31 protein-coding genes (1 of these 31 running past the window's edge) are annotated in these 45,580 nt (G+C 47.1%); 24 read left to right on the forward strand and 7 right to left on the reverse strand.

Annotated features, from left to right (window positions below; genetic code table 11):
* A protein-coding gene (locus ABDW16_RS13015) for a response regulator (protein ID WP_343670279.1) crosses the window boundary here: on the forward strand, positions 1–3,853 show its 3' portion. The gene continues 14 nt to the left of window position 1, outside the view; 3,853 of the gene's 3,867 nt are visible here — the last part of the coding sequence; its start codon lies off the left edge, out of view; it ends in the stop codon at positions 3,851–3,853.
* Here ABDW16_RS13015 and ABDW16_RS13020 read toward each other — a convergent pair.
* The gene (locus ABDW16_RS13020; RefSeq protein ID WP_343670280.1) at positions 3,837–4,661 is read right to left on the reverse strand and encodes a hypothetical protein; all 825 of its coding nucleotides are present in this window, start codon (positions 4,659–4,661) and stop codon (positions 3,837–3,839) included. The two genes, ABDW16_RS13015 and ABDW16_RS13020, sit on opposite strands and share 17 nt — an antisense overlap.
* A gap of 80 nt (positions 4,662–4,741) precedes the next feature.
* On the opposite strand from ABDW16_RS13020, the gene ABDW16_RS13025 reads away from it, so the two are divergent.
* The 9 genes from ABDW16_RS13025 to ABDW16_RS13065 all read left to right on the forward strand — a co-directional run bounded on the left by ABDW16_RS13025 (position 4,742) and on the right by ABDW16_RS13065 (position 15,021).
* A complete protein-coding gene (locus ABDW16_RS13025; RefSeq protein ID WP_343670281.1) occupies positions 4,742–5,305 on the forward strand; it encodes an AraC family transcriptional regulator in 564 nt (187 codons plus the stop codon).
* 66 nt (positions 5,306–5,371) lie between these two features.
* Positions 5,372–7,516: a heavy metal translocating P-type ATPase gene (locus ABDW16_RS13030; protein WP_343670282.1), complete on the forward strand. Its 2,145-nt coding sequence runs from the start codon at positions 5,372–5,374 to the stop codon at positions 7,514–7,516.
* 5 nt (positions 7,517–7,521) lie between these two features.
* Positions 7,522–7,725 carry a heavy metal transport/detoxification protein gene (locus ABDW16_RS13035; protein ID WP_343670283.1) on the forward strand — a complete coding sequence of 68 codons (204 nt, stop codon included), beginning with the start codon at positions 7,522–7,524 and terminating at the stop codon, positions 7,723–7,725.
* A gap of 187 nt (positions 7,726–7,912) precedes the next feature.
* On the forward strand, positions 7,913–8,482 hold the full coding sequence (locus tag ABDW16_RS13040; protein WP_343670284.1) for a TlpA disulfide reductase family protein: 570 nt from the start codon (positions 7,913–7,915) through the stop codon (positions 8,480–8,482).
* A 100-nt stretch (positions 8,483–8,582) separates the two neighbouring features.
* Entirely contained in the window at positions 8,583–11,741 is a 3,159-nt protein-coding gene (locus ABDW16_RS13045; protein WP_343670286.1) for a TonB-dependent receptor, read from the forward strand.
* An 18-nt stretch (positions 11,742–11,759) separates the two neighbouring features.
* Complete coding sequence (locus ABDW16_RS13050) at positions 11,760–13,196, forward strand: RagB/SusD family nutrient uptake outer membrane protein (RefSeq protein WP_343670287.1); 1,437 nt, start codon at positions 11,760–11,762, stop codon at positions 13,194–13,196.
* Between the two features lie 80 nt (positions 13,197–13,276).
* Positions 13,277–13,642: a hypothetical protein gene (locus ABDW16_RS13055; protein ID WP_343670288.1), complete on the forward strand. Its 366-nt coding sequence runs from the start codon at positions 13,277–13,279 to the stop codon at positions 13,640–13,642.
* A 239-nt stretch (positions 13,643–13,881) separates the two neighbouring features.
* A complete protein-coding gene (locus ABDW16_RS13060; protein WP_343670289.1) occupies positions 13,882–14,403 on the forward strand; it encodes a hypothetical protein in 522 nt (173 codons plus the stop codon).
* Positions 14,404–14,496: 93 nt separating this feature from the next.
* Complete coding sequence (locus ABDW16_RS13065; RefSeq protein WP_343670291.1) at positions 14,497–15,021, forward strand: hypothetical protein; 525 nt, start codon at positions 14,497–14,499, stop codon at positions 15,019–15,021.
* 163 nt (positions 15,022–15,184) lie between these two features.
* On the opposite strand, the gene ABDW16_RS13070 is transcribed toward ABDW16_RS13065, so the two are convergent.
* The gene (locus tag ABDW16_RS13070; protein WP_343670292.1) at positions 15,185–15,694 is read right to left on the reverse strand and encodes a hypothetical protein; all 510 of its coding nucleotides are present in this window, start codon (positions 15,692–15,694) and stop codon (positions 15,185–15,187) included.
* 502 nt (positions 15,695–16,196) lie between these two features.
* Here ABDW16_RS13070 and ABDW16_RS13075 point away from each other — a divergent pair.
* From ABDW16_RS13075 to yiaK, 8 genes are all read left to right on the forward strand, one after another.
* Positions 16,197–19,268: a TonB-dependent receptor gene (locus ABDW16_RS13075; protein ID WP_343670293.1), complete on the forward strand. Its 3,072-nt coding sequence runs from the start codon at positions 16,197–16,199 to the stop codon at positions 19,266–19,268.
* A gap of 22 nt (positions 19,269–19,290) precedes the next feature.
* Positions 19,291–20,739, forward strand: coding sequence for a RagB/SusD family nutrient uptake outer membrane protein (locus tag ABDW16_RS13080; protein ID WP_343670294.1), 1,449 nt, complete (start codon positions 19,291–19,293; stop codon positions 20,737–20,739).
* Between the two features lie 123 nt (positions 20,740–20,862).
* Positions 20,863–22,821 carry an alpha-L-arabinofuranosidase C-terminal domain-containing protein gene (locus ABDW16_RS13085; RefSeq protein WP_343670295.1) on the forward strand — a complete coding sequence of 653 codons (1,959 nt, stop codon included), beginning with the start codon at positions 20,863–20,865 and terminating at the stop codon, positions 22,819–22,821.
* A 202-nt stretch (positions 22,822–23,023) separates the two neighbouring features.
* A complete protein-coding gene (locus ABDW16_RS13090; protein ID WP_343670296.1) occupies positions 23,024–24,340 on the forward strand; it encodes a TolC family protein in 1,317 nt (438 codons plus the stop codon).
* A gap of 22 nt (positions 24,341–24,362) precedes the next feature.
* On the forward strand, positions 24,363–25,610 hold the full coding sequence (locus ABDW16_RS13095; protein WP_343670298.1) for an efflux RND transporter periplasmic adaptor subunit: 1,248 nt from the start codon (positions 24,363–24,365) through the stop codon (positions 25,608–25,610).
* A gap of 28 nt (positions 25,611–25,638) precedes the next feature.
* Positions 25,639–26,388 carry an ABC transporter ATP-binding protein gene (locus ABDW16_RS13100; RefSeq protein WP_343670299.1) on the forward strand — a complete coding sequence of 250 codons (750 nt, stop codon included), beginning with the start codon at positions 25,639–25,641 and terminating at the stop codon, positions 26,386–26,388.
* Positions 26,389–26,392: 4 nt separating this feature from the next.
* On the forward strand, positions 26,393–27,613 hold the full coding sequence (locus ABDW16_RS13105) for an ABC transporter permease (protein WP_343670300.1): 1,221 nt from the start codon (positions 26,393–26,395) through the stop codon (positions 27,611–27,613).
* 66 nt (positions 27,614–27,679) lie between these two features.
* Positions 27,680–28,651: a 3-dehydro-L-gulonate 2-dehydrogenase gene (gene yiaK, locus ABDW16_RS13110; protein ID WP_343670302.1), complete on the forward strand. Its 972-nt coding sequence runs from the start codon at positions 27,680–27,682 to the stop codon at positions 28,649–28,651.
* A 51-nt stretch (positions 28,652–28,702) separates the two neighbouring features.
* Here the strand turns inward: yiaK and ABDW16_RS13115 are convergent, their stop codons facing one another.
* A complete protein-coding gene (locus ABDW16_RS13115) occupies positions 28,703–29,281 on the reverse strand; it encodes a dihydrofolate reductase family protein (protein WP_343670303.1) in 579 nt (192 codons plus the stop codon).
* A 162-nt stretch (positions 29,282–29,443) separates the two neighbouring features.
* On the opposite strand from ABDW16_RS13115, the gene ABDW16_RS13120 reads away from it, so the two are divergent.
* The 5 genes from ABDW16_RS13120 (at position 29,444) to ABDW16_RS13140 (ending at position 36,720) form a co-directional block, all read left to right on the forward strand.
* Entirely contained in the window at positions 29,444–30,340 is an 897-nt protein-coding gene (locus ABDW16_RS13120) for an S-adenosyl-l-methionine hydroxide adenosyltransferase family protein (protein ID WP_343670304.1), read from the forward strand.
* 116 nt (positions 30,341–30,456) lie between these two features.
* Positions 30,457–32,661 (forward strand): helix-turn-helix domain-containing protein, encoded by a 2,205-nt coding sequence (locus ABDW16_RS13125; protein WP_343670305.1) that lies wholly within the window; start codon positions 30,457–30,459, stop codon positions 32,659–32,661.
* 283 nt (positions 32,662–32,944) lie between these two features.
* Positions 32,945–33,973 (forward strand): LLM class flavin-dependent oxidoreductase, encoded by a 1,029-nt coding sequence (locus ABDW16_RS13130; RefSeq protein ID WP_343670306.1) that lies wholly within the window; start codon positions 32,945–32,947, stop codon positions 33,971–33,973.
* A gap of 91 nt (positions 33,974–34,064) precedes the next feature.
* Positions 34,065–36,041, forward strand: coding sequence for a PAS domain-containing protein (locus tag ABDW16_RS13135; RefSeq protein ID WP_343670307.1), 1,977 nt, complete (start codon positions 34,065–34,067; stop codon positions 36,039–36,041).
* Positions 36,042–36,129: 88 nt separating this feature from the next.
* Complete coding sequence (locus ABDW16_RS13140; protein WP_343670309.1) at positions 36,130–36,720, forward strand: hypothetical protein; 591 nt, start codon at positions 36,130–36,132, stop codon at positions 36,718–36,720.
* A gap of 55 nt (positions 36,721–36,775) precedes the next feature.
* Here ABDW16_RS13140 and ABDW16_RS13145 read toward each other — a convergent pair whose 3' ends face one another.
* The 4 genes from ABDW16_RS13145 to ABDW16_RS13160 all read right to left on the reverse strand — a co-directional run bounded on the left by ABDW16_RS13145 (position 36,776) and on the right by ABDW16_RS13160 (position 43,858).
* On the reverse strand, positions 36,776–37,333 hold the full coding sequence (locus tag ABDW16_RS13145; RefSeq protein WP_343670310.1) for a TetR/AcrR family transcriptional regulator: 558 nt from the start codon (positions 37,331–37,333) through the stop codon (positions 36,776–36,778).
* Positions 37,334–37,345: 12 nt separating this feature from the next.
* Entirely contained in the window at positions 37,346–41,698 is a 4,353-nt protein-coding gene (locus ABDW16_RS13150) for an efflux RND transporter permease subunit (RefSeq protein ID WP_343670311.1), read from the reverse strand.
* Positions 41,699–41,715: 17 nt separating this feature from the next.
* Positions 41,716–42,747, reverse strand: a complete 1,032-nt coding sequence (locus ABDW16_RS13155; RefSeq protein WP_343670312.1) for an efflux RND transporter periplasmic adaptor subunit — start codon at positions 42,745–42,747, stop codon at positions 41,716–41,718.
* Between the two features lie 199 nt (positions 42,748–42,946).
* Positions 42,947–43,858: a helix-turn-helix domain-containing protein gene (locus tag ABDW16_RS13160; protein WP_343670314.1), complete on the reverse strand. Its 912-nt coding sequence runs from the start codon at positions 43,856–43,858 to the stop codon at positions 42,947–42,949.
* A gap of 179 nt (positions 43,859–44,037) precedes the next feature.
* Between ABDW16_RS13160 and ABDW16_RS13165 the strand changes: the two genes are divergently transcribed.
* Positions 44,038–45,546 (forward strand): glycoside hydrolase, encoded by a 1,509-nt coding sequence (locus tag ABDW16_RS13165; RefSeq protein WP_343670315.1) that lies wholly within the window; start codon positions 44,038–44,040, stop codon positions 45,544–45,546.
* Positions 45,547–45,580: the final 34 nt, after the last annotated feature.

A 45,580-nucleotide genomic window follows, 5' to 3' on the forward strand; every position in this document is an offset into this window, starting at 1 on the left:
TCCTATTCAGAGCGAAGCCGAAAGATTGAAAACACTGGCTGGCTATCACATTCTCGACTCTCTTCCGGAAGAGGAATTCGATCGGCTCACTACCCTGGCAGCCCTCACCTGCAATACCTCCGCAGCCTGCATCACCTTTCCTGCCCAGGACCGTCAATGGTTCAAGTCTTCCATCGGTCTCAACTTCAGAGAGGTTCCCCGCGACTGGTCTTTCACCGAAGAGATACTCCGCACCAACGACTACCTCGAAAAATCCGATACCGGCGAAGGCAACTTCTTCCGCTTCTTCTGCGGCTATCCCATCCGCGATCACAAAGGTACCATCCTCGGTGTGCTCTGCGTGATGGATGAGCAACCCCGTCAGTTGCTCGACAGCCAGCGCCATGCCCTGCAGCTCCTCGCGAATGAAATCATGACCCTGATCCTGAACCGCCGTCAGAAAGAAGAAGTCTACTACCTGGAGAAACTCTTCCTGCTGTCTGACAACCTTGTAGGGATCACCAACTCCGAAGGACAGTTCAAAAAGGTGAATGCGACCTACACCTACATCTTTGGCTATTCACCGGAAGAAATGCTGCAACAGAACATCCTGGAAATGATTCACCCCGATGATCTGGCAGCCTCCCTGGTTGAAAGCGACAACATGATTGCCGGTAAGTCGGCCATCGCCTTCGTGAACCGCCTTAGAACCAAATCAGGCGAATGGCGCACTATCTCCTGGATGGCCACCGCCGAACCCGATACCAAAGATATTTTCAGCATTGGCCGTGATATTACCGAAGAACGTAGACGGGAACAATTGCTGAAAGAAAGCGAACGCAATTTTCGCACCTTCTTCGAAAATTCTCCGGGTTTTATGTGCACCCACGACCTGCGGGGCCATTTCCTCACTGGCAATGAAGCCGGCGCAGCGGGATTGGGTTATACCATCCGTGAAATTGTCAGTTCCAGCCTGTTCGACATCAGCCCCCCGGAATTGCACCATGAAGTACAGAAATACCTGGACCAGATCCAAAAAACCGGCAAACTAAGCGGGATCATGAAAGTATTGAAGAAAGACGGCACACCCGCCATTCTGCACTACAACAACGTATTGGTCGATGATTATGTCATCTCCAATTCTGCAGATATTACCGTTCATTTTCAACTGGAAAAGGACCTGAAGCGCTCTACAGACATGCTGGAACGTACGAACAAAGTGGCAAGGATCGGTGCCTGGGAAGTAGACATGCGCAGCAACGCCGTGTTCTGGTCTGACGTAACCCGCGAAATCCTGGAAGTAGAGGTCACTGATGCCGCTACCTTTTCGAACGGCATGCGCTTTTACAAAGAGGGTGAAAACCGCCGGCGGCTACAGGCGGCACTGGCAGAGACTATTGCCACCGGCAATCCCTTTAACCTTGAACTGGAAATCGTCACGGAAAAAGGGAATGAACGATGGGTACGCAGCCGTGGCAGCGCACAGTTTGAAAATGGCCGGTGCAAGCGGCTCTATGGCACCCTGCAGGACATTACCGACAAGAAACTTGCTGAGATAGAACTCATCACACAAAAACTTCGTCTCTCTACCTTTGTGGAACACGCCCCTGCGGCAGTAGCCATGTTCGACAAGGAAATGCGCTATATCGCCGTGAGCCGTCGCTGGCTGGAAGAATTCCAGATCCAGGGGCAGCCGGTACTGGGCATGTCTCATTATGACATCTTCCCGAATATATCTGACAATTGGAAGCAGATTCATGCCCGCGCCCAGGCAGGCGAAGTACTGCGGGAAGAACAGGACGTATGGCGTCCTGAAGGCTGGGACCATGATCAGTACCTGCGCTGGGAGGTACGACCCTGGTACCAGTACGATGGTAAGATTGGTGGCATTATGATGTTCACACAGGATATTACGGATGCCTGGTTGCAACAGGAAGAATATAAAAAGGCGAAAATTCAGGCCGAACAGGCCAATATTGCGAAGTCAGAATTCCTGGCGAACATGAGCCATGAAATCAGGACCCCGTTAAACGGCGTTATTGGCTTCACTGACCTCGTTTTAAAGACACACCTTACAGAGTCTCAAAATCAGTACCTATCGATTGTAAATCAGTCTGCAAATGCCCTTTTAAGCATCATCAACGATATTCTTGACTTCTCGAAGATCGAAGCCGGCAAGCTGGAACTGGATATTGACAAATGTGATCTCTATGAGTTCTGTAGCCAGGCGAGTGACATCATCAGTTACCAGGCACAGAACAAGGGCCTGGAGTTATTACTGAATGTCTCTTCCAACCTGCCCCGTTTTGTATACATAGATGAAGTGCGTTTGAAACAAATTCTCGTGAACCTCATGGGGAATGCCGTGAAGTTTACCCCTGCGGGCGAGATTGAACTGAAAGTAACGCAACTGGAGCAGGAAGATCGTTTACGTTTTGAGGTACGCGATACGGGTATAGGTATCCGCCCTGAAAAGGCGCACAAGATTTTTGAAGCCTTCCTGCAGGAAGATGTTTCCACCACCAAAAAATACGGGGGTACGGGTTTAGGGCTGACCATTTCGAATAAATTACTGGCGTTGATGGGTACTTCTCTGCAGCTGGAAAGTGAACCCGGAAAAGGAAGCCGTTTTTACTTCGACATCACCGTGAAAACAGAGCATGGTGAGCAGATACACTGGGAAGACATCGACATGGTCAAGCATGTATTGATTGTAGATGACAATGACAACAACCGGGTGATCATCAGGGAAATGCTCCTGCTGAAAGGGATCAGTTTTGTAGAAGCGAGAAATGGGTTCGAAGCGCTGGAAGTTTTATCCAAGAAAGACAACTTCGACGTAGTGCTCATGGATTATCACATGCCTTTCATGGATGGTATTGAGACTATTGAGAAAATGAGAAAGAATATTAATGCCGATCCCCGGCAGAAAATCATTTTACTGCATAGTTCCTCTGATGATGAAAGGATCATCAAGGCTTGTGAACGCCTGCATGTACAACAGCGCCTTGTAAAACCTATTAAGATGCAGGAGATGTACAACGCCTTGTCCCGTTTATTTAAGAAAGAAACGGTCAAACCGGTTCCAGCGGAACAGACCGCGCAGCCTGCACGGGGAGATGGTTTCAATGTGCTTGTGGTAGAAGACAACCCGATCAATATGTTCCTTGCTACGACCATTATTTCCCGCATAGCACCGGCAGCGGTGATACATGAAGCGAATAATGGAAAGGAAGCCCTTGAGATCGTAAGCCATATCATGCCTGATATCATTCTTATGGACATCCAGATGCCGGAGATGAACGGAATTGAAGCGACCAGGCAGATTCGCTCGGTATATGCCGGGTCCAGGGTACCTATTATTGCGCTCACGGCAGGCAATATAATGGGGGAGCGGGAGAAGTGTATAGAGGCCGGCATGGACGATTTTATGGCAAAGCCATTTATAGAAAATACGATGGTAGCGATGTTCAATAAATGGTTGAGTCCCGATCAATCGCAGGAACCGAAAGTGAAGGCCGATGAATTTGATGTGGAATACTTAAAAACCTACCTGGGGGATGATGATCCTGCGTACATGAAAGAGATTCTTACGTTGACAATCAAAGAATTCAATAAACTGATGACGGATTTGGACAGTGTGTTAAAAGGTGAAAACGTGTACGGATTAAATAGCTGGGGGCATAAACTGAAGGGGGTGGCCATCACAGTGGGATTGATGGAGCTGTCTGTGCTGGCAGAGCAAATAGAAGGTGTAGAAAATATACAGCCGGAGGCCTTACAGGGATTGGCGATAGAAGCCCGGGATAAGATCAGTAAGGCGATCCGGCTGGTGCAAAATTATATTGATACGGCGCTTAGTCCACGCTTGTGATAAAGCTATTGAACAGTTTTACATATTCCTCTTTTACTTTCTGGTCAGTATCATTGAAGAAGTAACCGGTAAATCCTCTTTCCAGGGGTTGTGACTGTGTATTGGCCAGTTGCAGTGGCCGGGCGGCAACTGCGCCAATTAAAGTGTTTTTATAAAACACCAGCACCATCCTATACAGTGGAGACGGATCATCCACCGAATTATCATAGTTCTGATACTCGAGGAACGGTGCGTTCACACCGGTATTTTCCAACTGGAATTGCTTGATAAACGGTTGCATATCGGGTAGCAACCTGCCATTGTGTGTACGCAGGTATGCTGCTAATGCGGTTTCGATAACAGAACCGGGTTTGATATCTTTTTGCCGGATATAGCCAAAGAAAAATCCTGTCAGTTCTCCATGCATATTTTCGCCGGTAGTGACCAGGTGCAGGTCATCCAGTGCTTTGCCAACTACTTTGCCTGCGAGGGAGAGGAGTTGCCCTTTTTTGATGATCATACTTTTTTCCTGTGCAGCGTTGACAGCTATTTCGATACTGGTTTCTGACCAGCCGTTTTTAGGCATGGTAGCATCCAGCAGTACATTGTCATTCAGGGAAACGAGGGGCTTGCCATCGATGGTATCTAAAAGGGTGACGGTGCCATTGGTCCTTTCCGCGATAATCTTATCAGGAAGAGGGCTGGCGGTGGAACTGGCAGACTGTTCGTCTAAGGTAAGGGAGCTGCCTGCATCAGGTAAGGGCTTTTTCGCATTTTCTGCACAGCTGCACAGGAGGCCGGTGAGCAGAAAAAGTAAATACTTTCGCATGATGATGTTTTGTAAGACCGGCGTAAAGGTAATCAATTAGGTTGTTTGTCCCTCTAATTAAGATAACATAACTTTGCCAGATGCATTTGTTTATAAAAAATATGGTTTGTAACCGCTGTATTATGGTGGTGAGCCAGGAACTCGAAAAACTACATATCCCTTTCAATAGTATTTCACTGGGAGAAGTCAGCCTCAGGGAAACGCCCGCACCGGAGCAACTGAAGGAACTGGGCGATAACCTGAAGCAACTGGGTTTTGAACTGCTGGACGATAAAAGGAATGCGCTGGTAGAAAAAATCAAAACAACCATCATCAACCTTATTCATGGCAAGGATAATGACACTTTAAATACCAAACTGTCTGTATTTCTGCAGGATAACATCGGGGTAGATTACCATTACCTGTCTACTGCATTCAGCGCAACTGAAGGGCTTACAATAGAAAAGTATGTGATTCTGCAACGTATTGAAAGAGTGAAAGAACTGTTGCAATACGACGAAATGAACCTGAGCGAAATTGCAGATAACCTGGGCTATAGCAGCGTACAGCACCTGAGCCAGCAGTTTAAGAAGATCACGGGTATGACGCCCAGCGCTTATCGCCAGCTGAAAGAGAACAGCCGCAAGCCATTGGACCAGGTATAATAATTATATACATTTTATACCTGATGATATAACAACCCTTCCCTTTGTCCTTGGTAGCTTTGTACCATGGCACACTTAATAAAAGAAACTTTTCCCGTTCTGGAAATGAGTTGCGCAGCCTGCGCAGCAAGCGTTTCCTCCATGCTGGACGCCGTACCCGGTGTTCAGGAGGCCACCGTCAACTATGCCAACCAGACCGCATTTGTGACTTACGACGCTGACCAGGTAACGCCTGAGACCATGCGCAATTCCGTTCGTAGTGTAGGATACGACCTCGTCATAACAACCCATAACCGCTCGGAAATTCAACAAGAGGCACAGCAAAGTCACTACGAGGCTTTAAAGACCCGAACTATTATTGCAGTTATTTTATCATTGCCGGTAGTGGTAATAGGTATGTTCTTTATGAATATACCCTATGCGAACTGGATCATGTGTGTATTGTCTGCACCGGTGGTATTCTGGCTGGGTAAGCCCTTCTTTGTGAATGCCTGGAAACAGGCCCGGCACGGGAAATCCAATATGGATACATTGGTCGCACTAAGCACAGGTATTGCCTGGATTTTCAGTGTATTTAATACCATCAATCCACACTTCTGGATGGCCAGGGGGCTGCATGCGCATGTATATTTCGAAGCAGCGGCAGTGGTGATCGCATTTGTATCGCTGGGTAAGTTACTGGAAGAAAAGGCGAAGTCAAATACATCATCTGCACTGAAGAAACTAATGGGATTACAACCTAAAACAGTCACCGTGATGCGGGGCAATGAGCAGGTGGAAGTACCGCTGGAAGCCGTGCAGGTGAATGATATGATACTGGTTAAACCCGGTAGTCGTATTCCGGTGGATGGGGTAGTTGTAGAAGGCATGTCTTACGTAGATGAAAGTATGATCAGCGGGGAACCCGTACCTGTATTGAAAGAGAAAGGTACGGCAGTATTTGCAGGTACTATCAATCAGCAGGGCAGTTTTCAGTTCAGGGCCGAGAAGGTAGGCGCCGATACTGTACTGGCACAGATCATTCGCATGGTACAGGAAGCACAGGGCAGTAAAGCGCCGGTGCAGCAGCTGGTCGATAAAATAGCGGGCATCTTTGTGCCGGTCGTGATCGGTATTGCCATTGTAACTTTCGGCATTTGGTTACTGGCAGGTGATTTTACCCACGGATTGCTGGCAGCAGTAACGGTATTGGTGATAGCATGCCCCTGTGCATTGGGGTTGGCAACGCCTACAGCGATTATGGTAGGCATTGGCCGTGGTGCGGATAATAATATCCTCATCAGGGATGCAGAGAGCCTGGAAAAAGGATATAAGACGAATGTATTGTTACTGGATAAGACCGGAACAATTACAGCCGGTAAACCTACAGTAGAAAGCATTACAGTGGATGCGGCACTGCTGCCTGTATTGCTGGCAATGGAGTTACAATCTGAGCACCCGCTGGCACTGGCAGTCGTAGATCATCTGCAGGAGGCCGGTGTGCAACCGGTAAAACTTTCCCGGATAGAAAGCATCACAGGCAAAGGCATTGCTGCTACCTATAATGGTCACCGTTACCTGGCAGGGAATGCGGCATTACTGAATATTGAAACAGATAGCAATGCTACCATTATCATGGCAGAAGATGATAAAATAGCCGGCTACATCCATATCACTGACAAGGTGAAGCCTACTTCTGCACCAGCTATCGCACAGCTGAAACAGCAAGGTATTACGGTATACATGCTTACAGGTGATAATGAAAAAACCGCAGCTGCTGTAGCCCGGTCAGTAGGTATAGCACATTACAAAGCAGGGATGCTGCCGGCAGATAAAGCCGCTTTTGTAAAATCATTGCAGGAGCAGGGCAAGGTAGTAGCGATGGCGGGTGATGGGATCAATGACAGCCAGGCACTGGCACAGGCCGATGTAAGTATTGCTATGGGCAAGGGCTCAGACATTGCGATGGATGTGGCGAAGATGACCCTTATTACTGCCGATTTGCAGGCTATTCCAAAGGCGCTGGCTTTGTCTAAACTGACAGTTCGCACCATCAGGCAAAACCTGTTCTGGGCCTTTATTTACAACCTGATAGGTATACCATTGGCCGCAGGTATCCTGTATCCAGTCAATGGGTTTACATTGAACCCGATGATTGCCGGTGCTGCCATGGCCCTGAGTTCCGTATCAGTAGTCAGTAATAGTTTAAGATTAAAATGGACTAAATTATAAATAGTATGCAATTCAAGACGAATATTAAATGCGATGCGTGTGTGGCAAAAGTAACACCGTATTTAGATAAGGCACCCGGTAAGGATGCATGGAAAGTAGATACTACTAATCCTGATAAAATACTAACAGTCAATGATGACAAAGGATTATCGGCGGCTGATGTAATAAAGCAGGTGGAAGCTGCGGGGTACAAGGCAAGTGAAATATAACAAGATAGTTTGAGATGGAGGAAGGTGTATCGAAGTACGATACACCTTCCTTTTTTTGTGTATTTAACAAATATTTTAAAACCCTACTTGTTTTGTAGAGTATTTGATTATCTTTGTCCCTGTGAAGTTGTAACATTAACCTCCTCTATACTGTAGTATTGACCGCTTAACTAGTAAACAAAGTACAATGAAAAAACTGTTGTTATGCAGCGCAGTATTGGGTTTTGCCCTGACAGGATATGCTCAGACAGCTGCACCCGCGCCAACCAAAGAAGTAAAATATGAAAATCCTGCCGCCGACAGCAGAGGGTATCTTGTTAAAGTAGGCGATCAGGCCCCTGATGATTTTGAATTGATATTGACCGATGGTAAAAAGACTACGCTGAAAGAACTGCGTGGTAAAGTAGTGGTATTGCAGTTCACTGCCAGCTGGTGTAGTGTATGCCGCAAAGAGATGCCTCATCTTGAATCAGAAGTATGGCAGGCCCACAAAAATAAAGACTTTGTTTTAATAGGCGTGGACAGAGACGAACCTTTGGAAAAGGTCTCGAAATTTCATGAAGACATGAACATCTCGTACCCGCTGGCACTCGATCCCGGTGCAGCTATCTTCCGCCGCTATGCCGACAAAAATGCAGGTGTGACCCGGAACATTGTCATTGACAGAACAGGAAAAATAATATACTTAACAAGATTGTATGATGAAAAAGAGTTTGCAGCCATGGTGTCTGTAATCAAAGAACAATTAAGCCACTAAGCTTCCCACACAGTTATTTATTTAATCAACCAACCAGTACACAGTCAGGCGAACACTGTGTGCTCAGGACTTTATTACCTCCTATCAAGCAAAGAAAACAATGAAACAAATCGTAAGCGCTTTGTTGCTGCTATCCCTTTACCTGGGCGCAGCGGCACAGTCACGCCGTATCTCCGGCAAAGTGACAGCGAAAGACAATGATAGCCCTATTCCCGGGGTATCTGTAAAGACGACTGGTAAAGCTATCGGGGTTCAGACCGATGGCCAGGGTAACTTCTCTATTGAAGTACCTGAGGGCGTCACTTCGCTGGAATTCACCTATATCGGTTACCAGAAAATAACTTTACCCATCAGTGGAAATACTTTGAATGCCAGGCTGGAATCTACGGCCAGTGGTTTGAATGAGGTAGTGGTAGTTGGGTATGGTACACAAACGAAAAGAGAATTTACCGGTGCTGCTGCACGCATCTCTGGCGCACTCGTGAAAGATGCACCCGTACAGAGTTTTGACCAGGCACTGTCTGGCCGGGCAGCAGGTGTGAGCATTGCTTCGCCAAACGGGGTGCTGAACAATCCGCCTGTGATCCGCATCCGTGGTGTGAATTCCATTTCTCTCAGCTCTTATCCGCTGGTGGTGATCGATGGTATTGCTGTAAATACCGGCAACATCTCTACCAGTACTTCCGTACCTAACAATCCGCTTAGTGATATTGATCCTGCAGATATTGAATCGATCGATGTGCTGAAAGATGCGGCATCTACTTCCATTTACGGTTCCCGTGCTGCTGCCGGCGTACTCCTGATCACGACTAAGAGAGGTAAGGAAGGAAAAGCGAAAGTCGTATACGATGCATGGGGAAGTCTGACGAAGGCAGCCCGCCTGCCCAAGCTGCTGGATGCTACCGGTTATATGAAGTACAAAAACGAGGCGGTATACAATGCAAAAGTATTGGGTGGTAATGAAAACAACAGCAGCGTAGCTTCAGCACTGTTCTTCCCCAGTTATAATACAGATGGTTCCGTGGTGAATACTAACTGGTACGATTATATTTACCGTACTGCATATTCCCAGAATCATAACATCAGCGTATCTGGCGGTAACAAAACAACAAACTACTATTTATCTGCCAACTACTCCAACCAACAGGGTTTTGTGGTAGACAACGAATTCAAACGTAAGTCCCTTCGGTTCAACGTTGACCATGAAGTAACCAAATGGTTCAAAATAAGAGCTGGTGGTGCATACAATACATCATTCAACCAAAGTCAGAACACAGGTTCCCTGCCTAACAGTACCTTCCTGATCATCGGTGCGGCACGTCTGGCTACTGCACTGGCGCCCAATGTGCCGGTGTACAATGCAGACGGTAGCTACAACCTCAGTTCAACAGGTACGTTAGGTATGGGCAACAACCAGGTGACCAATACCCTGTGGAATGCAAAGGCATTGTTCGACCTGAGCAGCTATACCACTGAGAACGATCGCTTCACAGGTAATGTAGGTGGTACAATCAGATTGCCTTATCACTTTGAACTGAATACCACTTATGCCATGGACAGGCTGAGAACTGAAAACAATACGTGGTTAAGTTCACAGCTGGGTTCTTCGGGTTATTCCGTAGGTGGTTCTGCTACCAACGTGAGCGCCCTGCGTAACAACTGGGACTGGGCGAGCACCCTGTCTTTCAATAACAAATATCGCAAGCACCACGTGACTGCTTTACTGGGTTACGACGTACAGAAATTCGAAACTACTTCGTGGGGTGCTTATGCCACTGTAGCAGCAGATAATTTCTTTACCAACTACGAAGGCAGCTATGGTACAGTAACAGCCAGCGGCAACAGCAAGAGTGAAAAGGCTTTCATCTCTTACTTTTCCCGTGTGACTTACGATTTCAACAATAAGTACTTTCTGACGGCGAACTTCCGTCGTGATGGTAACTCTGCACTGGGGGTCAACAACAAGTTCGGTAACTTTGGTGGGGTGAGCGCCGGCTGGCTAGTATCTGAAGAAGGATTTTACAAATCGCTTAACATCAGTCATATTGTAGACAATGTGAAACTGCGTGCCAGCTGGGGGCGTGTAGGGAATGGGAACGTAAGTAACGACTACGCGAGTCAGAGCCTGTACAGTGCCTCCCTGTACGGTAGTGCAGCTACCTGGTACCTGAGCCAGGCCGGTAACCCTGACCTGTCATGGGAAACCAGTAAACAAACCAACATTGGCCTCGATCTGGGTTTGCTGAACAACAGGATACAGGTAGAAGGGACCTGGTTTAACAACGATGTGAATGGGCTGATCCTGAGTGCACCGCAATCTGCATCCAAAGGTATTCCTGACAATGCCATCCTCATGAACGTAGGTTCTATGTACAACCGTGGCTGGGAACTGGGTGTGACAGCCAGTGTGATCCGCAGGGAGAACTTTAGCTGGGATGCGAGCTTCAACTATACACATATTAAGAATAAGGTGACTGCACTGGCAGAAGGCAACTCAGACATTATCGGTTACACCCATACTTCATCTGAAGCAAGTAACGTAACGCGTGTGGGGTACTCTGTGGGTAGCCTGTATGGCGCTAAGACAGATGGGGTGAATCCTGAAAACGGGCGCCGTATTTTCATCAACAAAGCAGGAGAGCGGGTACAGTACAGCGCTGCTGTAGCATCGGGCGAGAGTAACTGGACCTACCTGGATGGTACGAAAGCAGCTGCCATCTCTGCCAGCGACTATTACCTGCTGGGCAATGCATTGCCAAAATGGTATGGGGGGCTGAGTAACAATTTCCGCTACAAAGACTTTGACCTGGGTATCAACCTTACATACGCAGGTGGTAACTATGTAATGAATGGTACGAAAGCGACCCTGAGAGATCAGCGTTTTTACAACAACTATACAGACATCTCCCAACGGTGGACGACTGCAGGTCAGAAAACCGACATCCCCCGGCTGGTATACAATGACCAGATCTCCAACGGTTCTTCTTATCCAATTTCGGCTAACGTAGAGAAAGGAGACTTCCTGCGCCTGCAAAGTCTGACACTGGGTTATCGTGTGCCTGGCCGTGTATTTGGTAATTCGGGTATCAGCAGTGCCCGTGTGTATGCATCCGGCAACAACCTGTTTCTGCTCACGGGGTACACAGGTACAGATCCTGAATCAAGCAGTAATGGTAACTCCAATACCACACCTGGTGTTGAGAAAAACTCAGTGGGTCAGGGCAGGACATTCACAGTTGGTATTAACGTAGGTTTTTAATGTAAAACAATCAGGAAAATGAAGAAGATATATCAATATATAGGTCTGGGTGTGTTATTGGCATTCTCTGCCTGCAGTGAGAAAGATCTGCTGGATACAGTGCCCTCTACATCCATCAGCGATGCCAATGCATTTGGTTCAGCTTCCCGTATACTGGGGCTGGTGAATGGAGCGTACGATGCGGTGAAAGGGGCCTCTTTGTACGGCGGCAGGTACCTGCTGTACTGCGATGTAAGAGGGGAGGAGTTCATTAACGTAACAGCGAATAGTTACACGGCGTATGAGAGCTGGAACAATAGCTACAACTCTGGTTCCAACGATATTAATAATCTTTGGTCGCAGGCGTATACGGCCATCAACGATGCGAATATCATCATAGACGGTCTGGCTACGAGCACCGGTGTGATCTCTGATACGCTGAATGCACAGTATACGGCAGAAGCTAAGTACATTCGTGCACTGTGTTATTTTAGCCTGGTGACGGTGTATGCAACACCTTACAATGCAGACCAGGGAGCGTCCAAAGGGTTGCCATTGCGCCTGCAGGCAGAAACTGATGGCAGCAATAATGACCTGGCACGCAGCACGGTAGCAGAGGTGTATACACAGATACTGTCTGACCTGGATGCAGCGGAAGCCAACCTGCCGGACAGTTATTCAACAGATTTGCTGAATACGACCAGGGCACATAAAAGTACGGCTATTGCACTCAAGACCAGGGTGTACCTGACTATGAATAATTTTGCGAAAGTTGTGGAAGAAGCTGCGAAAATTGTTCCACAAACATCTGCACCGTTTAGTACTACCAGCTATGGGGTGAAGCATGCATTGCAGTCGGATATTACGACCTTATTTGGTACAACTTATACCACTACCGAGTCTATATTCTCTATGCCAATGACATCTTCCGATTCATACTCTGGTCAGTCAGCCATTGGGTATATTTATAATGCCAACTCAGAGTATTACCTGAATCCGGATGGAATATTGGGCAATGCACAGTGGGGAAGCAGCGATAAGCGCAGAGGTCTGCTGCGTTTAACTTCCAGTTTGTATTATCTGAAGAAATATGCGAAGGCATCGCCTTATATCGATTATATTCCGGTGATCCGATATGCCGAAGTATTATTGAACTATGCAGAGGCGGCGGCGCAGACGGGCGATCTGACCCTGGCTACGAACCTGCTAAAGGCGGTGCATGCACGTAGCGATGCGAGCTACACATTTGCAGATGAGGATGTAGCAACTGCTGCGGCACTGGTATCTACAATTGCGATAGAGAGAAGAATTGAGCTGTTGGGCGAAGGGTTCAGATCAGGCGATTTGCTGAGAAACCTGCAAACGATTCCTGCCAAGGGGAGTAGCAGCCTGCAGGCGAATGCGGTAGAGCCGTCAGCATCAAATTATATTTTCCCGGCGCCCAATAATGAGCTGACAACAAATAAGCTTTATTAATAAAGTTTGGCCTTGTATTTGCTGTTCTATAATAACAACAGATAAATTGCGTTTTATAATCGGACAGTAAACCCAGGATCATGCTTAGAAGATCTGCCTGGAAGAAATTTAGACAGCCTGCCAATATCCTAATACCTTTTAGTTTATTGGCAGGTTTTGTGTTTTCAGGCACTGGCTGTGCCTCGAATCGTAGTGGATATTACCAACCTCCACGCCTTGGCGCAGAATACCGTTTTGAAGACGGTATGCGCAGAGAAAAACATCCCCAGTATTTATTCAGCAACAAGGAAAGGAAAGACATGAAGAAGATGGGTCTGCCTGCGGGCGCCCAGAATGAGGCGGTAGGTGGCGTCACACTTCCTTCGGCTACTAACCGGTTGCCTGCCGGCACCGGGACTGACAGTATCCCCCCAAAAGATTCCGTGTATAAAGTTTTGCCACAGTAGTAACTTTTATATAGTAGTTACGTTTAACCCCTATAATTGCCTATTTATATGCAAACCCGGTTTGTTCTTATTCCTGTTATTGCTGATAACATGCACAACCATCATTGCCCAGCGTAGATTAACATTTGGCCCGTATATAGAAGCAGCATTTCCCGTTGGGGATACAAGAGTCCGTTATCACACAGGCGTGATGCGCTACTGGGGATTCAGAGCAGCTTATTAATTCAATATATGTAATCATGAAAAACACACTTTATCTCTTACTTTTGATTTGTGGGACAACTTTTGGGCAATCAAAATCAATCAGTTTCGGCCCGTATGTAGAATCATTGTATAACAATGGTCATATCTCCCGCACTGCCAATATTGGTGTAGGTGGTGGTATCACCGCTGAGTTAAAATTATTATCAGGCTTTAGTCTGACAGGATCGGCAGGGTATGCCCGTTTTAGTGGCGAAGATACCAGGCTGCTATCTTTTGATGTAGAGAACCCCAAATTTGAAGCTTACAGTGCTCCTTACCAGTACATCCCTGTCCGCATTGGCTTTAGGTACAAATTCCCTATCCCGTTTTTATATGTAAAGGCAGAGGGTGGTGCTGTCACCGCAATTGGCCACTGGAGTGGTCAGGGCACAAGGGCAATATTTGCACCTGGAATAGGGGTACGTATCGGCGCATTGGACATAGAAGCAAAGTATGAGAATTGGTTTACTAACGGAAGTTATAATTTGGCTGGCCTGAAGGCCGGATATCTATTTTAGAATTATGAGGCAATCGGGGGACAAGCTACGTATTCCATCTGACAGTAATTTAATATGAATTACTTACATTTGTGAGAATTTTAAAATATCCGTATGATTAAAACCATTCAAATTTCATTATTACTGATGCTTTTTTGTGTGATCGGTACCCGGTCGCAGGCACAGTTGAAGAGATTCAGCATTGGCCCCTATGTAGAAACAGGTGTTCCTACAGGTGACTTCAAAGACACCCACAGTGCTGGCTGGGGTGGTGGCCTGAATGCAGACATCAAACTGATTGCTGGTTTCGGTGTAACTGGTTCTGCTGGTTACATGCGTTTCTCCGGTAAGTCTTTTGACTATAGCGCTGGTGGTGGTGCTGTAGGTAAATATTCTGCCCTGCAGGCTTTTCCAGTCAGAGTAGGTGTGAAGTATAAATTCTCTATTCCATTACTGTATGTAAAGGTGGAAGGTGGTACTGCTACTTACACAGGTGACTACGATGGTACTGCTGTTCTCTTTGCGCCTGGCGTGGGTATTCGTTTCCTCGGTCTGGATGTGGAGGCGAAATATGAAAGCTGGTTTAAGGACGGAGACCGTTTGGGTTTCTTTGGCCTGAAGGCTGGTTATAATTTCTAAGGCAGTTTGTTATTTATTATAGGCCTCCGGAGCGATCCGGGGGCTTTTTTTTAGTTAAAAAAGAAGCCCCCCGGCTATTAAGCTACCAGGGGGCTTCAAAGGTTTCCGTTTGAATAAGAAAATCTTTCCGGTTCAATCATGTACCGGCATGTTCACTGTACTGCTACTTTTTAGGTTCTTTGGGCTTAGTAGTATCAGGTACTGGCTTGCCTGTAGTATCACGCACTGATTTGAATGCAGCAGTGTCTTTTAAAGACATTGTTGTATCCAGTTTGTGAGTAAATGCAGCAGTGTCAGCTTTTACACCATTAGCAGTATCACCTTTTAAAGTGAAGCTGGCAGTGTCTTTCATCATTGCAGCCACCAGGGTGTCTTTACTGAAAGCAGTGTCTGCTTTGGCAAAAGCCGAAGTGTCACGGAAGTTGGCAGTGTCAGCTTTGAAGGTGAAAGCAGTGTCTTTCATCATAGCAGTATCCGCTTTAAAGAAAGATGCGGTATCTTTCGTCAGCGCGGTATCTGCTTTGAACAGGTTTGCTGTGTCACTCATCATAGCGGTATCCGCTTTGAAATAGCTCGCAGTGTCTGCAGACGTTACATTCATTGCATTCACATTGGCCAGAACAAAAGCGCCAAAACCTGCCATAAGGCCGAAACGGATTAATTGCTTCTTCATGGTTTTTCAATTTTAAATGGTTAATAAAAAAATCAATAAATGATGGTTGTCTGATATGTAACCAAAACGGTGCAAGAATCTTCTAAGAAAATGTTAAAGACAATTAAACTTTATGTAAGTAATTGAAAAATAGAAACTTATATTGATTTCTTATTTGAGTAGTTTTTTAATCTCCATTCAACGCTACTAAAAATAGTAGGCCGGCAGGGCGTAAAAACTGTAGATATCGGGTAACATGACCGGGTATACGTTTTCATACTGAGAATAGTAAGCTTTAAAATGAAGCATGGCGGAGGTAACTAAAACTTATAAACTCGGTAAATTAATATCATAATTTCTTGTTAAGAAAGTCTACATTTACTTCCATATCTGTGAATGTGACATCGTAATAAAGTGTTCCTATTAATAATGTACGCCACTTGAATGTAATGCCAGCGAACAGTGTGTAAGCTTCCTTGATATTTATAATCACGTTTTCCAAAATCCAACTACTTTCTTTGCTATGAGGTACAAACCATTGGGCAAGCTATGCTTCCTTCTATTCATTTCATGCCTGCTCGCCACAGCGGCGCTGGCACAGCGCACCATCTCCGGGGTGGTCAAAGACGCCAGCGATAGCAGCGGCCTCCCGGGTGTAAACATCACTGTGCCGGGTACCACTACCGGCACCATCACGGATGGCAAAGGTCACTTCTCCCTGCAGGTGCCTGAATCGGCCAAAAGCCTGACCTTCTCTTTTATGGGGTACACCCAGCAAACTATTGCCATCGGTACGCAAACCACCTTCTCCGTATCACTGCAATCTACCTCCAAAGGGCTGGGTGAAGTAGTGGTAGTAGGTTATGGTACACAAAACCGTCGTGATGTAACAGGTACCATATCGTCCATCAAAGGCTCCGATATTAAGAACCTGCCCGTGAGCGATGCCGCACAGGCTATACAGGGAAAAGTACCCGGTGTAGACATTGTGCGTTCTGATGGATCTCCCGGTACTGAACCGAATATCCGTATCCGTGGTACAGGTACTATCAATGATGCCTCTCCATTAATTATTATAGATGGGGTGCCCGCTACGGGATTGAGTGATGTAAGTCCGAACGACATCGCCTCTATGGAAATACTCAAAGACGCTTCCAGTTCCGCGATCTATGGTACCCGTGCTGCAAACGGTGTGGTTATCATTACCACAAAGAAAGGTGGCTATGGTGAGAAAACCCACGCTACAGTGAACGTTTACAAAGGTACCTCCAACGCCCGCCGTTACATTCCACTGCTCACCGCACCTGAACTCGTGCAGCTGAAGCAGGAACGTTATACCAACGATGGGGTAGCTATCAACGCGCTCTGGCAGGATCCATACTATGCCGTACAGCGTACCGACTGGCAAAGAGCGTTGATCGGCACCGGCTCCACTACCAATGCAGATGTGAACCTGCGAGGCGGTAGCGCTGCTTCCAACTACCTGTTCAGTGCTGGTTATTACGACGAAAAAGGGTTGATCGAAAATACCTTCTTCAAGCGCTATAGCTTCCGCATCAACTCCGAACATAAGCTCGGCAGCCGGGTGAAAGTAGGAGAGAACCTGCAGCTCACTTACCGCAACAGCAAAGGCTTCGATACCTATTCTTCCCAGACAGGGCTGATCTTTAGCGCCCTGCGCTTCAATCCTGCTATTCCAGTAAGGAACGAGGATGGGAGTTATGGTACCGCGAAAGCCAGCAGCGAACTGGGTGACATCAACAACCCGGTATTCACTGTTGAAAATATCGACACCTGGGGCAAAAACTACCGGGTACTTGCCAGCGTTTACGGCGAGGTGCAGATCATTGATGGCCTCTCCTTACGTGTGAACGGTGGTTATGATGGTATGATCTACCAGCAATACAGCTTCACACCTGCTATCCTCGATCAGACCCGCGTGAGTGCAAACGCTGACCTGTGGCAACGTTCTGAATCCAGCGGTACCGCACTGGGCGAAGCCTTCCTGACATATAACAAAACATTTAACAACGTACACCAGGTGACTGTGACCGGTGGTTATTCTGTACAGACTACGCAGGGCAACTGGTTCCGTGCAGAGCGCTGGGGCTATACCGACGAATCGACTGACCAGCGGGTACTTGACAATGGTACCACTGTTTATAATGCGGCGGGTAACTACAATGCAGAAAGTGCCATCGCCTCCGGCTTTCTGCGTGCTTTCTATGGTTATAAGGGCAAATACCTGTTTACAGGCACCTTCCGTGCAGATGGTTCCAGCAAGTTCCCGAAAGACCAGCGCTGGGGCTATTTCCCTGCCTTCTCACTGGGCTGGCGTGTGAGCGATGAAGCCTTCTTTAAAGACAACGTTGGCTTTATGAGCAATCTGAAAATCACCGGTGGCTGGGGACAGCTGGGTAACCAGAACGTAACCGACTACCAATACCTGGCTATCGTGACCAAGGATCGTAAATATTCCTTTGGTGGCAATGCCACAACCGGTATCTGGAACAGTTCTCTCGCCAACCCGAACATCACCTGGGAAAAGGCAGAGATGACCAATATCAGCGCTGAAATGGGCTTCTTTAAAAATGCGCTGAATGCTACTGTGACCTGGTTCAACAAGAAAACCCGCGACATGCTGGTACCTTATCCTGAACTGGATGTACATGGTACGAGCACCATTCCTGACCAGAACATTGGCCAGATGAGCAATAAAGGATGGGAAACAGAAGTGAACTACCGGGGTGGCAAACAGGCCGTACATTACAACGTGGGCGTAAATGCATCCTTCATTAAAAACCGCGTAACGAAACTATATTCCGGCACCTATATCAGCTCTACACATTATGGCCGCCAGAACCAGGAAATTTCCCGTACCTACGAAGGGCAACCTATTGCCTCCTTCTACGGCTGGAAAACCAATGGTATCTATCAGAACCAGGCAGCTATCGACAACGATGCGAATGTGAAAAATGATAACAACCGTGCCAGCATTAAACCAGGTGATGTACGGTTTGTAGACATCAACGGCGATGGTAAGATCGACGAAAGCGACCGCACAAATCTGGGTGATCCTAACCCGCGGATGAGCTATGGTATACAGGCTGGTATTGATTACAAAGGCTTTGACCTGAGTGCGTCCTTTGCAGGTGTGGCAGGTGTAAAACTGTACAATGCAGACAGGATGCAGGGCCTGGATCCTACCTACTCATACAACATGTATGCAGAAGCAATGGGCCGCTGGCATGGCGAAGGCACCAGCAACAGCATGCCACGCATGTCTCTCGAAGATGCGAACCAGAATGCACGTACTTCAGACCGTTTTGTAGAAAGTGGCAATTATTTCTCCCTGAGAAATATCACGCTTGGTTATACCATTCCTTCCCGTGTATGGGGCAAATCAGGGATCTCTGATATCAGGGTGTATGCCACTGGTCAGAATGTATTCACGATCACCAAATATAAAGGATTGAATCCTGAACTGGGTTATGCCTCCGCTTCAGGTGGAGATGGTAACCTGATGCGTGGTGTAGACGTGGCGACATATCCACAGGCCCGTGTATTCACTTTTGGTGCAACCATGAATTTCTAAACAAGCAAAACGAATTAAAGCAATGAAACGAATGAAATATCTGCTGCTGTGTGTACCTGCGTTCTTTGCCTGTAATAAGGAGTTGGATGTAGATAAAAAAGGTAGCTATACTACGGCCAACTACTGGCGCAATGAATCTGACGCGATAGATGGCATCACAGGGATCTATAATATTTTACTGGAAGAAGACTTCACCGGCTTTGGTGAATTTGTATACGACAACTGTTCTGACGACCAGTACCGTGCAGGGGATCACCCTGAGCTGGCAGACATCGAAGCATTTACATACGATGCATCCAATTCTGCAGTGAAAGCGCCCTGGAAGTGGAAGTACGAAATGCTGAACAGGTCAAACAGTGCACTGCTGTACATTCCAAACATTACGGATATTAGTGCGGATATTAAGAACCGTTGTCTGGGTGAGGCACACTTCTTCCGCGCATATGCTTACTGGCGCCTTGCATTGATCTATGGAGATGTACCTATGATCATGGAAGAAGATATCAAAAATGGTACTTACAATAAAGCAAAATCTACTATCGACGAGGTACATGCACAGATCGAAGCAGACCTGAAAGCAGCGGCGATCTTATTGCCTGAAAGCTATGATGCATCGCAGGCCGGTCGTGTGAGCAAAGGGGCTGCATGGGGTTTGCTGGCAAAACTGTATCTCTATGAGAATGATTTTGCAAATACTATTTTGTATGGCGATAGCGTGATTACAAATGCAAACTATGCATTGCAGTCTACCTATGCGGCCAACTTTACACCGGCTACCAGTAATAACAGCGAGATGCTGCTGAATGTACAGACACTGGAAGGATGGGGGTATTCAGACTTCATCACTTATCATGCACCACGTGCATGGGGTGGATGGGATTTCTTTGCACCGGTACAGGGATTACTGGATGAATTTGAAACGGGTGATCCACGCAAGGATGTATGTATTATGAAGCCGGGAGATGTGATTAATATCGGTACAGGTAATGCAACCTACACTGCGTCATTGTCTTCAACAGGGTATCATTATAATAAGTTTTGCGCATGGACCAGTACAGGTGGTTTGAATTATTCATTCAAATATCCTTTGATGCGTACATCTGATATTTATTTGTGTGTGGCGGAGGCTAAGATCCGTCAGACGGGGGCAGGTGCAGGTGATGCGGAAATTAATGCTATTCGCAGCCGGGTTGGTTTAACAAGCGTATCGAATGCAGGTATGACGGCATTGATGCATGAGAGAAGGGTAGAGCTGTGTGGGGAGAATGAACGGCACCAGGATCTGATGCGTTGGGACAAGGCGGGTATTATTGATATTACGACTATTTACAACCAGCCTAAGTTGACGTATTCAGGTGCGGTGATACAGGCGGCGCGTACTTTTACAAGACCTAAAAATTATTATTTCCCATTGCCACAGTCTGAGATTGATAAGAGTAATGGGGTGTTGATTCAGAATCCAAATTATTAGTAATATAAAAAAGGAGCTGTAAACCACAGCTCCTTTTTTATTTCCCCAAAAAATAACTGTCAAAATTACACACAAAAATTCCTTTTTTAAGCCTATATTGGGCTTCTGAATAATTCCAGGGTTATGCGATACAAACTTCATCGCTGTCTTACAGCGCTATTATTGTCCGGAACAATTTCCGTGGCCCAGACGCTTACCGTCAAAGTAAACACACCACAACACACTGTTCAGCCCACCATGTGGGGAATCTTTTTTGAAGATATTAACTTCTCGGCAGACGGCGGCATCTATGCTGAGCTGGTCAAAAACCGCTCGTTTGAATTTGCCCAGCCTTTACAGGGATGGAAAGTGATTAAAGAGGCTAATAGCGGCAAGGTCCTGATCGTGAACCGTGCCCCTGAAAATGCGGCCAATCCACGCTACGCCCATATTACTACTTCCGGCAATTTCGGCCTTTTCAACGAAGGTTTCCGGGGTATGGGCTTTAAAAAAGGAGAAACGTATAATTTCTCTGTACTCGCTGGTAATACTACAGGTAATGTGACTATTAAGGTGGTGCTTCTCAACGACAAGGGCGCGGCTATCGGCGCTGCTACTGTAGGTACGCCCGGCAAAGACTGGAAAAGTTATACAGCCGGCATCACTGCTGCTGAAACCGTGTCTAAAGGCGGTCTGCAGGTTTTCTTCGAAGGCAATGGCACCGTAGATGCGGACATGCTGTCTCTTTTCCCTGCAAATACCTGGAAACAACGTCCGGGTGGTCTCCGTGCCGATCTCGTACAACTACTTGCTGACCTTCATCCCGGTTTTGTTCGCTTTCCCGGTGGCTGTATCGTGGAAGGTAAGGACCTGGTGAACCGTTACCAATGGAAGAAGACCGTAGGGCCTATAGAAGAGCGTACCCTGATTGTGAACCGCTGGAATACCGAGTTTCCACACCGCGCGCCGGGTGATTACTACCAAAGCTATGGCCTTGGGTTCTATGAATACTTCCAGCTCTCTGAAGACATTGGCGCCGAGCCGTTGCCCATCCTGAACTGCGGTATGGCCTGCCAGTTTAATACCGGCGAAGTGGCGGCAGACGACGACGTACCTGCTTATATCCAGGATGCCCTTGACCTGATCGAATTTGCCAATGCCGGCACGGATACAAAATGGGGAAAATTGAGGGCAGACATGGGGCATCCCAAACCATTCAACCTGAAAATGATCGGTGTGGGCAATGAACAATGGGATAGCCAGTATTTCGCCCGTTATAAAATGTGGGAGACTGTGCTGAAGTCTAAACACCCAGAGATCAAACTGGTATCCGGCACAGGCCCGTCTCCTGACGATGAGCGCTTTCGCTATGGCTGGTCCCAGCTGAAAGGTTCCAAAGCCGACCTGGTAGACGAACATTATTATATGGCGCCAGACTGGTTCCTGCAGAATGCTACCCGCTATGATAATTACGATCGTAAAGCCCCTCACGTTTTTGCGGGAGAATATGCAGCCCATGTTCGGGACAAAGAGAAAGACCAGCCTGAAAGCCGCAATACCTGGGGCAGCGCCCTGGCTGAAGCAGCCTTTATGACCGGCCTGGAAAGAAATGCAGACGTGGTCAACATGGCTTCGTACGCGCCCCTGCTGGCCCATGTGGAAGCATGGCAATGGCGCCCTGACCTGATCTGGTTCGACAACCTGCGTGCTGTAGGTACGCCTAATTACTACGTGCAGCAACTGTTTGCCAACAACAAAGGTACCAACACCGTTCCTGTTACGGAAAATGGCAGGGTACTTACTGGTCAGGACAGCATCTATGCCAGTGCGACCATCGATGCCGGCAAACACCAGTTGTTGCTGAAAGTGGTGAATGTTGCTGCTGCCAGCCGTCCTTATAAGATTCAGCTGGAAGGGGTTACGACTACCAAAGAGGCAGCCGTACAACAGATTCTCACAGCGGCCGATAAACTGGCTATCAATACACTGGACGAGCCTACGCTGGTAGCGCCACAACAGCAGAAACTGACTGTCACAAAGAACAGTGCCAGCGTAACCTTGCAACCCGCTTCTGTGAACGTTTTCGTTATACCATACAAGTAATAAAATACTGTTCCCATTCAGCAAGCAGGGTTTGATCACAGCTCCTGGTCTCATCCTTCAGGTAATAAAATACTGTTCCCATTTAGCCCATTTTTCTGCCGATGGTAGAAAAATGGGCTTTTTGCATTTTATAAATGAACAGCATGGCACGTTTTTTAGTTAAATTAGTAACGGATGAGTAACTGTCTTGAAATGTTCAAATATGTTCAACAAACTCATAATCTTTTGTTTCCTTGTTTGTAAGTGTGCTCCTATACAGGCCCAGGACTCAGTTCCACGATGGAGCCTTCAGACCTGCCTGGATTATGCCAAAACGCATAATATCACACTCAATAATTTACGCCTGAACCGCAGTATATCTGAGCAGGACCTGTTATTATCCAGATCAGCAGTATTGCCCGGCGTTTCTGCCTCCCTGGCCCCTTCAGTGACCCATTCGAAGGTGACCGACACAAACGGGGACCTAAAATCCCGGGTAACTACCTCGGGCAGCACGTCGGCCAGTGCTTCCGTTACATTGTACAATGGTGGTTATCTCAGGAATGATATCAGGCAGAAAGAGTTGCTGGTACAGGTGGCGAGCCTGGACCTGGCGGCTTCGGAGAACGATATTACCCTGAGCATTACCCAGGCTTACCTGAATATTCTGCTGGCAAAGGAGAACATCGTCTATGTCAGGGATGTGGTGGCCACCTCCGAAGCGCAGGTAAAACAGGAGCAGCAGTTCTACGATGCGGGAACGGTGGCATTAAAAGATCTTATTCAACTGCAGGCGCAATTGGCCAATGATAAATACACCCTGGTAGCGGCGGAAAATACCCACCGCCAAAACCTGCTGACCCTGAAACAAATATTGCAATTACCACCGGATACGGGCTTTGCCGTACTGGAACCAGATACGATCATGTCTAATCCTGTATTGACTTCACTGGCCGAAGTAAGGCAAACAGCATTGAATAACCGTCCCGAGGTCAAAAGCAGTGAGCTAAGCGTGGAATCTGCTAAACTGGGAGTGTTGAAAGCGCGTGCCGGGTACCTGCCTACCTTGTCTGCAGGAGCGGGGCTGGGAACCAGTTATACCGATAACAGTTATTATTCCTTCATGCGCCAGATGGACAATAATTTTTACCAGCAAATCGGGGTTACACTTTCTGTTCCCATCTTTAGTAAGCGGGCAAACAAGGTGAATGAAGCCGTAGCGAAACTGGAAGTAGGGCAGGCGCAGTTGACCCTGCAAAATACACGTACTACCTTGTCTTACGAAGTGGAGCAGGCGTATATCAATGTACTCAATGCCCAGTCGCAATACGATGCGGCAGTGGAACAATTGCGGTATACGCAGGAAGCTTACCGCATAGCCAATGAGCAGCTGAAGATAGGCGCGACTAATACCACGGAAGTGCTGGTACAAAAAAATCTCTACATACAGGCGTTGCAATCATACATACAGGCTAAGTATAGTGCCGCACTGTATATCAGAATTTATGATTTCTACAGGGGTGTACCTGTTACTTTGTAAAATTTGTATAAACTGATATAGGATGAACAAAAGAGTCCTTATAATTATATTGATCGTGGTGGCTGTAATAGCCGTATGGTTTTTCTTTTTCAGGAAGAAAGAAAAGCCTGTGGTCATTGAAACAGAAAAGCCAAAATATGGTCATATCTATACGAGTGTGACAGCAACGGGATATGTGCAGCCTGTGGACACGGTGGCAGTGGGTACACAGGTATCTGGTACGCTTAAGTACATTTATGCGGACTTTAACTCGCAGGTGAAGAAAGGGCAGTTGATCGCAGAGCTGGATAAGGTATTGTTGCAGGCAGAAGTGGATCGTAACAAGGGAACGCTGGCGAGTGCACAGAGTCAGCTGGTGTACGAGGATGCACAGTTTAAGCGGGAAGAGCAGCTGTATAATGTAGGTGCTGTGAGTAAAGCTGATTATGACAATGCGAAATACCTGTACCAGGCGGCCAAGGCAAGTGTGGAAAGTGCCCGTGCATCGTTGGCTACAGCGCAGCGGAATTTATATTTTACGGAAATATATTCCCCGATTGATGGGGTAGTACTGAGTCGCTCAGTAAGTGTCGGTCAAACAGTGGCGGCAAGTTTTAGTACGCCTACGTTGTTTATCCTGGCGAAAGATATTACAAAGATGCAGGTACAGGCCAATGTGGATGAAGCGGATATAGGTAATGTGAAGGATAGTCAGCGTGTATCTTTTACGGTAGATGCGTTCCTGGAGGATGAATTTTCCGGCAGGGTAGAAGAGATCCGTTTAAAACCAACGGTATCTTCCAACGTGGTCACTTATACCACCATTATCAGTGCGCCAAATGAGAATATGAAACTAAAGCCCGGTATGACGGCGACAGTTACGATTTATACGGCAGAGAAGTACCATGCGTTATTGATTCCTGCAAAGGCATTGATGTTTAAGCCTGACTCTGCAATGGCAGGTAAATTTACGGTGATCAGTATTGCACCTGCGGCAGCAGAGAAGCATAAGTCATCCAAACCGGTGACGGGTGGGGAGCAGGATACGGTGAGAAGGCAGCAGGCCGATACGTCGAAGGTAACGGCTTCTTACGTGTGGGTGAAGCAGGGAGATACGCTTTTGCAGCGGAAGGTGGTAATTGGGCTGAATGATAATACGCATGCGGAGGTTATTTCAGGATTGACGGAGGCAGATGATGTGATTACGGCAATGACGCAGGTAACGGATGGTAAGGCTGCGACGACGGCGTCAGGAGGTAGTCCGTTTATGCCACAGCGTAGAAGGCGCTGATTTCATTTAAGTTACAAAGGAGAAGATCATGGACAAGAAGATACTGGAAATACAGCAGATAAAAAGGGAGTTCCAAATGGGTACAGAAATCGTGCGTGCACTGAAGGGTGTATCCTTTGATGTGTATGCGGGAGAGTTCATCACTATTATGGGCAGCAGTGGCTCCGGTAAAACTACCTTACTGAATATACTCGGTTGCCTTGACAAACCCACAGAGGGAAAGTACCTGCTGGATGGTGTGAACATCGGCCAGCTTTCCCGGAATGAACTGGCACAGTTGCGCAACCGTAAAATAGGCTTTGTGTTTCAGGCATACAACCTGCTGCCCCGTACTTCGGCATTGGAAAATGTAGAACTGCCTTTGTTTTATAATATGGAAGTGAGTCATGAAGAGCGCCGTAAAAAAGCCGTACGTGCACTTGAAGCTGTAAAACTGGCAGAACGGCTGGACCATACACCCAGTCAGCTCTCGGGTGGCCAGCAGCAGCGTGTGGCAATAGCCCGTGCATTGGTAAACGAACCCGTCATGATCCTGGCAGATGAAGCCACGGGCAACCTGGATACGCGCACCTCGTACGAGATCATGGCACTCATGCAGGAGTTGAACAGGGAGCAGGGTAAGACGATAGTATTTGTTACACACGAACCGGACATTGCTGCATTTAGCAGTCGTACGGTGATGCTGCGCGATGGGAAAGTGGTGAAAGATACAAAGAATGAAAATGTAAGATCTGCAAAGGAAGCATTAGCATCCCTGCCGGTCGCAGATGATTATTAATCGTATGAATGTAATAAACCTCATCAGGATTGCTTTCAAAGCCCTGCTACGCAATAAGCTGCGGGCTTTTCTGACCATGCTGGGCATCATTATTGGTGTGGCCGCCGTGATAGCTATGGTGGCGATCGGGCAGGGGAGTAAGGAGAGCATTCAGTCACAGTTGTCAAGCATGGGGTCAAACATGATTACCATCTTGCCCAGCAGTAATGTGGCGGGTGGTGCCAGGCTGGGAGGAAGCTCTGTCAATACCCTGACTATCGACGATGTGAAGGCCATTCGTAAGCAGGCCGTGAATGTAAGCGCCGTATCGCCGGCAGCGAATAGCAGCGGACAAGCTATCAATGGTGCGCTCAACTGGCCGACTACGATTTATGGTGTGAGTCCTTCTTACCTGGATATTCGTAAATGGGCACTGAAGGATGGAATCCCGTTTAGTGAGGAAGACGTGCGTGCATCGGCAAAAGTTTGCCTGTTAGGGCAGACAGTTGTGACCAACCTGTTTCCTAACGGGGATAATCCAATTGGCAAAATCATCCGTTTTAACAATATCCCTTTCCAGGTAATAGGTGTGCTGGAAGCCAAAGGGCAGAGCTCTTTCGGACAGGACCAGGATGATGCGATCATTGCGCCGTATACAACGGTACAAAAGAGAATATTAGCATCTATTTATTTTCGTACTATCTACGCCTCTGCGGTGAGTGAAAGTGCATCGGATGCTGCGACAGATGAAATTACCAGTATCATTCGCAAACAGCATCGCCTGAGGGCTGCTGATGAAGATGATTTTCAGGTACGTACAATGGCGGAGTTGATCAGTGCATTGAGCTCTACGAGCAATCTGCTGACGATATTATTGACTGCGATAGCGGGAATTTCGCTGGTGATAGGTGGGATTGGAATTATGAACATCATGTATGTATCGGTGACGGAGCGTACGCGTGAGATAGGGTTGCGGATGTCTATTGGTGCGCGGGGGATAGATATATTGATGCAGTTTTTGATAGAGGCGATTATGATTAGTATTACAGGGGGGATTATTGGTGTGATGCTGGGTATTACATCTGCAAAGTTGATTACGATGTTTTTGTCATGGCCTACGCTGGTGTCAGAGTCGTCTATTGTGTTGTCGTTCCTGGTGTGTGCTGCTACGGGTGTGTTTTTTGGGTATTATCCGGCGCAGAAGGCTTCGAGGCTGGATCCTATAGAGGCGTTGAGGTATGAGTAAGGTGTTGTATTCTTTGATAAATTGGAACATTTTTGAAGCATTGCAGTAAGAATAAATTAGTATATCATGAGAATAAAGTACGAAGAACTGAAGGGTGTTTTCAAAGAGAAATTAATTGACCTTGAATTTGATTCTGCAAGGGCAGACATTGTTGCCGGTATTTTTGCAGATAACAGCCGGGACGGTGTTTATTCCCACGGACTAAACCGCTTTCCTGTGTTTGCGCAGTTACTGAAAGATGGGCTGGTGAATCCCAATGCCATTCCTGAAATGGTAGAAAAACATGGCCTGGTTGAAACCTGGGAGGGATACAATGGTCCGGGCATGTTCAACGCTACGGTATGTATGGACAGGGCTATTGAACTGGCTAAACAGTATGGTGTGGGCATCGTTGGCATTCGCAATACCAATCACTGGATGCGGGGTGGTACTTATGGCTGGCAGGCAGCGCAGGCAGGTTGTATCGGTATTTGTTTTACCAACGCAATTGGGAGTATGCCGCCATGGGGTGGTACGGTACCCCGCCTTGGCAATAATCCGTTAGTAATAGCTGTGCCCCGTCCTCAACATCCAATCGTGCTGGATATGGCCATGTCTCAATATTCTTATGGCAAGATGCAGGAGTATGAATTGAAACAAAAAGAACTGCCATTCGAAGGCGGATATGATAGTAATGGTGCGCTTACAAAAGATCCTGCTGAGATAAGAAAGACAAAGAGAGCTTTGCCTATTGGCTTATGGAAGGGTTCGGGATTGGCGCTCATGCTGGATGTGCTGTTAGCTGCTTTGACGGGTGGGCGTTCTGTGGAGCAGATAACGGCTAGTGGAAAAGAATTTGGGGTGTCGCAATGTTTTATTGCGATCCATAAGCAGGATTTGCATGAAGATCTGATAGCGGCAATTTTAGAATATACTAAGTCTGAAAACCCGGAGGAGATTAGTTTTCCGGGAGAGAATACTTTTAGGACAAGAATGGAGAATCTGAAGGAAGGTATTCCGGTGAATGAAGAGATGTGGGAGAAGGTAAAGGCGATTTAGAGGAATAATTTATAGTGGTTGCACCTTTAGCGCCTCTCCCTGTGGGGGGATCTATATGTGGTAGGAGTGAACTACGATTCCTCCCGGAAATGATTTTACATCCATTAATTGCAGGTCCATTGGTATTTTGACATCGCTGAAGATGGCCCTGCCCTTGCCTAAAACCACCGGATGGGTTACCAGGTGATATTCGTCAATAAGTCCGGTGGCTATCAGGCTCCGCATAAATGCTGCACCTCCGATTGCTAAAATTGGTTTTCCGGGCTCGGATTTGAGTTGTTTTATTTCTTCTGCGAGATCACCGTTGAAGATCTTCGCTTCTACCCAGGAGGCTGCGGTGGGAGGCTGTTCGGCTGAGGCGGCGATGCCTTTATAGCCTTTTTCGGTAAAGACTGCTTTGGGAATTGTGTTCATCGGTGGGGCAAATGGCCCGCTTGCAGTGGGCCAGTAAGGGGCCATTTCTTCAAACGATTTTCTGCCCATAATGATCAGGCCTGCCTCCCAGCTTTGTGCAACGACCCAGGCCCTGGAAGTTTCATCGGAGGATTTAAAGATCCAGTCGTTTTCCCCATTTGGTCCACTTACGAAACCGTCGATGGAGATGGACATTTTCATGATTAATTTTCGCATAAGTAAGATTTGTGTTTCAAATTTACTGCGTCGGTTTTGAAGTGGTGGTGGGGGAATGCGACAATCCGAGGGGGGATTGCGTCCAGGGTGGCCGATTTAAATAAAATTGAGATACTGCCTGTCCTTTTTTTAATTGTAATTTGCAGTAACCATAAAGTGCTTATGAGACATTTTTCCCTTATCGCCCTGGTTTGTATTAGCTTTTCTGCTTTTGCCCAGAATAAGATTATTGTTTTTCAAACTGACTTCGGTACCAAAGATGGGGCCGTTGCCGAGATGAAAGGCGTAGCTATCGGTGTTTCTCCGGCCCTGCAATTATTTGACCTTACGCATGAGATTCCTGCTTACAATATTTGGGAGGCGGCATACCGGTTACAGCAGACGGCTCCTTACTGGCCTGCGGGTACGGTATTCGTTTCAGTAGTGGACCCGGGAGTAGGTTCTGCCAGGAAATCGGTAGTGTTAAAAACAAAGAGCGGGCATTTCTTTGTCACTCCTGATAATGGTACCCTTACGCTTGTGGCAAAAAAGCTGGGTATTGCAGCTATCCGCCAGATCGATGAGTCCCGCAATCGCCGTCAGCATTCTGCCGAATCTTACACATTCCATGGCAGGGATGTTTACGCTTACACCGCTGCCCGCCTGGCTTCCGGCACGATTACCTTTGAACAGGTAGGGCCGCAGCTACCAGATAGCGTAGTTCGTATCCCTTTTCAGGAGCCTGTTTATAGCAATCATATCATCAGCGGTAATATTCCCGTACTGGATATTCAATATGGAAATATCTGGACGAATATTGATGGTGCTACTTTTAATCAACTGAAATTGCAAACAGGCGATACCCTGCATGTGAAGATTTTTCATGGCGATACATTGGTATACACCGGGGATATGCCTTATGTCACTACTTTTTCTGCAGTGCCTGATGGTGCGCCACTGGCTTATCTCAACAGCCTGCTCAACGTATCGTTCGCATTAAACATGGAGAACTTTTCTATAAGATACCGAATTTATAGCGGACCTGATTGGAAAGTAGAAATTAGTTCAAAAAATGGATAAGCATAAAGTATTGCGAAAAGAAATGAACAGAATGAATAGGCTTTTAATCCCGCATTTTTACTTAATTTCACAGCCATTCAAAACTTTTAAAAACCAGCTCAGCGTAGCACCAGCTTATGCCACAACCGGATCATTCCAATGACCTGTTTCACCTGGCGGCAAATTATATCAACGAAACAAACCGTCATATCTTTCTGACCGGAAAAGCCGGAACAGGTAAAACAACTTTTCTCAAATACATCAGGGAGAACACATCTAAAAATACAGTCGTGGTTGCGCCAACCGGCGTAGCTGCCATCAATGCGGGCGGTGTGACCATGCATTCCTTTTTTCAGCTACCCTTTGGCCCATATGTACCTTCAGGTGCGCACCTGTTCGGCGTAGATAATGGTGTAACGGATACGCACGCTCTTTTCAGAAATATCCGCTTCAATTATGAAAAAAAGGAACTGATCAGGGAAATGGAGCTCCTCATCATCGATGAGGTCAGCATGGTACGTTCCGATACGCTGGATGCCATCGACGCTATTCTGCGTCACTTCCGTAATCAGCCACTGGTACCTTTCGGCGGTGTACAGGTGTTATATATAGGAGACCTGTTTCAGTTGCCACCCGTGATGCCGGACGATCAATGGCAGTTGCTGAAAGACCATTATGAAAGTGTGTTTTTCTTTCATGCGCGTGTATTGCAACAAGCACCACCTTTATATATTGAACTGAAAAAAATCTACAGGCAGAACGAACGTACCTTCATAGATATACTCAATGGAGTGCGTAACTGTACGCTGGACTGGGAGGGGATTACAACCCTGAATGAGCGCTATGATCCGCAGTTTACAGGAGAAGGGGACCAATACATAGTACTCACTACACATAACCGTCGTGCAGATGAAATTAATGCTGTGCGGCTTGCCAATATGCCTGGTGAGATATATAGTTTTACTGGCGAGATCAAAGGTGATTTTAGTGATAAGGCATTGCCCACCGACATGCTTTTGCAAATCAAACCCGGCGCGCAGGTGATGTTTATCAAAAACGATCTGGCAGAGCCTCGCCGTTATTTCAATGGCAAGCTGGCCACTGTAGAGCGGGTCATTGATGATAATAAAATTGTAGTTGTACTGGCTGGTAGTAATGAAACGCTGGTGCTGGAAAAAGAAACCTGGCGTAATATCCGGTACTCACTCAATAAAACTGAAGGGACAGTAGAGGAAGAGGAAGTAGGTAGTTTTACGCAATATCCAATACGGCTGGCGTGGGCAATTACGATTCACAAGAGCCAGGGGCTGACTTTCGAAAAGGCTATTATTGATGCAGGGAATGCGTTTGCCCCCGGGCAGGTATATGTGGCACTAAGCCGTTGTACTTCGCTGGAAGGCCTGGTGCTCAATACCAGGATTCATCCCGGCGCTATCCGTACAGATGAGAAAGTACTGGATTATTCCAACAGGGAAACGGAGGTAGGCCACCTTTTTGCTAACCTGGAAAAGGAAAAGCTGGTCTTTTGGGCGGCGCAGCTGATAAAGCTATTCAGTGCGGAAAAGATTTCGTCTGAACTGCAATTGCATGCTATCTGGCTGAGAGATAAGAAGATGAATGGGATGGAGAGTGCCCTGAGCCTGAGCCGGAACCTGCAGCTGAAAGCGGCGCAGTTACAGGATGTGGGTAATCGCTTCCGGAATCAGTTAGAACCGTTGCTGGAACAGTTGTTAAGTGATGGGGATACAACCCTGCTGAAGGAAAGAGTGAGCAAGGCGGTGGCTTATTTCACCCAGGATATGTATGAGGGGCTGATTCAGCCTATCCGGCGGGAATTGGAGCTGGTAAAGGATATACCCAAGATTAAGAAATATACAGCCCAGCTGGTGATGCTGGAAGAGTTCCTCTGGAACCGGTTGTTTAGATTCGTGAATGCCAGCTATGGTGAGTTGCGGTTTAGCGAAGGTTTGCCGGATTATGCGGCAATGCGTACGCCTAAAAAGGAAAAAGAGAAAGAGAAGGCAAAGAAGCGGGAGGCAGGGGGAAGCCGCAGGGATTCTGTAGAGATGTTCCAGGCGGGGCAGTCACTGCCAGCAATTGCCGCTGCAAGAAACCTGGCGGTGAGTACGATAGAAAGCCATCTGGCAGATGCGATCGGGCAGGGGGAGCTGGAACTGAAACAGGTACTGAGTGAAGACAAGATAAAGCTGATACTGCCATTGGTAAAGGAAATGGGTGTGACGGCGTCTGCACCTATTAAGGCAAGACTGGGAGATGAGGTGAGCTGGGGAGAGGTGAGGGCTGTGCAGCAGTATTGGAAGAGGGAGACAGAGAAAGATTAAATGAAAGATAAGACTAGTGCCGCCAGGTGCCAGCTTCATCCCAGCTTGCTTTATTAAGTTGGCTGGGATGAGCTTATGACTGATACATATTCCATAAATCAGGATTACAATTAGAATTAAACATCCGGGGTGGATATCTCTATTATTTTAGGATTACAATTACAGTTTGCCTGGTCTTAAGCATTCAGGTGGGTTGGTACTTTTTTTATCTCAAGATTACAATTACATTTTTTCCCTGCTCTCATTATTATTACTTAATTTTGGAACGATAATTCTAAAATATATGTCAGACAGGAAAATAAGACTCAGCGTACTAGATCAATCTCCCATCCGCAAAGGTTCCAACGCAGTTGAAGCCCTCCAGGAATCGATACAACTAGCCAAACTTGCGGACCGCCTCGGCTTTACCCGTTACTGGCTATCTGAACATCACAACACCCGTGCACTTGCCGGTGCCGCGCCTGAAATACTCATTGCCCGCCTGGCAGCTGCTACCAAATACATTCGCCTTGGCTCCGGCGGCGTTATGCTACCGAACCACAGCACCCTGAAGGTGGCGGAAAACTTCCGCCTGCTGGAAGCCCTTTATCCAAACCGTATTGACCTCGGTATAGGTCGTGCCCCTGGTGGCGACCGCCTTACTGCGCATATACTCAACCCTTCCAACAGCTTTGAACCCAGGGAGTTCGTACAGCAAATTCACGATCTCGAAGGCTACCTCACGGACAGCAATGCCCTGGGCACCGTTCATGAAAAAGTAAAAGCCATTCCGGTCATTGACACCTTTCCCGGTTTGTGGATGCTGACCAGCAGTGGGGAAAGCGGTCTACTCGCGGCAAGGCAGGGATGGGCCTTATCTTTCGCTCATTTCATTTACCCGGTAGGGGGGCCGCAGGCTGTCCGCACTTATCGCGACCGTTTCCAGCCTTCTACATTCCTTTCCCAGCCGGAAGCCAACGTTGGTATCTTCGTGTTTTGTGCTGATACCCAGGAGAAAGCAGATGAACTGCAGGCGATGATGGACTATCGTCTTCTCAGTTTCGAAAAGGGCAGATTTGACGTCTACCCAACCTGGGAAGAGGTAAGAGACTACGAGTACACCGATATGGAATGGCAACGTGTTATGGCCAACAGGGGCCGCATGATCTCGGGCACACCTGCCAATGTGAAAATGAAATTGACGAAGTTGGCCGATGAGTACCAGGTAGATGAGATTGTTGTTGCTACCATGACGGACAAAGCAGAGGATCGTTTCCGTTCATATGAGCTTCTTGCCGAGCAATTTCGACTGGAACCCAGGAATACAGACTAACCGATGCGTATGAACCGGTATACTTGTTGCAGTATGTGGGAAGGCTCCTATATCAGATGCCAGGTTGAATTTAAACTTACTGCTCATACGCATGGAAAAGCAATTAGAAACTGGCAACTTCACGGAGGCAAACAATGAAGAATGGATGCGCTTTGCACTCCTGTCTGCCGGACTGGGTACCTGGGATATGGACCCTTTGGTCAGAAAGGTAAGGTGGGATGATCGCTGCAGGGAATTGTTTGGTTTTCCGGAAGGCCACGTGATTGAATACCAGGATTTACTGAAATACATCTATCCTGATGATAGAAACCGGGTTGACCAGGCAATTACCAACGCTCTGCAACCCGAAAGCGGCGGAAACTTTTCCGTCCGGTTTCGTACCATCGGGGCGCAGGAATGGAAGGTCCGGTGGCTTGATTGCAAGGGTAAATCTTACTCCCTTCCGGATGGCACCCCTTATCGCTTTGCCGGTATTGTACAGGATATTACGAGGGAGATTGAAGACCGGGAAAGGGAGGAACTGATGATCGCCCTGGTAGAAAACAGCCCTGACTACATGGCTGCTGCCGACAACCAGGGGCGTTTTTTCTATATGAATACTGCGGGTAAAAACCTACTCGGTATAGCAGACGAATTTGATATTTCTTCACTTGTCAATAAAGACGTTTTTCATCCCAGCGATTTCCATTTCATGGGTGAGGAAGTTTATAATCACCTCCTTGCCGGCCGGAAATGGTCTGGCAATATTCACGTGCAGCACATGGTGACGAAAGAACGTATACCCTGTTATGCCGACTTTATTGCCATTCGTGATGTAAGTTCAGGTAAGGTGATTGGTCGTTGTGCCACCCTCCGGGATTTGCGGCCGGTGCTGCAGGCCGAAAAGGAACAACAGCAATTACTGGCCCTGTTGGAAAACAGCCGTGATTTTGTGAGTTTATCCAACGAGGAAGGCATCGTTTCTTACGTAAACCCGGCCGGACTTCAACTCGTAGGATTAGACACCGTGGAAGACGCGAAAAGATCCAGTACTGATTTCCTGTTCCCGGAAGTGGCAGCCGCCATTATGCAGGAGGTCAATACAGCTATTGCTAAAAAAGGGCACTGGTCCGGCGAACTGAACTTCCGTCATTTTAAAACGGGAGAAGCGATTCCTGTATTTGTGACTACCATGGGTGTCATTGATACAGCGACAGGAGTTTCGCAGGGAAGAGCGACCATTTGCCGTGACCTTCGCCAGGAAAAGGCTATTCGCCAGCAGCAGATTGAAAATAAGATAGAACTGGAACGCATGGTAGAAATGCGCACCAGCGAGCTAAAAAAGGCTAATATCGACCTGAACATTGTGAATCAGAACCTGGAGCAGTTTGCGTATGTGGCGAGTCATGATTTGCAGGAACCGCTGCGTAAGATTAACATGTTCTCTGCGCTACTGCAGGATAAATACCAGGAGCAATTGAATGAAACCGGTATGCGCAACCTGGGCATCATCCGGAACGCTGCTACCCGCATGACTACATTGATCCAGGACCTGCTGGCTTTTTCGCGGGTATCCCGCCAGGATCACCTGTATGAGGCTGTGGATTTACATAAAACCATCCAGCAGGTACTGGCAGACCTCGATATGCTTATTCAGCAAAAGGACGCCGTGATCGAAATGGATGAACTGTGCACGGTGCAGGGGATTCCACTGCATATGACACAGCTCTTTCATAACCTCCTGGGCAATGCATTGAAATTTACCCAGCCTGATAAACAACCGCTTATAAAAATCCATAGCCGGCGATTATCGAAACCGGAAGTGGCAGCACATCCGCAGCTGCAGAATGAGATGCCTTATTGCGAGATTCGTGTGACAGACAATGGTATTGGGTTCGCACCTGCCTATGCGAAAAAGATCTTCGTCATTTTTCAGCGGTTACATGGCAGGGGTGAATATGAGGGCAGTGGTATCGGACTGGCGCTGTGTCAGAAAATTGTGACGGCACATCATGGCGTGATCTATGCAGAATCGGAGGAGGGAAAAGGAGCAACATTTATCGTGATATTACCGGTTTTTACGAGTTGATAGCCAGCTAATTCGGGGTTTCTGCTCATATATTACATATTTATTATAAAATATTCATATTTTTGTAATAAATAATAGATCCTTTCCTATGAAGAAACTTTTGCTGCCGGTTTTAATGATCGCGATTGCAATTTCAGCCTGTACTAAAGAAGGGGCTACAGAGGGGGGTACGGATAATAATACCGATACTACCGTAACAACCCCGGTTACAGGAGCTGACAGCGTTGTCACCTTCCAGGACGTTAACATTGGTTGGAGCCCTAACAGCAGTACCTATGGACGTGTATTTTCATCCTACACAGGAAAAGTATATTTAGACAATGCCATTCCTGACACGATGGGTAAATATATTGATCTTGCCTTTAATTATTTTGGGACCATCCAGATGAATTTCCTGAGTGCGGATGATGCATCCTTTGATCTGAAGGTAACTGGTGCAAAGACAACGTTGGTACGTAACTATGTACCTGCTGATACCTTTGCTGTATCTGCTTTTGATACGCTGACACATGCGGTGACTTTACAGAAGCTGTATGTGGCTACAGACGATAATTCGTTTGGCGCCACTGATTTGCCATTACTGGTATTCTTTAAGAATGGAAACGGGAAGAAAGGTATTGTGAAAGTAAAGAGCCTGGCTTCAGACCACATTATCGCTGATGTGAAGGTGCAATATTAAGCAACGATATATGAAAAAGCGCTTTTACCTTTTTGGGTAAAAGCGCTTTTTCATTTCAGGTAAAATGCATCCCTTTGCTATTGACGATGCCGTTTATGAATATGCAGTGCATTTCGTGTAGCAGGGATTTGTCGTGATAGACGGCCCTTACCTGGTGATAGTATAGCCTGGCCAGTAATAACTTATCTGTTTCCGGTTTGTAAACATTTTCTGATAATCCTCTTTCTATGTTGCGTACTACAAATGGAAAGACTTCTGTGTCCATGAAGTACGACAACTTAAGCCACTGCCCGGTATAATACGTTTGTAATTCAGCCACCATAGCAGGTGTAAGTGTGGCGAGTGTTTCTTCTACGAACCTGAAATAGGTTTGCAGTTCGATCACTGCATTAAAGGATAATGAAGGGACCATGCGCAAATGCTTTCCATTCTTACTGATCCATTCGGCAATGATCTCGCGTATGAGCGCTTCCTTGCTTTCAAAATAAGTATAGAATTCACGTTTTTTTATCTGACAATGCCTGCTGATATTGTCGATGGTAGTCGCCTGTAACCCTTGTATGGCAAATATCCTGGTAGCAGTTGTCATGATCCTCATCATTTCCTTTTTCATGGGATATGTGTATTATAAACTACCTGTTGCTTTTTTGTAACCAGCCTCATTGATTTTATATTCCACTTTTGCATCAATGAGACTACTGAAAGCCTGTTGCCAGATGACCTGTGCTTCCTGCACGTCTTTGCCGGTAATGGTACCTGCGGCGAAGCGGTCGTTGGCAAGTTTCAGGTTTTCATCTGCCTGCTGCAATGAAAGGAGGGAGAGGTTTACCTTGCGGGAAGATTGATTCAGCGAGAGGTAAGTCTGCTGTACTTCCAGGTCCACCAGTTCTTTTGTGTCGATGAGTTGTTGTTCCTGTGCGGCGAGTTTCAGCGTCTGTTCTTTTACCTTGCCGGACCGTTTGCCCCAATCGAATATTGGAACACTGATGTTGAGCAGGCCAAAATACGAGCCCATAAAATTGCCGCCATCTTTGAGATTGACACCTTTGCCCGCAGTGGCAAGACCACTGAAACCAAGACCAACTGTGGGGAGTGATTCAGCCTTTAAGAGTTGTTTTTGCAGTTGTCCTGCTTCGATGGCCTGGTTTAATAACCGGATCTCTGGCCTTTTATCTCCATTGCCTTGCAGGGTCTGGGCCTGGAAGTCGCCGGAGATGCTGTCTTTAATAGTAAAGCTGGTATTGCCCGGCATGCCGGTGAGTTGTGCGAGGCGTAACTTAGCGAGCACCAGGCCATCTTCTGCTTTGGTGATGTTAAGTTCGGCTTCGTTCAGATTGACGTCTACCCTTAGCAGGTCATTCTTGTAGATGAGACCTGCATTATAAGAGTTTTGTAAATCCTGGTGCAATACTTTCAGCATATCTCTGAAGCGATTGGCAAGTACGATTTTTTCCTGTACCTGTATCACCTGCCAGTAGGCTGTTTCGACATTTAGCAGCACTTGTGAAGTGGTGAGTACACGTTGTGTTTCTTTGATTTCTACGCCCTTGTTGGCGGCTGCTTTGCCTGTTTTGATTTTGCCACCTGCATAGATGGCTTCAGAGGCAGTGACCATGGCACTACCAAAATAATCGGGGATCGCACCATTTAGACCCCCACCGATCGGCTTGCCCAGGTAAGCACCTAAGACAGAACCGTCTATAGTAGGATACGCACTTGCAGCAACTGATTTTGCTGCTGCTTTGGCGGCATCTATTTCATACTGTGCTGCTTTCATCTGCCTGTTTTGTTCCAGTGCCATTTTGCGGCAATCCGCCAGGGAAAGCGCAGCTGATTGCGCATGCAGTAGAAATGGACTGCAAATTAATCCTGCTATTATTAAGGCAGTTTTGGCCGGTTTATACAGAATATCCGGGGTGCTTGTCGTTTGGTCCGGATGACGTACAAATAAATAATACATCACCGGTATGACGAATAAAGTCAGTACCATGGATACGATTAATCCTGAAGCCAGTACACTGCCCAACGGCGCCCACAACGGAGATTTACCTAAGATCATGGGGACTACACCGATCGCAGCAGCTGCGGAGGTGAGGAAGATGGGGCGCATACGGCGTTTTGCGGCGGCGAGAGCAGCGGCTTTGATGCTGTAGTGATGATCTCTTACTAATTCATCTGCATAATCCACGAGTATGATACCATTCCTTACCACGATACCGATCAGGCTGATGATACCCATGAAGGCAGTCATCCCCATTGGATTGCCGGTAATGAATAATCCAAAGAATGCACCCAGTAAACTCAATGGGAAGGTGGCGAGAATGATCAGGGTCTTACCAAATGTTTTGAACTGGAAGAGCAGTGTAAGGAGGATGAGTAACAGGCTTGTGCCTAATGCCAGGCCCATGCCCGGGGCATTCTCCGCAGATGATTCAGCATCGCCTCCATATTCGATATGCACACCTTCGGGGAGTGATAATTTTGCGATAGCGGGTTGCACCGTCTTTAGAATATCGGAGGCCCTGATACCCCGCTGTGCTTCGGAAAGCACGGTGAGGGTACGTAACCCGTTTCTATGTGCAATGACGCCCGTGTGCCAGGAAGGCCCGATATCAGCTACCTGTTTTAATAAAACTTTATTGACGTGCAGGTTGCCAAGGTCACTGAAATTCGTTCTGTTGGCAGTATCTAAACGCAGATATACGGCAATGGGTTTATCGCCTTCCCATAGCTGTGTTACGGCAAAGCCTTTGAGGCCGGCACCCATGGTTTGGGTGATAGCCTGATTGGGTATACCCAGGCGTGCAGCGTCTTCTTCTTTTACTTTCAGGCTGATGCCGAGGTAGTCGTCTTCATAGTCAGAGCGTACCCAGTTTGTGCCAGCAGCGTGTTGCAAAATATCTTTAACCTGTTCTGCTACTTTTTTCTGATCATTCAGGTTATCGCCTACGATGCGTACAGCAATAGGGGAACCTTCCTGCATGCTCAGCTGGCGCAGACGAACATAACCATCCGGAAGGTATTTATCGAAGATGGGCAGGTATTTGGCTACCAGTTCATTGGTAGCTTCGCTGCTCACTGTATTGATGAATACCTGTGCGAAGTTGCGTCGTGGCATTTCGGGCGCATAGGTTACATTGAAACGGGGAGAGCTGGTACCGACAAAGGCGGCGGTATTTACTACGCGATCATCTTTTTTCAGTTCAGCTTCGACCGCCTTCACCACCTTTTCAGTTTCTTCCAGTGAGGTGCCATTCGGCATCCAGATTTCTGCATTGAATTGCTTGCTTTCGCTCAGCGGGAAGAATTCCTGGCTCACTTTACCGGCTAATACCAATGCCAGTACCAGTGCCAGTACGGCTACAGTCATCGTGATTTTAGGAAAACGAAATGCGATTTCAATTCCTTTATTGAATGTTTCCTGCAACCTGTCTAACAAGCTACGTCTATTGCCCCTGTTGCTCATCTTATGCTTTAGACCCTGTTTGATAAATACATAACAGGTATACGGCGTCACCAGCAATGCCACTGCCATAGAGGTGATCAATGCGACAGCTACAGTGACCGGTAGTGCAGCAATAAAGTCTTTCGCAATGCCAAACATAAAGATAGCCAGTGGTGCAAATGCAAACACAATGGCCAGCGTAGCGGTAAAGATGGGCAGGGACAACTGTTTAGCAGCCTGCCAGGCAGCAGTCCAGGGAGTGATATCTTCATCGAGTTTTTCAATGTAATTATCTACTACCACAATGGCATTGTCCACCACCATTCCCAATACAATAATCAGTGCTGCCAGGGTAACCTGGTGCAGTTCGATGCCCATAATATTAATGAGACCAAAGGTGATCAGGATGGAAATAGGGGCTGCTACAGATGCTACGGCTGCTACGCGGAATGGCAGGAGCAACATTACCACGAGTATCACAGAGCCAATGGCCAATCCGAATTCGCGCATGAAGTGCTTGATACTTTCGTCTACTACTTCAGGTTGGTTGACGATGGTATTGATCTGGATATCGCCGGGCAATTTGGACTTGATGGCAGCCAGTTTTTCTTCTATGGTGTGTCCGAACTGTACGATATTATTGCCGGGCTGCATTTCGATGCCAAGCATTAATACGCGGTCGTTGCCTACACGGATGAATGAAGATGGTTCTTCATACCTGCGGGTGATGGTAGCAACGTCTTTCAGTCTTACGACAGTACCGGTGAGCGTAGTATAGATGATTTGATCAGCAATGTCTTTTTCAGTTTTGTACTGGCTGTTTGTAAATACCGGGATGGTATTGGAATTCACGGTTAATTCTCCTGAATAGCCGGTTACGTTTTCCATTTGGAGTGTACGTACGATAGTAGACAGATCAAAGCCATACTGTTGTAACTGTTCATCATGTACAGTAACATAAATCTGTTGTTGCTGTCCGCCGGAGCGATTGATTTTAGATACTTCGGGAATGACTTTGAGGCCATCTTCTATTTTATCCATGTATTTCTCCAGTTCGGCATAGTTACGGATAGGAGAGGATACAGTAATGATCTGTGCTGTTACATCGCCGAAGTTGCTGTTGACTACCGGGCCTATTACACCTGAAGGTATGTTTGACTTTAAACTCGTATTTAAACCATGTTGTAAAGTGCTCCAGAATTTCTTACGGTCTTTTACTTCGGTATGCAGATTTACGGTGATGAAAACCTGCCCATCTTTCGTTTGCGAAGTAGTTTTCTTCTTATCTATTTCTTCGTAGGAGAAAAGGAATTGTTCGATTTTGTTTGTTACCTGTTTCTCCATCTGCACCTCGTCGGCACCCGGGTAGAAAGCATATACCATGGCAACAGGCATATCGATCTTGGGATTTTCCGAGCGGGGCATATTCAGGAGCGCGTAGAGTCCCAGCAGGAGCAGCATGCCCATAGCTACCAGCGTCACCTGTTTATATTTCATGGCAGCTTCGATGAAGCTGATTTTTTGTCTTTTCATTAGCCTTGTTTAAATGATTATTCTACCGTCACCGTGCTACCATCTTTGAGGTGTGATTGTCCGTTTGTGATCAGCTGGTCACCTTCCTGCAAACCATTGGTGATGATGACTTCATTGCTGCCAGTGAGCAGACCGGCGGTGATTCTTTTGCGGATGGCCTTGTGCTGGTCATTGGCGATGAATACGTAGGTGAGGTCATCTGCATCTCTGACGATAGCGGTAGCTGGAATGGAGATGGTATTGATGGCTTTGCCTGTATTGATAAATACAGCGGTGAGCATGCCGGGTAACAGGCGATTGTTACTGTTTACCAGTTTTATTTTGATGGTATATGTTCTGGAAACAGCGTCGGCTTGCGGGTTGATGATGGTGATTTTGCCATGAACGGTATCGTCGAGGGTAGGAATGAATACTTTGGCATCCATACCATTCCGGATAGCCCCGACTTCGGTTTCGGGAACGGTAATTTTTGCTGTAACGATGTCGGTTTTGATAATCGTGAAGGCAGGAATGCCGGGGGCGGCGGTGCTACCTTTTTCTATTTTGCGGGCAGTGATGATGCCGGAGATGGGTGCGTATAATTTACTATCGGCAATATGTTTGGCATTGATGCTTTTGTTCGCCTGCGCCTGTGCGAGTTTTGATTTTATTTCAATATAGTCCTTGGCAGGAAGACTACCTTTCTGGTAGAGGTCATTGAGACGCCGGTACATGTCTTCTGCCTGATCCAGGGAGGCATTGGCAATGGCCAGTGCGTTGTTGTATTCAGTCGCGTCGATGCTGGCGAGCAGTTGTCCTTGTTGCACATGGTCACCTTCCTGCACACTGATGTTATTCACGGTGCCGGCTACTGCAAAACCGATGTCGGCGGTATTGTCAGGTTCGATGGTGCCGGAATAACGTAGCTGGTGGGGGAGCGGGTCCTTTTGAATGCGAATGGTTTTTACTTTAACAGGATCGGACTGTGGTTGCTTATCGGCTTTGGTGCCACAGCCCGCAATCAGGGTAACCATTAGAAATAATGATGCCTGCCTTACAATCAATGTCATAAAATTGGTAGTTGAAAATTGAACAGATGAATTGACAATGCAAAATTGGTTGTAATAATGCGGGGAAAAAGGTTAGAAAATCGGCAAAAATGGTCTGAATGTCGGTTAACTATTATGCTGGAAATAACAAGGCCGGAATATGAATATTCCGGCCATTCCTTAAACCTACAACTGTTACACTGTATTGTAACAAATACGTTTAAATCTTTCTTTGGATCTGCCTGTACTCTTTGGGAGAGTGGCCGACGAAGCGTTTGAAATATTTTCCGAAGAAGGACTGATCACTGAAGTTCAGTTCTTCTGCTATCTGAAGGATACTGAGTGGCGTATCGCTAAGCATACGTTTAGCTTCGAGTATCACAAATTGATCGATCATTTCTCCTGCTGTACTGCCAGTGATTTCTTTGACAGTTTCAGTCAGGTATTTCGGTGTTACATGCAGTTGTTCAGCAAATGCCTGTACATTCCGTTGTTGTCTGAAATGCCGCTGAACGAGTGTGGTAAATGCCATGACCAAGTTCTCTTTGCGGGAGAAGTCAGCGTGATTGATCCGCGCATATTTCTGTCCCATTCCACCCAGTTCGTATAGTAAGGTGGCGAAGGAATGATAGAAGAGTTCCTTGCCGTAAGTATGCGTATTGTATTCTTCTGTACGATGCAGCAGTACATTGAAAGTGGTGGCAATGGTGGCGGCATCTTTATCGTCCAGTTGCCAGTGCGGACAATATTTGGTACTGAAGTAGTTCATGAGATCGAGCAGCTTGTCGGCGAAGATCTTGCCCATGAAATCGACGGTGGCAGAGAGACCGCAGAGGATGGTATTGTCATCCATAGAGATCACCTGTTTCAGTGCATGTGGTGTGGCCAGCAGGAGGCTGTTAGGCTCCATAATATGTTCTTCCAGGTTGATGGAGATTTTTAACCTGCCTTTTACGACCAGTATAATGCCCAGGAAGTCGGACCGGAAATTGTTCCGCAAGGCAGGGATATCCATGAACTGGAGGTTGCAATTGACAGCAAAGCCGGGAACAGTAGACTTGACGTCAAGTTCTGTATCCTGCAGGAGTTCTGCATGCTTGTACATTTTTGCCCCCTGTTTTTTACCTGTCATGCTTCATAATTATGGTCTTTGAATCCGGGTGTAAAGTTCTGGTAATAAAATTAAACCAAAAGGTTCATTAGTCGGCAAAACTGGTCTAAAAGTCGGTTGGATTTCCGTCAGTTTTTCATTGTCGGACAGACAATTAAAAATAATATGCCTATCTTGTTTTTGAATCCATGTTAAATTGAATGAAACGGTCTCGCTTTACAATCATGCTGCTCATGACGGCTGCCTTTGCCCATGCCCAGCAGCGAATTACAATTGATGTGAACAAAAAGGCGCAGGTAATAGACAATATTGGTTCTTCCGGGGCCTGGTTTTCGGAGGGGATAGGTAGCTACTGGCCGTCGGCGATCCGGGAGCAGATGGCCCGGTGGCTTTTTAGTAAGGGGTTTAAGAAAGATGGTTCGCCGGAGGGGATTGGGCTTTCCAGCTGGCGGTTTAATATTGGCGGTGGTACGGCAGAGCAGGGGGATAGTAGTGGAATAAAGGATTTCAGGAAGCGGGTAGAGTGTTTTTTGAGACCAGATGGGACGTATGACTGGTCGAAGCAGGCGGGTTACCTGTGGTTTACGAAAAAGGCGAAGGAGTACGGGGTAGAGACGCTGATTGCGTTTTCGAATACGCCGCCGGTATGGATGAATCAGAATGGGCTGGGGTATAAGACGGAGAAGGATCATCGATCAAATCTGAGGGTGGATCGGTATGATGCTTATGCTTCGTTTTTAGCAAATGTGTACCAGCACTTTGACAAAGAGGGATTGCATTTTGATTATATCAGCCCCGTGAATGAGCCACAGTGGGATTGGAGTCATCCTTATGGGGATGCGGACCAGGAGGGAACTGCCTGGACGAACAGTGAGGTGGTGCGGATAGCGGGCGCGTTGGATACGGCGCTGAACCGTGTGCATGCAAATACGAAGATATTATTGACGGAGGCGGGTCACCTGGAAGCTTTGTATGGGCAGGAGGGGACGGCTTCGCATCAGATTCAGGCGCTGAAATCAGCCGGGGTTTACAGGCTTTCTCATGTACCGGCTATCATAGGCGGGCATAGTTATTTTACGGATAAGGGCGATAGCAGCAGGCGGGCGATTCGTATGCACGTATCTGATACGGCATTTAAATATGGTTTGCAGTATTGGCAAACGGAGTATTCAATGTTGGCAGACGGGTATAAGGATGGGCATGAGGGGCCGCGTACGGCGATGGATTGTGCGTTGTTCCTGGCGAAGGTGATGCATGATGATTTCGTGTATGGCAATGCTGCTGCGTGGCAGTTTTGGAATAGCTGGGAGCCGGGGCGGGCGGATATGGATACGCGGTATTACCTGGTAGCATTGCATCCGAAGGATAGGGCGTATAAGGACGGTACGGTGACGGCGGTGAAGAATCTGTGGGCATTGGGGCAGTACAGCCGGTTTGTGCGGCCGGGAATGCAGCGGGTGATGGCAGAGAGTGGAGATGCGGAGTTGTTGGTGAGTGCATTTGTGAGTAAGCAACAGGTGGTACTGGTATGTGTGAACTATGGGGAGAAAGCGAAGGTGGTACGTGCGGAGGTGAAGGGAAAAAAGGTTGGGAAGGTGAAATATTATCAGACAGATAAGGATGAGGATATGGTATTTCATGGCGTTCATTCAGGAAATGAACAGATTGAACTAAAAGGGAGGAGTGTGGTGACGGTGGTGATGGAGTAGGAGGAGTAGTAAATAATTGGAGGCTCGTAAAACC

The sequence above is a fragment of the Chitinophaga sp. genome, from assembly GCF_039596135.1.
Lineage (GTDB): Bacteria > Bacteroidota > Bacteroidia > Chitinophagales > Chitinophagaceae > Chitinophaga.

Excerpts from the sequence above, each read along its gene's own strand:
- ABDW16_RS13020 (WP_343670280.1), bottom strand. The coding sequence starts at position 4,661 with ATGCGAAAGTATTTACTTTTTCTGCTCACCGGCCTCCTGTGCAGCTGT.
- ABDW16_RS13025 (WP_343670281.1), top strand. The coding sequence starts at position 4,742 with ATGCATTTGTTTATAAAAAATATGGTTTGTAACCGCTGTATTATGGTG.
- ABDW16_RS13030 (WP_343670282.1), top strand. The coding sequence starts at position 5,372 with ATGGCACACTTAATAAAAGAAACTTTTCCCGTTCTGGAAATGAGTTGC.
- ABDW16_RS13035 (WP_343670283.1), top strand. The coding sequence starts at position 7,522 with ATGCAATTCAAGACGAATATTAAATGCGATGCGTGTGTGGCAAAAGTA.
- ABDW16_RS13040 (WP_343670284.1), top strand. The coding sequence starts at position 7,913 with ATGAAAAAACTGTTGTTATGCAGCGCAGTATTGGGTTTTGCCCTGACA.
- ABDW16_RS13045 (WP_343670286.1), top strand. The coding sequence starts at position 8,583 with ATGAAACAAATCGTAAGCGCTTTGTTGCTGCTATCCCTTTACCTGGGC.
- ABDW16_RS13050 (WP_343670287.1), top strand. The coding sequence starts at position 11,760 with ATGAAGAAGATATATCAATATATAGGTCTGGGTGTGTTATTGGCATTC.
- ABDW16_RS13055 (WP_343670288.1), top strand. The coding sequence starts at position 13,277 with ATGCTTAGAAGATCTGCCTGGAAGAAATTTAGACAGCCTGCCAATATC.
- ABDW16_RS13060 (WP_343670289.1), top strand. The coding sequence starts at position 13,882 with ATGAAAAACACACTTTATCTCTTACTTTTGATTTGTGGGACAACTTTT.
- ABDW16_RS13065 (WP_343670291.1), top strand. The coding sequence starts at position 14,497 with ATGATTAAAACCATTCAAATTTCATTATTACTGATGCTTTTTTGTGTG.
- ABDW16_RS13070 (WP_343670292.1), bottom strand. The coding sequence starts at position 15,694 with ATGAAGAAGCAATTAATCCGTTTCGGCCTTATGGCAGGTTTTGGCGCT.
- ABDW16_RS13075 (WP_343670293.1), top strand. The coding sequence starts at position 16,197 with ATGAGGTACAAACCATTGGGCAAGCTATGCTTCCTTCTATTCATTTCA.
- ABDW16_RS13080 (WP_343670294.1), top strand. The coding sequence starts at position 19,291 with ATGAAACGAATGAAATATCTGCTGCTGTGTGTACCTGCGTTCTTTGCC.
- ABDW16_RS13085 (WP_343670295.1), top strand. The coding sequence starts at position 20,863 with ATGCGATACAAACTTCATCGCTGTCTTACAGCGCTATTATTGTCCGGA.
- ABDW16_RS13090 (WP_343670296.1), top strand. The coding sequence starts at position 23,024 with ATGTTCAACAAACTCATAATCTTTTGTTTCCTTGTTTGTAAGTGTGCT.
- ABDW16_RS13095 (WP_343670298.1), top strand. The coding sequence starts at position 24,363 with ATGAACAAAAGAGTCCTTATAATTATATTGATCGTGGTGGCTGTAATA.
- ABDW16_RS13100 (WP_343670299.1), top strand. The coding sequence starts at position 25,639 with ATGGACAAGAAGATACTGGAAATACAGCAGATAAAAAGGGAGTTCCAA.
- ABDW16_RS13105 (WP_343670300.1), top strand. The coding sequence starts at position 26,393 with ATGAATGTAATAAACCTCATCAGGATTGCTTTCAAAGCCCTGCTACGC.
- yiaK (WP_343670302.1), top strand. The coding sequence starts at position 27,680 with ATGAGAATAAAGTACGAAGAACTGAAGGGTGTTTTCAAAGAGAAATTA.
- ABDW16_RS13115 (WP_343670303.1), bottom strand. The coding sequence starts at position 29,281 with ATGCGAAAATTAATCATGAAAATGTCCATCTCCATCGACGGTTTCGTA.
- ABDW16_RS13120 (WP_343670304.1), top strand. The coding sequence starts at position 29,444 with ATGAGACATTTTTCCCTTATCGCCCTGGTTTGTATTAGCTTTTCTGCT.
- ABDW16_RS13125 (WP_343670305.1), top strand. The coding sequence starts at position 30,457 with ATGCCACAACCGGATCATTCCAATGACCTGTTTCACCTGGCGGCAAAT.
- ABDW16_RS13130 (WP_343670306.1), top strand. The coding sequence starts at position 32,945 with ATGTCAGACAGGAAAATAAGACTCAGCGTACTAGATCAATCTCCCATC.
- ABDW16_RS13135 (WP_343670307.1), top strand. The coding sequence starts at position 34,065 with ATGGAAAAGCAATTAGAAACTGGCAACTTCACGGAGGCAAACAATGAA.
- ABDW16_RS13140 (WP_343670309.1), top strand. The coding sequence starts at position 36,130 with ATGAAGAAACTTTTGCTGCCGGTTTTAATGATCGCGATTGCAATTTCA.
- ABDW16_RS13145 (WP_343670310.1), bottom strand. The coding sequence starts at position 37,333 with ATGAAAAAGGAAATGATGAGGATCATGACAACTGCTACCAGGATATTT.
- ABDW16_RS13150 (WP_343670311.1), bottom strand. The coding sequence starts at position 41,698 with ATGAAAAGACAAAAAATCAGCTTCATCGAAGCTGCCATGAAATATAAA.
- ABDW16_RS13155 (WP_343670312.1), bottom strand. The coding sequence starts at position 42,747 with ATGACATTGATTGTAAGGCAGGCATCATTATTTCTAATGGTTACCCTG.
- ABDW16_RS13160 (WP_343670314.1), bottom strand. The coding sequence starts at position 43,858 with ATGACAGGTAAAAAACAGGGGGCAAAAATGTACAAGCATGCAGAACTC.
- ABDW16_RS13165 (WP_343670315.1), top strand. The coding sequence starts at position 44,038 with ATGAAACGGTCTCGCTTTACAATCATGCTGCTCATGACGGCTGCCTTT.